This window comes from Streptomyces sp. NPDC056061 (genome assembly GCF_042266885.1).
Lineage (GTDB): Bacteria > Actinomycetota > Actinomycetes > Streptomycetales > Streptomycetaceae > Streptomyces.
Genome location: NZ_JBHJWQ010000011.1, coordinates 115,344 through 173,014, shown reverse-complemented (window position 1 = coordinate 173,014; position 57,671 = coordinate 115,344). Strand labels below are relative to the sequence as shown.

Annotated in this window: 35 protein-coding genes and 15 pseudogenes (1 of these 50 only partly in view); 26 read left to right on the top strand and 24 right to left on the bottom strand. The window is 71.1% G+C overall.

Annotated features, from left to right (window positions below):
- A pseudogene (locus tag ACFC79_RS18290) lies at positions 1 to 110 on the bottom strand (alpha-L-fucosidase); its annotated part reaches 1,159 nt to the left of the window's first position; the annotation flags it as partial.
- A 123-nt stretch (positions 111 to 233) separates the two neighbouring features.
- Between ACFC79_RS18290 and ACFC79_RS18285 the strand changes: the two are divergent.
- Positions 234 to 1,010, top strand: a complete 777-nt coding sequence (locus ACFC79_RS18285) for a ribonuclease activity regulator RraA (protein ID WP_376241235.1) — start codon at positions 234 to 236, stop codon at positions 1,008 to 1,010.
- Between the two features lie 146 nt (positions 1,011 to 1,156).
- On the opposite strand, the gene ACFC79_RS18280 is transcribed toward ACFC79_RS18285, so the two are convergent.
- From ACFC79_RS18280 to ACFC79_RS18270, 3 genes and pseudogenes are all read right to left on the bottom strand, one after another.
- Positions 1,157 to 1,819 (bottom strand): lysophospholipid acyltransferase family protein, encoded by a 663-nt coding sequence (locus ACFC79_RS18280; protein WP_376241233.1) that lies wholly within the window; start codon positions 1,817 to 1,819, stop codon positions 1,157 to 1,159.
- A 135-nt stretch (positions 1,820 to 1,954) separates the two neighbouring features.
- Positions 1,955 to 2,122: a hypothetical protein gene (locus ACFC79_RS18275; protein WP_376241333.1), complete on the bottom strand. Its 168-nt coding sequence runs from the start codon at positions 2,120 to 2,122 to the stop codon at positions 1,955 to 1,957.
- A gap of 62 nt (positions 2,123 to 2,184) precedes the next feature.
- A pseudogene (locus ACFC79_RS18270) lies at positions 2,185 to 2,430 on the bottom strand (methyltransferase domain-containing protein); the annotation flags it as partial.
- A 408-nt stretch (positions 2,431 to 2,838) separates the two neighbouring features.
- Between ACFC79_RS18270 and ACFC79_RS18265 the strand changes: the two are divergent.
- From ACFC79_RS18265 to ACFC79_RS18250, 4 genes are all read left to right on the top strand, one after another.
- Positions 2,839 to 3,681: a helix-turn-helix transcriptional regulator gene (locus ACFC79_RS18265; protein ID WP_376241231.1), complete on the top strand. Its 843-nt coding sequence runs from the start codon at positions 2,839 to 2,841 to the stop codon at positions 3,679 to 3,681.
- 441 nt (positions 3,682 to 4,122) lie between these two features.
- Positions 4,123 to 5,010 carry a hypothetical protein gene (locus ACFC79_RS18260; RefSeq protein WP_376241229.1) on the top strand — a complete coding sequence of 296 codons (888 nt, stop codon included), beginning with the start codon at positions 4,123 to 4,125 and terminating at the stop codon, positions 5,008 to 5,010.
- Positions 5,011 to 5,546: 536 nt separating this feature from the next.
- The gene (locus tag ACFC79_RS18255) at positions 5,547 to 6,722 is read left to right on the top strand and encodes a glycosyltransferase family 4 protein (RefSeq protein WP_376241227.1); all 1,176 of its coding nucleotides are present in this window, start codon (positions 5,547 to 5,549) and stop codon (positions 6,720 to 6,722) included.
- A gap of 303 nt (positions 6,723 to 7,025) precedes the next feature.
- Positions 7,026 to 8,084 carry an RNA ligase family protein gene (locus tag ACFC79_RS18250; protein ID WP_376241225.1) on the top strand — a complete coding sequence of 353 codons (1,059 nt, stop codon included), beginning with the start codon at positions 7,026 to 7,028 and terminating at the stop codon, positions 8,082 to 8,084.
- A 184-nt stretch (positions 8,085 to 8,268) separates the two neighbouring features.
- Here the strand turns inward: ACFC79_RS18250 and ACFC79_RS18245 are convergent, their stop codons facing one another.
- The 3 genes from ACFC79_RS18245 to ACFC79_RS18235 all read right to left on the bottom strand — a co-directional run bounded on the left by ACFC79_RS18245 (position 8,269) and on the right by ACFC79_RS18235 (position 11,834).
- Complete coding sequence (locus ACFC79_RS18245; RefSeq protein WP_376241223.1) at positions 8,269 to 9,063, bottom strand: SDR family NAD(P)-dependent oxidoreductase; 795 nt, start codon at positions 9,061 to 9,063, stop codon at positions 8,269 to 8,271.
- Positions 9,064 to 9,759: 696 nt separating this feature from the next.
- Entirely contained in the window at positions 9,760 to 10,341 is a 582-nt protein-coding gene (locus ACFC79_RS18240; RefSeq protein ID WP_376241221.1) for a rhodanese-like domain-containing protein, read from the bottom strand.
- Between the two features lie 89 nt (positions 10,342 to 10,430).
- Positions 10,431 to 11,834 carry a rhodanese-like domain-containing protein gene (locus ACFC79_RS18235; RefSeq protein ID WP_376241219.1) on the bottom strand — a complete coding sequence of 468 codons (1,404 nt, stop codon included), beginning with the start codon at positions 11,832 to 11,834 and terminating at the stop codon, positions 10,431 to 10,433.
- A 694-nt stretch (positions 11,835 to 12,528) separates the two neighbouring features.
- Here ACFC79_RS18235 and ACFC79_RS18230 point away from each other — a divergent pair.
- Positions 12,529 to 13,827, top strand: a complete 1,299-nt coding sequence (locus tag ACFC79_RS18230; RefSeq protein ID WP_376241217.1) for an MFS transporter — start codon at positions 12,529 to 12,531, stop codon at positions 13,825 to 13,827.
- Between the two features lie 169 nt (positions 13,828 to 13,996).
- Here ACFC79_RS18230 and ACFC79_RS18225 read toward each other — a convergent pair.
- Positions 13,997 to 14,425 (bottom strand): annotated as a pseudogene (locus ACFC79_RS18225) (oxidoreductase C-terminal domain-containing protein); the annotation flags it as partial.
- Positions 14,401 to 14,883, bottom strand: a pseudogene (locus tag ACFC79_RS18220) (TetR/AcrR family transcriptional regulator); the annotation flags it as partial. The pseudogenes ACFC79_RS18225 and ACFC79_RS18220, both read right to left, overlap by 25 nt.
- Before the next feature lie 330 nt (positions 14,884 to 15,213).
- Between ACFC79_RS18220 and ACFC79_RS18215 the strand changes: the two are divergent.
- The 3 genes from ACFC79_RS18215 to ACFC79_RS18205 all read left to right on the top strand — a co-directional run bounded on the left by ACFC79_RS18215 (position 15,214) and on the right by ACFC79_RS18205 (position 18,791).
- A complete protein-coding gene (locus ACFC79_RS18215; protein WP_376241215.1) occupies positions 15,214 to 15,798 on the top strand; it encodes a GNAT family N-acetyltransferase in 585 nt (194 codons plus the stop codon).
- Positions 15,799 to 16,057: 259 nt separating this feature from the next.
- A complete protein-coding gene (locus ACFC79_RS18210; RefSeq protein ID WP_376241213.1) occupies positions 16,058 to 16,735 on the top strand; it encodes an HdeD family acid-resistance protein in 678 nt (225 codons plus the stop codon).
- Between the two features lie 217 nt (positions 16,736 to 16,952).
- Positions 16,953 to 18,791, top strand: a complete 1,839-nt coding sequence (locus ACFC79_RS18205) for a glycoside hydrolase family 15 protein (protein ID WP_376241211.1) — start codon at positions 16,953 to 16,955, stop codon at positions 18,789 to 18,791.
- A 291-nt stretch (positions 18,792 to 19,082) separates the two neighbouring features.
- Here ACFC79_RS18205 and ACFC79_RS18200 read toward each other — a convergent pair whose 3' ends face one another.
- From ACFC79_RS18200 to ACFC79_RS18190, 3 genes are read right to left on the bottom strand one after another with little or no spacing between them, the layout of a single operon-like run.
- Entirely contained in the window at positions 19,083 to 21,842 is a 2,760-nt protein-coding gene (locus ACFC79_RS18200; RefSeq protein ID WP_376241209.1) for an alkaline phosphatase family protein, read from the bottom strand.
- A gap of 4 nt (positions 21,843 to 21,846) precedes the next feature.
- A complete protein-coding gene (locus tag ACFC79_RS18195; protein WP_376241207.1) occupies positions 21,847 to 23,283 on the bottom strand; it encodes an ABC transporter permease in 1,437 nt (478 codons plus the stop codon).
- A complete protein-coding gene (locus ACFC79_RS18190; RefSeq protein WP_376241205.1) occupies positions 23,280 to 24,221 on the bottom strand; it encodes an ABC transporter ATP-binding protein in 942 nt (313 codons plus the stop codon). Before ACFC79_RS18190 ends, ACFC79_RS18195 begins: the two co-directional genes overlap by 4 nt.
- Positions 24,222 to 25,186: 965 nt before the next feature.
- On the opposite strand from ACFC79_RS18190, the gene ACFC79_RS18185 reads away from it, so the two are divergent.
- The 11 genes and pseudogenes from ACFC79_RS18185 to ACFC79_RS18135 form a co-directional block, all read left to right on the top strand.
- A complete protein-coding gene (locus ACFC79_RS18185; protein WP_376241203.1) occupies positions 25,187 to 32,062 on the top strand; it encodes an SDR family oxidoreductase in 6,876 nt (2,291 codons plus the stop codon).
- A gap of 80 nt (positions 32,063 to 32,142) precedes the next feature.
- Positions 32,143 to 36,583: pseudogene (locus ACFC79_RS18180) on the top strand (beta-ketoacyl synthase N-terminal-like domain-containing protein).
- Positions 36,580 to 36,906, top strand: a complete 327-nt coding sequence (locus ACFC79_RS18175) for an acyl carrier protein (RefSeq protein ID WP_376241201.1) — start codon at positions 36,580 to 36,582, stop codon at positions 36,904 to 36,906. Before ACFC79_RS18180 ends, ACFC79_RS18175 begins: the two are co-directional and overlap by 4 nt.
- A 3-nt stretch (positions 36,907 to 36,909) precedes the next feature.
- The gene (locus ACFC79_RS18170) at positions 36,910 to 37,737 is read left to right on the top strand and encodes an alpha/beta fold hydrolase (protein WP_376241199.1); all 828 of its coding nucleotides are present in this window, start codon (positions 36,910 to 36,912) and stop codon (positions 37,735 to 37,737) included.
- Positions 37,734 to 38,930: a glycosyltransferase gene (locus tag ACFC79_RS18165; protein WP_376241197.1), complete on the top strand. Its 1,197-nt coding sequence runs from the start codon at positions 37,734 to 37,736 to the stop codon at positions 38,928 to 38,930. The genes ACFC79_RS18170 and ACFC79_RS18165 overlap by 4 nt, the downstream gene beginning before the upstream one ends.
- Positions 38,927 to 39,127 carry a hypothetical protein gene (locus ACFC79_RS18160; protein ID WP_376241195.1) on the top strand — a complete coding sequence of 67 codons (201 nt, stop codon included), beginning with the start codon at positions 38,927 to 38,929 and terminating at the stop codon, positions 39,125 to 39,127. Before ACFC79_RS18165 ends, ACFC79_RS18160 begins: the two co-directional genes overlap by 4 nt.
- A gap of 127 nt (positions 39,128 to 39,254) precedes the next feature.
- Entirely contained in the window at positions 39,255 to 40,322 is a 1,068-nt protein-coding gene (locus tag ACFC79_RS18155) for a class I SAM-dependent methyltransferase (protein ID WP_376241193.1), read from the top strand.
- A 263-nt stretch (positions 40,323 to 40,585) separates the two neighbouring features.
- Positions 40,586 to 41,311: a hypothetical protein gene (locus ACFC79_RS18150; RefSeq protein WP_376241192.1), complete on the top strand. Its 726-nt coding sequence runs from the start codon at positions 40,586 to 40,588 to the stop codon at positions 41,309 to 41,311.
- Between the two features lie 171 nt (positions 41,312 to 41,482).
- Positions 41,483 to 41,599 (top strand): annotated as a pseudogene (locus ACFC79_RS18145) (IS5/IS1182 family transposase); the annotation flags it as partial.
- Between the two features lie 103 nt (positions 41,600 to 41,702).
- A pseudogene (locus ACFC79_RS18140) lies at positions 41,703 to 42,432 on the top strand (SDR family oxidoreductase).
- Positions 42,368 to 42,727 (top strand): annotated as a pseudogene (locus ACFC79_RS18135) (nitroreductase family protein); the annotation flags it as partial. The pseudogenes ACFC79_RS18140 and ACFC79_RS18135, both read left to right, overlap by 65 nt.
- A gap of 15 nt (positions 42,728 to 42,742) precedes the next feature.
- On the opposite strand, the gene ACFC79_RS18130 reads toward ACFC79_RS18135, so the two are convergent.
- Entirely contained in the window at positions 42,743 to 43,588 is an 846-nt protein-coding gene (locus tag ACFC79_RS18130) for an alpha/beta fold hydrolase (protein ID WP_376241190.1), read from the bottom strand.
- A gap of 314 nt (positions 43,589 to 43,902) precedes the next feature.
- Positions 43,903 to 44,502 carry a GPP34 family phosphoprotein gene (locus tag ACFC79_RS18125; RefSeq protein WP_376241188.1) on the bottom strand — a complete coding sequence of 200 codons (600 nt, stop codon included), beginning with the start codon at positions 44,500 to 44,502 and terminating at the stop codon, positions 43,903 to 43,905.
- Between the two features lie 460 nt (positions 44,503 to 44,962).
- Between ACFC79_RS18125 and ACFC79_RS18120 the strand changes: the two are divergent.
- Positions 44,963 to 45,148: pseudogene (locus ACFC79_RS18120) on the top strand (phosphoribosyltransferase); the annotation flags it as partial.
- Here the strand turns inward: ACFC79_RS18120 and ACFC79_RS18115 are convergent.
- The 3 genes and pseudogenes from ACFC79_RS18115 to ACFC79_RS18105 all read right to left on the bottom strand — a co-directional run.
- A pseudogene (locus ACFC79_RS18115) lies at positions 45,149 to 45,277 on the bottom strand (phosphoribosyltransferase); the annotation flags it as partial. It lies immediately after the preceding pseudogene.
- Between the two features lie 395 nt (positions 45,278 to 45,672).
- Positions 45,673 to 46,839, bottom strand: a complete 1,167-nt coding sequence (locus tag ACFC79_RS18110) for an FAD-dependent monooxygenase (RefSeq protein ID WP_376241186.1) — start codon at positions 46,837 to 46,839, stop codon at positions 45,673 to 45,675.
- Positions 46,840 to 47,043: 204 nt separating this feature from the next.
- On the bottom strand, positions 47,044 to 47,244 hold the full coding sequence (locus tag ACFC79_RS18105) for a hypothetical protein (RefSeq protein ID WP_376241184.1): 201 nt from the start codon (positions 47,242 to 47,244) through the stop codon (positions 47,044 to 47,046).
- Positions 47,245 to 47,416: 172 nt separating this feature from the next.
- Here ACFC79_RS18105 and ACFC79_RS18100 point away from each other — a divergent pair, with 172 nt between their 5' ends.
- Complete coding sequence (locus ACFC79_RS18100) at positions 47,417 to 47,635, top strand: hypothetical protein (RefSeq protein ID WP_376241182.1); 219 nt, start codon at positions 47,417 to 47,419, stop codon at positions 47,633 to 47,635.
- An 847-nt stretch (positions 47,636 to 48,482) separates the two neighbouring features.
- On the opposite strand, the gene ACFC79_RS18095 is transcribed toward ACFC79_RS18100, so the two are convergent.
- Complete coding sequence (locus ACFC79_RS18095) at positions 48,483 to 48,716, bottom strand: SDR family oxidoreductase (protein WP_376241180.1); 234 nt, start codon at positions 48,714 to 48,716, stop codon at positions 48,483 to 48,485.
- On the opposite strand from ACFC79_RS18095, the gene ACFC79_RS18090 reads away from it, so the two are divergent.
- Positions 48,643 to 49,143 (top strand): zinc-binding dehydrogenase, encoded by a 501-nt coding sequence (locus ACFC79_RS18090; protein ID WP_376241323.1) that lies wholly within the window; start codon positions 48,643 to 48,645, stop codon positions 49,141 to 49,143. The two genes, ACFC79_RS18095 and ACFC79_RS18090, sit on opposite strands and share 74 nt — an antisense overlap.
- Positions 49,144 to 49,477: 334 nt before the next feature.
- Here ACFC79_RS18090 and ACFC79_RS18085 read toward each other — a convergent pair.
- Together ACFC79_RS18085 and ACFC79_RS18080 are read right to left on the bottom strand one after the other, a co-directional pair.
- A pseudogene (locus tag ACFC79_RS18085) lies at positions 49,478 to 50,014 on the bottom strand (winged helix-turn-helix domain-containing protein).
- Positions 50,015 to 50,062: 48 nt separating this feature from the next.
- Positions 50,063 to 50,402 (bottom strand): annotated as a pseudogene (locus ACFC79_RS18080) (carbohydrate ABC transporter substrate-binding protein); the annotation flags it as partial.
- Positions 50,403 to 50,897: 495 nt separating this feature from the next.
- Here ACFC79_RS18080 and ACFC79_RS18075 point away from each other — a divergent pair.
- Together ACFC79_RS18075 and ACFC79_RS18070 are read left to right on the top strand one after the other, a co-directional pair.
- Positions 50,898 to 51,281: pseudogene (locus ACFC79_RS18075) on the top strand (galactosylceramidase); the annotation flags it as partial.
- Between the two features lie 100 nt (positions 51,282 to 51,381).
- On the top strand, positions 51,382 to 53,295 hold the full coding sequence (locus tag ACFC79_RS18070; protein WP_376241178.1) for a ricin-type beta-trefoil lectin domain protein: 1,914 nt from the start codon (positions 51,382 to 51,384) through the stop codon (positions 53,293 to 53,295).
- Between the two features lie 373 nt (positions 53,296 to 53,668).
- Here ACFC79_RS18070 and ACFC79_RS18065 read toward each other — a convergent pair whose 3' ends face one another.
- From ACFC79_RS18065 to ACFC79_RS18050, 4 genes and pseudogenes are all read right to left on the bottom strand, one after another.
- Positions 53,669 to 53,860: a hypothetical protein gene (locus ACFC79_RS18065; RefSeq protein ID WP_376241176.1), complete on the bottom strand. Its 192-nt coding sequence runs from the start codon at positions 53,858 to 53,860 to the stop codon at positions 53,669 to 53,671.
- 242 nt (positions 53,861 to 54,102) lie between these two features.
- Positions 54,103 to 54,812, bottom strand: a pseudogene (locus tag ACFC79_RS18060) (IS3 family transposase); the annotation flags it as partial.
- A 235-nt stretch (positions 54,813 to 55,047) separates the two neighbouring features.
- Positions 55,048 to 55,407 (bottom strand): hypothetical protein, encoded by a 360-nt coding sequence (locus ACFC79_RS18055; protein ID WP_376241174.1) that lies wholly within the window; start codon positions 55,405 to 55,407, stop codon positions 55,048 to 55,050.
- Positions 55,408 to 55,705: 298 nt separating this feature from the next.
- Positions 55,706 to 56,533, bottom strand: a complete 828-nt coding sequence (locus tag ACFC79_RS18050) for an NUDIX domain-containing protein (protein WP_376241172.1) — start codon at positions 56,531 to 56,533, stop codon at positions 55,706 to 55,708.
- 348 nt (positions 56,534 to 56,881) lie between these two features.
- Here ACFC79_RS18050 and ACFC79_RS18045 point away from each other — a divergent pair.
- A pseudogene (locus tag ACFC79_RS18045) lies at positions 56,882 to 57,329 on the top strand (transposase family protein); the annotation flags it as partial.
- Between the last annotated feature and the right edge of the window lie 342 nt (positions 57,330 to 57,671).

Sequence of the window (57,671 nt, the reverse complement as noted above, 5' to 3'; positions counted from 1 at the left end):
TCGTGCCGCGCAGCGAGGCTGTACAGACCGAAATGGACGAACAATCCGAAGCGCGCCGCGTCGAACCAGCCGACGGATGCTGTGGGCACTGAACTCTCCTGTCGCTGTTGACAGTTCTCCTTGGTCGGCTGTTATCTACCATCGATAGGCGATAATGTCACTGGCGTTGCGTGCGGCGGAGTGCGCGGAGAGGCATGCGAATGAACCCGAACGGGGACCGAGGAACGCCGTCCATGGGGGACACCGAGATCTACGAATCCATGCGGGCGCCGGTCCACACCTCGTCCTACACGCGGCCGACGGCACGCATGGTGGAGGCGCTCGCGGACGTGAGCGCGGCGACGGCCTGCGCGAAGCTGCATCAGATGGGCATCACCCGGACCTTCATCGACGGCCCCGTGCCGCTGCACCGGGACCCGGACGTCAAGGTCACCGGCGGAGCCGTGACCCTGCAGTTCCTGCCGCAGCGCGAGGACGTCTTCTCCGGCGCCGAGCAGGAGGACATCGAGCGGAAGACGGCGCTGTGGGGCGTGCTGGAGTCCATCCGTCCCGGCGACGTGCTGGTCGTCTCGGCGTACGCCAGCCATTTCACCGGCTGCCTCGGGGACATGTTGGTGCGCTACTTCAAACTGCGCGGCGGCGCGGGCATCGTGGTGGACGGGCGGGTGCGGGACGCCGCGCGGATCCGCGCGCTGGGGGTGCCCGTCTGGTGCACCGGCGTGACGCCGCACTACGCGTCGCAGACGGAGCTCTTCCCCTCCGCGTTCAATGTGCCGGTCGGTGTCGGTGGCGCGCTGGTGACGCCCGGGGACCTCATCGTGGCCGATGAGGACGGTGCCGTCGTGGTGCCGCAGCACAGCGCCGTTCCGCTGGCCGAGGACGCGTTGCTGCACCAGGACCGCGAGGCGTTCGCGCGGCAACGCCTCGACGAGGGGGCCCGGTTGTCCGACTACTACCCGCTCACCGGGGCGGGCATGGCCGAGTACCTGGCGAGCCGGTCCGCCGACTGAGACGGACGGGCCGGCCGCGAGCGGGGACCCCCGCGCGCGGGGGTCCGGGGCGATGGGAGCGGCGGAGGCAGGAGCACGGCACGCTGCCTCCCTCGCCCCGGGGCGCGGCGCGGCGCGGCGGGCAGCGGGAGGCACCGTGCCGCGGCTCAGCCGAGGGGACGGACCCGATGTCCGAGATGGGCCGCTGCGGTGCGCCATGCCTCGGTCACCGCTTCCCGGGCATGCGCCGTGCGAGCAGCCCGCGTGCCGGTCAGCGCGACGGGGCTCTTGACATGGACGTGCAGTCCAGGGCGGCGCAGTGGCGCGGTGGCGAGACCGGCCAGTTGCTTCGTGCGGCTGCCGGAGGCGATGCGCCGGGCGCCGGCCTGGCCCAGGGGAACGATGGGGGCGCCGATGGCGTGCGTGAGCCATGCGAGACCGCTGCGGAACGCCTCGGGAGCGGCCTCACCGGCATCCCGGCGACGTGGGAGGCCGCCCTCGCCGTAGATCAGGACCAGCCGGCCGTGCGCCAGGGCGTCGGCCGCCCGATCCAGGGCGGCCATGGCCCTTCGGTCGCCGCGGTGCACCGGGATGTGGTGCTCACGGGCGAGCGCACGGCCCAGGAGAGGGATCCGCCACAGCCCTGCGGCAGCCATGATCACCGGTTCGACGTCCAGCCTGCGGAGCGCGGCGAGGACGACGGCCGGATCCGCGAGCGAGGAGTGGTTGGCGGCGATGATGCTGCCCGGTGGGAAGTCGGCGCCGTCGTCGGTGGTGACCGTGAGACGGCCGACGGTCGGCACCAGCACGGCGGCGAGGCGGCTGAGCATGTGAGGGGCCTCCGGAGAACGAGCCAGGTGCCTTCATCCTGCGCACCCGATGCGGAGAAGACGTGAGTACGGATACTCACCTCGTCCGTCGAGACCGCATGAAGCCACGCCGCCACGCTGCCGCCCGCCACCGGGTCAAGCCCTGCGGGCCAGGAAGCGGACCTGCCGACCGCGCCGGTACCGCGATTCCACCGTGTCGAAGCCGGCCCGGAGCAGGCGTCCGGGCAGGGTGACGGGATCGAGCGCCACCATAGTGTCGCCGACATGCAACAGCCGGAACCCCGGGTTGGGCAGGCTGTCCACACCCCGGAACACCCCACCCGGCACGCCTCGGCGAACAAGGCGTCCTGCCGGGCGGGGGACGGCACGTGGTGCAGCATGGTGAAGCAGACGACGGCGGAGAATCTCCCGTCCGGGAAGGGGAGCCGAGCGCCGTCGCCGTGCACGATCTCGACCGTGTCGGCGAACTCGGCACGCAGCAGGGCCACGGATGCCTCGTCGATCTCGACGGCGGTCAGTCTCGTCGTGCGGCCCGACAACGCGCGGGTGGTGGCCCCGAAGCCGGGTCCGATCTCCAGGACGTCGTCCCCGAGGTCGACACCGGCCAGCATTTCGGGCATGCGTTCCGCAACACCGGCGGCCCAGCGGGCGGAGCCGCAGATCTTGCGATGCAGGTAGTTCATCGGCATGGCACGACCCTAAGGACTGTCCCGCAATCCCTGGCGGGCGCGCGACGACAGTTGCGGCACCTCGCCGCGTTGTCGGAACGTCCGCATACATCCAGTATGCGGACGCCCCTCCGCCTTGCGATGCACCACATCTGACGCCGCGCACCGGTCCACCACGGATTACGGGACAGCCCTTAGGAACGCCGCGCACCGGCCGCGAGATCCCGTCGGGCCAGATGATGTCGCGCAGGGGCCGCCGGCTCGACGACACGGCCTGCGGGGCGGCCCCTAGGGTGGACGGGTGAACTCTTCGAGCCCCGGCAGTTGTCGGTCACCCGACGGGTCCCTCGCATGACGCCCGCGGCGGAGCACGCTGCGGGGGCGGTCGTGGTGGGGGCCTTCCCGCTCCCCGCGGGCAAGTGGTTCCGCGCACATGAGCATCCGCGGCACCAACTGGCCTGGGCCACCAGGGGAGTGCTGGGTGTGAGGGTCGACGACGACACCTGGGTGCTGCCGCCCACCCGCGCCCTGTGGATCCCGGCCGGAACCGTCCACCGGACCGGCGCGCCGCGCGACGCGGTCTTCCACAGCCTGTACCTGGATCCCACCCGATGCCCCCTGGACTGGCCGATGCCGGTCGCGGTCGCCGTCGGAGAGTTACTGGCCCACCTGCTGGCTCACCTCGGCCGTGACGACCTCGGGCCGGACGCCCGGCAGCGTGCCGAGGCCGTGGTCCTCGATCTGCTCCGTCCACTGCCCGACACACCGATCACGGTGCCCGAGCCCGTCGACGACCGCGCACGGGCGGTGGCCGCCCTGTTGCTGGCCGACCCCGCCGACTCGCGGACCCTGGAGGCGCTCGCCCGCGCGGTCGGCACCAGTCGCCGTACTCTGAGCCGCCTCTTCGTCCGGGACACCGGAATGAGCTTCGACCGCTGGCGTACCCAACTGCGCCTGCGCGCCGCCCTGCCGCTGCTCGCCGACGGCCGACCGGTCGCCCAGGCGGCCCACGCCGTCGGCTACGCCACACCCAGCGCCTTCCTCGCTGCCTTCCGCCGGACGGTCGGCACCACCCCCCGGCAATACCTGCGCCATGCGGACGTCCCCGCGCCGAGGACAGCGGCTCGTGCACCGGCGACGGCCCGGCTCCCGGCCGGAGGACCCCCCTCACCCACGACACCCTCGACCACATGACCGGGTCGGACGGCACCGCGCTCTCGTCGCGAGGGCGGAGGGTGGGCCGCTGCGGCCCGTGAGAAGTCCGTCCGCCGTCGGGAAGACGCACCACACTCCCATGCATGCCGAAGGAGGCTGAGAAACCATCAAGTCTCTTGCCTGTGCGGGGTGTTGAGGCGCAGGTGTTGTGGTGTGAGACTGCTCCCGGTCCGCAGACGGAGCGGGCGAGCGGTTGTTGTGGGCGGTACACGCGTGGGGCGGCGGCGCTCTGCGGCTCGGGGCGGCCTCCGGTGTCGTGAACACCGGCAGGGCGGCGACGGACCGCATCACGGGGTCCGGGCCGCCGCCATCACGTCCTCGACGCACGAGCAGGAACCACCGTGGCCCGGCGTCGGGGCGCCACCACTCCCGCTCTCGGAAGGCACAGGTGTGATGCCGGACAGAGGAGGTCGGGATCAGATGAAGCCGGGCAGGATTTCAGTGGCCGCGACGGCCGTGGCGGCCGCGATCGCGTTGGCCATCGGGGGTGCGGCGGCTCCCGCGATGGCATCGTCCTGGACGCGGACGGCGGACTACTACCGTTGGACCGGGTTCAACGCGTTGGAGCGCGGGCAGGGCGTGGCGACGGACGGGACGTACTTCTACTACGCCGGGCCGGGCGGAATGGTGAAGGCGACCGTCGGGAACGACTCGGAGGTCGCGTCGTCGATGTTCCCGATCCCGTCGTCGATGAGCCGGACGTACGGCAGCGATCACATCGGTGACGTGGAGTACCACGACGGATATGTGATCGCGCCGATCGAGGACGGCGGCAGCGACTACCGGCATCCGCTGCTGGCGCTGTACAACGCGAGTGACCTGAGCTACACGGGCCGCTACGTTCAACTGCCTGTCGAGCAGATGCCGGGCGGTGTGCCGTGGGTGGCGGTGGACGCCGCCGCCGGACTGGTCTACACCGCGCCCTGGACCCAGGATGCCGCACAGGGGACGAACAAGCTGGTCGCCTACAGCCTGAACGATCTGCTGACCCTGCCGGCCGGCTCCACACTTCCGGTGGTGAACACCGTGACGTTGTCACAGCCCCTGAGCAGGATCCAGGGTGCCGCGATGTGGCAGGGCAGGCTCTACGCGTCCGTGGACGACTCGGCGAAGTCGGTCTATTCGGTCGACGTGGCCTCCGGGCAGGTCTCCTACGCGTTCCACCAGGACGTCGAATCCGGGGACGAGGTCGAGGGGATCGCCGCCTGGGACTTCGGTTCCTCGGGAGGTCAGCTGCACATCGTGCATGTGGGGTCGGGCTGGAATTCGATCTTCCTCTACCTCCAGCACTACGCCCTGACCGGCTGACCTGTCGGGGCATCGGGAAACCCCGCGTGAGCGACCGGTGTGCCGTCGGCAAGTCCGGCGCGGCACACCGGTCCGCCCATGGGTGTATGTCCCAAGCCGGTTGCATCCGCAGGTGGTTGAACCTGAGTAGTGGAGCGAACCCGAGTCGTCGTACTCGGGAGTTACGTCCCGGGAGTGATGACAGGGCGAGGGTGTGATCAATAGCTTCACCGGTGAGAACGTGTCGCGCTTTCCCACCGGAAGGATTCATCTGCCATGGAGTCCCGGCCCCGGGTGCCGACGCGGCGGGCCGCGCCGGTACCCGCGACATCCCGATGGGCGACCGGCCCTCCCGCTGCCGGAGACGGCGGACCGCCATCTCGCCGCATACGGCATTCGCCCGGCCGCGGCCGTCGGCGAAGTGCATGCCCAGGGCTACGCCATGTACCGCTGGCGGTACGGGAGATGGCAGCCAGGAGCCACAGTGGGCGACGACGTCCGGGACCACCTTTTCACCACTCGCCCGCTCACCCACGGTTGAAGGATTCTGCTCCGTCATGGTTTCCACCCTCGTCATCACCAACGACTTCCCGCCCCGCCAGGGCGGCATAGAGACCTTCGTCCACGCCATGGCCACGCGGATGCCCGACGACGTCGTCGTCTACACCTCACGTGAGCCGGGCGACGCCGCGTACGACGCCGACCTTCCCTTCCCCGTCGTCCGCGACTCCGCCCGGATGCTGCTGCCGACCGCCCGCGTCACCCGCCGGGCTGCCGAATTGGCCCGTGCGCACGGCTGCGACCGGGTCTGGTTCGGAGCCGCCGCCCCGCTCGCGCTGATGGCGCCGGCCCTGCGCCGCGACGCCGGGATCCGGCGCATGGTCGCCACCACGCACGGCCACGAGATCTGGTGGGCCCGCGTACCGGGCGCGCGCCGGATGATGCGCCGCATCGGCGACGGCGTGGACGTCGTCACCTATCTCGGGGACTACACGCGCGCCCGGATCGCACCCGCCCTCGGCCCGCGCGCCGGACTGAGCCGGCTGGTCCCCGCGGTGGACGCGGAGGTCTACCGCCCCGACGCCGTTACCGGTGCCGCCCTGCGCGCCGAACTCGGGCTGGAGGGGAAACAGGTCATCCTGTGCACGGCCCGCCTGGTGCCGCGCAAGGGCCAGGACAAGCTGATCGAGGCGATGCCACTGATTCGCCGTCAGGTACCCGATGCCGTTCTGCTGCTGGTGGGCCACGGGCCCGACGAGGCGCGGCTGCGGAAACTGGCTCTGCGCCATGGCGCGGACGCCGTACGGTTCGTCGGGGGCATACGCCACACCGACACACCGGCGTACTACGCGTCCGCCGACGTCTTCGCGATGCCCTGCCGGACCCGCAGGGGCGGACTGGAGGCCGAGGGCCTCGGCATCGTCTTCCTGGAGGCGGCCGCCAGTGGCCTGCCGGTGGTTGTCGGCGACTCCGGGGGAGCCCCGGACGCCGTGCTCGACGGCCGTACCGGCCGGGTGGTGGACGGAGCCGACGTCGTGATGATCGCCGCTGCCCTGACCGGGCTGTTGCTCGACCCCGAGCCGGCGACGCGGATGGGCGCCGAGGGGCGCCGGTGGGTCCAGGACTCCTGGTCCTGGGAAGCCTCGGCGCGCCACCTGACCGAGCTGCTGACACCGACCGACGAGGGGCCGCTGCCGGTGACAGGGCCGCGGCACACACCCGGGCGGGAATAGCCCGGACGGCGCCCGTCCGGCTTCCCCTCCCACGCCTGCCGGTCACCGGCGAAGCAGAATCCCGGCACCCCCGCGCCGTCACCGCCACCGAACACATGCGGATCCGCGGGACGAGAGACGGGAGACCTGCGGAGAACAGGTCGGCACGACCCATCGGCCCGGACCGGTGCGGCGTCCCACCACCCGGCAGCAGGACCGTCACCGCCGGCCCGCTGTCCGGTGCGCTGCGCGGGGACACGTGGAACGGGCCGGGATCGCGAATCTCGGTTGTCCCGCACCGGGCGACCGGTGATGATCCTCCCTGTGTCCGACATTGCGCCCGACGGTTCCGTACTACGGCCCTATCCCAAGGTCCCCGCGAGGGCACGGCTCGGCGTGTCCGGGGTGAAGGAGTGGGTCGCCGTGGAAAAGGTGCACGGCGCGCACTTCGCGGTGGTGTGCGACGGCTCGGGGGTCCGTCCGGCGAAGCGGCGCGAGCTGTTGGGCAGCGACGCACTGGACGGCTTCTTCGGCGTGAGCCGGATCTGGCCGGTGCTGTCGGTGGCGGCGGCCCGTTTCGCCTCGGCGGTACGCGGGGTGCCGGGGGATGGTGCCGAGGTGGTGACGATCTACGGCGAGTTGGCCGGTGGCTGCTACCCGCATCCGGAGGTCCCTGCGACTGCCGGGGTCGAGCCCGTGCAGACGGGCGTGTGGTACGCGCCGGGCCTGCACTGGATGCCGTTCGACGCCACCGTCGAGAGGGCCGGGGACTGCTGTTGGGTTTCCGACCGCGCCGTGCGCGAAGCCGCGGGCGCAGCGGGCCTCGTCTGCCCTCCCGCACTCGGGCACGGGGCGCTGACGAGGCTTCAGGACCTGCCGCCCGCCTTCCCCACACGAGTTCCGGCCCTCTTCGGGCTGCCCGGACTTGCGGACAATCTCGCCGAGGGCTACGTCCTCAAACCGGCCGGCGCATGGCCTGAGGCGGATCGTGCGGGTACGGGCATGCGCCCGCTGCTCAAGGTGAAGCAGGAATCCTTCGCCGAGGACGAGCGGTTCGACGGCGCACGTCCGTATCTGCCACCGCCGCAGGGAGCGGCCGGGGTGCCCGGCTGGCTCCTGGCCCAGGCCACGGCCCTCCTCACGCCTGCACGCGCGGCCGCCGCGGTCAGCAAGCTGGGCCCCCGCATCCCGGTGGGCGCCGTGGCGGAGGAGATCGCCCGGGACGCCGCGGAGGAGCTCGCCGAAGCGGTGGGAGGTCTGGAGGACGCGGTCCTGCGTCCCCTGGAGCAAGCGCTTCTGCCGGGGGCGCGGTCCCTGGCGGTGTTCGACGCCGACGACCGTCACGCCTCCCGGACGAGGGGCAGGGGAGCGGGCACGCGATGACCGCGGCGAGCGACGGCCGCCGGGTCCGGAGGCGGCACCCCCGTGGTCGGCCGGTGCGGTCGGCCGTCCCGTTCGCAGCCGCCGGCCCGCGACCGGACCGTTCCTCGTCCGGGACCGTCCGGTCGCGGGCCGGAGCCGCGGGTGGCGCCCGGCGGCGTGGTGGACACGTCGGCGGGCGCCGGGCTCAGGGCAGGATGGAGTCGATGTAGCCGCCGTCGACGCGCAGGGCGCCGCCGGTGGTGGCGGAGGCGTGGGGCGAGGCGAGGTAGACGACCATGTTGGCGATCTCCTCGGGCTCGATGAGCCGCTGGATCAGGGACTGGGGACGGTACCTGACCATGAACTCGTGCTGTGCCTCGTCCCACGGCAGCGCGTCGCCGACGAGTTGGCGGACGAACGTCTCCACACCGCCGGTGCGGGTCGGGCCGGCGATGACGGAGTTGACGGTGACACCGGTGCCGGCGGCTTCCTTGGCGAAGCCGCGGCTGACGGCGAGCAGCGAGGTCTTCGTCGTGCCGTAGTGGATCATCTCGGCGGGTACGACCACGGCCGAGTCACTGGCGAGGTTGAGGACGCGCCCCCAGCCCTGTTGTTTCATGGCGGGCAGACAGGCGCGGATGAGCCGGACGGCGGAGAGGACGTTGACCTCGAAGTAGCGGCGCCATTCGGCGTCGTCGATCTCCAGCGGAGGGGTGGAGCCGAAGATACCGAGGTTGTTGACGAGGATGTCGAGCACGGGCACGGCCTCCAGCACGGCAGTGGCGCCGTGCTCGGTGGCCAGGTCGCCGATGGCGCCGGTCACGTCGTCGCTTCCGGAGGCGGCGCGCACGGTACGGACGGCTTCCGTGACGCGTTCCACCCCTCGGCCGTTGACGACGACGCGGGCGCCCGCGCGGGCCAGACCGGTGGCGATGGCATGGCCGATGCCCTGGGTGGATCCGGTGACCAGAGCAGTGCGGCCGGAGAGATCGATCTGCATGACGCGTTCCCCTCGTCGAGGCTGTGGAGCTGCTGCGGTGGTATCGGCTCCCCGGAGGCCCTGCCCGTGGCGGACCGACACGTCGGGGAGTTCGGGGGTCGGTTGAGGATGCAGGGATCCGGGCCGGTGCGCAGAACCCGGTGGAGGGCCGTGGAGCGGCCATGTCGCCGTCGGTGGGCTCGAAGCCGAAGGACTCCAGGTCCTGCCGGACGTGGTCGGGGGCGACGGAGCCGGGGATCACGATGTTGCCGGTACGCGGGTGCCGGTGCGGCAGCGCCTGCGCCGGGGATACGCCATACGCCTCGCCGATTCCCACGATCGTCTGGTCCCCGAGGGCCGCGCCCCGGGGCAGATTGCTCCGGGCCTCGGCGTCGACGCGGGGTGAATCTGGCCGACCCGGCGATCCGGAAACCGTTCCGAGGGCCGCTCGCCTCCCGCGGGCTCTCGCGCGTCATCCCGACCGAGGCCGCCGAACCCCTCGACGCGGCCCGACACCGCACAGCGGCCGGTCGTTGGGACCCCGCAGGCGGGCCGACCCACCGCCGACCTGCGGGTTGCGGTCACCGCGGGGGTGACCACGGGCCCACTCCTGCGGGGCGACGCCGCCGCTTCCCCGGGCACGCGAGGACGCGGCTCACGCCCCGGGCGCCCCGGGGTTCGTTCGGGCACGGCTCCGGTGGCGAGCGACCGGGTCGGTCACGAGGTGCTCAGCTGCGCGATCACCTTGCGGATGTCGGGGCGGGGCCCACGGTTGTACGGCAGCTTGGACAGCATGACCCCCATGGCGCAGGAGTTGCTGAGGGCCGCGTACGTCAGGCCGGCGCCGACCGCGGTGCCGATCAGGTGCACGCCCGGCACCAACACCCCGACGAGGCTGGTGGTCAGCACGATCGAGCCGGCCACGAGCCGCACCTGACGCTCCATGTCCCACCGCTCGGTACCCCGGTCGACGGGCGCGCCGGCCGTCTCCCACGCGACGATGCCGCCGTCCAGCACAGGGAGACCGGTCAGACCTGCCTCGGCCAGGATCTTCGCCGCTTGGCCGGCGCGCGTGCCGGAACGGCAGACCAGCACGACGTCCTCGTCGAGGTGGGCAAGGAGCTTTGCCCGGTGCTCCCGCAGGGTGGCCAGGGGCACGTTGCACGAGCCGGGGATGTGCATCGTCCGGAACTCACCGGGCGTGCGCACGTCCAGCAGACGTGGTGCCCGTCCTTCCTGGAGGAGCCGGTGCAGTACGGCGGGGGCGATCGTGGCGGCGGGCGCGGGGGTGGTGTTCACGGGGGTTCCTTTCGGGCTCGGACATACCCCGAGGCATGTCCGGGTCGGCGGGCCCCGCGGTCGACGGGGCCCGGGACGAGCGGGGGTGGTCAGGCGCCGAGGGGGCCGGCCGCGTCGGTCGCGTCCACCGACAGGGCCCAGGCGGCGTATCCGCCGAGGATGTCGGAGACGTCCCGGAAGCCCCGGTGGCGCAGCAGACTCGCCGCGATGGAGGAGCGGTGTCCGCCGGCGCAGTGCACGACGAGGGGCCGGTCGGCGGGCAGTTCGTCCGTGCGACGGGGGAGTTCGCCGAGCGGGATGTGCAGGGCGGACTCGATGAAGCCGCTCGCCTGGCGTTCGCCGCAGTTGCGGATGTCCACGACGACGGGAGGGTTGTCGCCGGCGAGGGCGGTGCGCAGGTGCGCGGCGGTCATCCGGCTGGCCGGGGTGACCTCGTCGAGTTCCTCCAGGGCGTCCTCGGGGTTGCGCAGGTAGCCGACGACCCGGTCGAAGCCGATCCGGGCGAGCCGGGTGACGACCTCCTCCTCCCGGTTCTGCGGTGCCATGACGACAAGCTCGTCGGCCGGGGCGAGCACGGTGCCCGCCTGCTCGGCGAACCGGCCGTCCGCGGGCACGTTCACGGCGCCGCGCAGATGCCCGGCCGCGAACTCCTGGGGGCCGCGTGCGTCCACCACGACCGCGCCGGCATCCCGCAGTTCGGCGAACTCGGCAAGCGTCAGCGGGCGAGGCGCCGCCGAGGCGTCGTAGCGGGTCCGGTCCTTGCGGTTGAGCTCCGCGTCGTAGGCGAAGTAACCGGGCGCGGCGGACTGGCCGGCGGTGACGAGCGCGACGAACTCCTCACGGCTCATCGGCGAGCAGGCGTAGTTGGTGGCCCGCTGTTCGCCGACGGTCGACTGCTTCTCCGTCGACAGGTTCTTGCCGCATGCCGAGCCGGCGCCGTGTGCGGGGAAGACCCGTACCTCGTCGGCGAGCCCCATCAGCTTGTTCTGCACGCTGTCGTGGAGCATCGCGCCCAGTGCCTCGGCGGTGACACCGACGGAGGCGAGCAGGTCGGGGCGCCCGACGTCCCCGATGAACAGCGCGTCGCCGGTGAGCACGCCGTACGGGACGGTGTCGTCGGCGTGCTCGTACACGAGGACACTGATCGACTCCGGGGTGTGCCCGGGCGTCTCCATGATCTCCAGGGTGACATCGCCCAGGGAGATCCGCTCGCCCTCGTCGAGCTTGCGGATCGGGTACTCGGTCTCCGCGCGGCGGCCGTAGGCGATCCAGGCGCCCGTCTCGTCCGCCATCTCCAGGTGACCGGCGACGAAGTCCGCGTGGAAGTGCGTGTTGATGACGCCGACCACCGTGAAGCCGTGCGCAGAGGCGTCGGCCAGGTACTCGGAGACGTCCCGACGCGGGTCGACGACCACCGCCCGGCCGGTCTTCTCATCGGCGATCATGTACGACGCCTGCGACAGGCAGTCCAGGTAGTACTGGGTGAAGAACACGGCAATCCCTTCGTGCGGTACGCGCTTCCCGGGGGGCGGGTGCGCGAGGTGGTGGCGGGGGCGCGGCGTGCGCCGTGCGTGTGTTCCCGGGCCGGTGGGAGGCCCGGACCGGGGTGCCGCCCGTCCCGGGGGCGGCGAGGAGTTCCGCTGCCCCGGGCGCTTCGGTCTCCGTCGGCGCGGCTCATGTGCGCGGGTCGGTCGCCGGACGGATCGCCGGGGACGTCACCGGGCGGGTGGCGGGGCCCCGGGCGCCCCGGAGCGCGGCCGGCCGGGTGCGCGCCGGATCCGCGTACGCCGATGACGAGCGTGCGACGCGAGCCGGCTTTGCCGCGAGGCCGTCCGGACCTGCATCACGCATCGAGGCATCCCTTTCTCAATACCCCCCTGGGTATTTATATGCTCGACCGTAAGCGCATGGCGCAGTCAAGTCAAATACCCCTGGGGGTATCCCGGGTCACAGGGTGCCCGACGCCTTCCGGCTCGGCCTCATATACCCACCGGGGTATTCTTCCTCGTGGGTGCCCTCGGGCCACAGCGGCCGGGGCACCCCGAACGGGACGGCACCACGGCCGTCCGCCTGCGGCAGGTCGACCACCACACGCACGCGGCACATGCCCGGACGCAGCCGATCCGGCGCCCGCGTCCCCGCCGCCCCGCAGCCACCACCTCGTCACGGACGCGGAGGACATCCGACGTGAAGCCCACCCCTGTATCCGCCGCCCCCGCGGCCCCCGCCGTTCCCGGCGCCCCCGCCGGCCGGCCGCCGGTCCGTCTGGGCCTGCGGGAGAACGGGGTCCAGTTCTTCCTCCTGGTCTGCGTCAACGTCGCCGTCGGTGGCCTGGTGGGCCTGGAGCGCACCACGGTGCCGCTCATCGGCACCGACACCTTCGGCCTGACCAGCGACCTCGCCGTCTTCTCCTTCATCGTCGCCTTCGGCCTCACCAAGGCACTCACCAATCTGGCCGCCGGGGCCCTGACGGCCCGCTTCCGCCGCAAGCAGTTGCTCATCGCGGGCTGGCTGATCGGCGTCCCCGTCCCCTTCGTCCTCGCGTGGGCGCCGTCCTGGGACTGGATCGTGGCCGCCAACGTCCTGCTCGGCCTCAACCAGGGCCTGACCTGGTCGATGACCGTCAATATGAAGATCGACCTGGTCGGGCCCGCCCGGCGCGGACTCGCCACCGGCCTGAACGAGGCCGCCGGGTACACCGCCGTCGGCGCCACCGCCCTGCTCACCGGCTACCTCGCCACCGGCTACGGCCTGCGTCCCGTCCCGGAACTCATCGGCGCCGTCTTCGTCGCCGCCGGTCTGGCGCTGGCCCTCGTCGTACGGGACACCGCCGCGCATGCGGCTCTCGAACTGGCCCGGCACCCCGGGCCCCTGCCCACCGGCGAGAGCACCGGCCCGGCAACCACGTTCGCCCGCACCTCCTGGCGTCACCGATCCCTGCGCGGCGCCAGCCAGGCAGGCTTCGTCAACAACCTCAACGACGGTCTCACCTGGGGTGTCTTCCCCCTCCTGTTCACCGACCACGGCCTGGGCCTTGCCGCCGTCGGCCTGATCAAGGGCCTCTACCCGATCGTGTGGGGCATCGGCCAGATCCCCACCGGCCACCTCGCCGACCGCATCGGCCGCAGAACCCCGATCGTCGTCGGCATGCTCGTCCAGGCCGCGGGCTTCGTGCTCGTCCTCGCCCTGCTGGACCACCCGCTGCTCGCCGGGGTTCTGTCCGCCGTCGTCCTCGGCCTCGGCACCGCCCTGGTCTACCCCGCCCTCATCGCCTCGGTCTGCGACCATGCACACCCCGCCTGGCGTGCCAACGCTCTCGGGGCCTACCGCTTCTGGCGCGACATCGGCTACGCCGCCGGGGCCCTCGTCGCCGGTGTCCTCGCCGACGTACTCGGCCTCAGGGCCACCGTCGTCGCCGCCGCCGTCCTCACCACCGCCTCCGGCCTGCTCGCCGCCCGCTGGATCAGCGATCGCGCGAAGGTCTGACGAAGCCGGCCCACGGTGCCGCACCCGGCACATCGGACGGCGCGACTCGGCGTCCATGCCGAGCCGCGCCGACGCGGTCGCCGCGGCAGCTGCCCGCGGCCCGTGCGAGGCGGCGCACACCGTACACGCATCCGCGGCCCCGCCCCCCGGCGCGCATCGGGCCCAGAGGTCAGGTGGCGGGGGCCGCCGCCAGGGCCTCCCGCCAGTCGGCCCCGGCGGCGATGGCGGTCCGTCGGCGGCGCAGCACCTTGGGCGGCATACCTACGGACAGGGCACCGGTGAGACGGCGACCGGTGCGGTAGGCGACGAGGAACCGGCCCCGCGCCGTATCGCCCTCCACCACACGTGCTTCGTCGTGGCCACGGAGGTGGCCGTATGCCTGGATCTTGGTCCCGTGCTGGTCGGACCAGAAGTAGGGGACCGGGGCGAACGGCCGGGCGGATTCGGGGTGGAGGAGGTTGCGGGCGGCGGCCATGGCCTGCTCGGCGGCATTGGTCCGGTGCTCGATGGCATCGCCACCGCCATCGCCGCCAGCCCGTGCACCGACGCCCACAGCAGGGCGGTCGCCCGCTCCGGGGCGGCCGGGCCCTCGCCCGCTTCGTGACAGGCCGCCACCGCGTCGGCCCACACGGCATGCACCGTCCACAGCGGATGCGACGCCGCCTCGTCCCGCGACACCTCGATCCGCTCGATGCCGAACATCAACCGATAGGCCCGTGGGTTGTCCAGCGCGAAGCCGCAGTACCCCCGCGCCAGCGTGCGCAACGCGGCGCGCGGACCTGTCTCGCTCCCGCCCGTCCAGGCATCCCGCAGCTCGGCGGCCAGCCGCGCGTACGCCCGTTGTGTCACCGTCGCCACCAGTTCCGCCCGGTCCTTGAAGTGCAGGTAGACACTGGGAGCCGAGATGCCGACCTCGCGCGCCACCGCCCGCAGCGAGAGATCCCGCTCCCGGCCGGACTCCATCAGCATCCGCGCCGCGGCCCGGACGATTTCCTCCTTCAGCGCAGCGCCCTCGCCCCACCGGCTCTGCGTACGGCGTGAGAACCCCTCGCCCATCCCGAACTCCTCCTGATCTCAAGCCGTTCACCCGGTGAGTGTGACCGGAACCGACCGCTACCTCATCACACACCGCAACTGCGTATCGGGCAGACAGCGGACCTGCGGACGATCGGCGATGCCCGATGGCCCGCGCCCCGTCCTCCCGTGCTTCTTGGCGGTGACGGCGGGAGCGGTCCGGGTGATCGTCATGCGTGAGTTTGCTCCCAGCGCCCGGTCCTCCGTTCGGAGGCGACCCCGAGGCCGCCGGCATGACACGGGATCCGGCCGGAGCCCGGTCGCCCCGCGAGGCAGCCGGCCCGATCCGCGCGAGCCCGGACAATGGGCTTCATGAACGCATTGCCCATGCTGTCCGCCACTGAGATCAGCACTGATCGTCTCCGGCTGCGAAGAGCGCAGGACGCCGACATCGACGGCCTCATCGAGCTCCAGACCGATCCACAGGTCCGCGCGCACCTCGGCGGCCCGCGGCCCCGCAGCGCCGTCGAACAGTACTTCGGCGCGAACGGCATCAGCGCCGTCGCAGGCAAGCCCGGTACCTACGTCATCGCCGACAAGGACACCGACCGGTTCATCGGGACGCTCGTACTCGACCGCCGATCCGCCGACCTTCCCGGACACGTCACCGAGGAAGGCGGGGAACTGGAGCTGAGCTACCTGCTCCGGCGCGGAAGCTGGGGTGCGGGGCTGGCAGCCGAGGCGGCCACGGCCGTGCTGTGCGCCGCCGCCGACGAACTGCCCGACCAACCGGTCCTGGTGGTGACCCAGACGGCCAACGAGCGTTCCCTGAAGCTCGCCACCCGCCTCGGCTTCCGGCACGTCGGCACCTTCGAGGCGTACGAGGCGGAGCAGACCCTTGCCGTAGCCCGACTGCACTCCTTCAGGACCCGGTCCGCCCCGTCCGGCCCGCGCTGAGTACGGGCGGCCATGACGTCCTCGGCGCGCGGCGGGGTCGTCCTCGGCGACGCGCCGGGCGACGCGCCGAGGACGCGGCGGGCGTGCCACTGCGAGGAGCGGCCGGGGCGGGCCGGCCCGGTGCGCGGAACTTCCCGGGCCGCGAACGGGGCGAGCGCCTCGCCGCTTCCCCCGTACGGGCGGCGGTCCGTGTCTCCGCCGTCAGCCGGGTGGACCGGCAGGGGTGGCGTGGCGCCCGTGCCCGGTACAAGCATGGATCATGACCGACGTACCGAGCGGCTCCCCCCGGGGACCGGAACACGAGGACCGCCACGCCCACGCCACGGGAGACGTGCACGCGCCGAAAGCGCACCCGGGTTACCAGGAGCCACCCTTCGAGGGGCTCCTGCACCACCTTGCCCGCACCGCCTGGCAGGTCGTCCTGATCACCGGCATCGCCTCCCTGATCCTCGGGATCGTGATCCTGGCCTGGCCGGGCCCGTCCCTGCTGGTCGCCGGGATCCTCTTCGGCATCTACCTCATTCTCAGCGGCGCGCTCCAGCTCGCGGCCGCCTTCGGCACGCACAAGGCGACCTCGCTGCGTGTCCTTGCCTTCATCAGCGGGGCCCTGTCGATCCTGCTGGGCCTGTTCTGCTTCCGGGGCCGGCTGGAGTCGGTCCTGCTGCTCGCGTTGTGGATCGGCATCGGCTGGCTGATCCGCGGGATCACCCATACGCTGGCCGCCATTCACGATCCCACCATGCCCGCGCGCGGCTGGCAGGCCGCTCTCGGTGTCGTCACCCTGATCGCGGGTATCGTGCTGATCACCTCGCCGTTCAACTCGATCGCCGTGCTCACCCTGGTCGCCGGCTGGTGGCTGGTCGTGGTCGGCATCGTCGAGTTCATCACGGCGCTCCGGCTCCACGGCCGTGCGCAGCGGATTCCGCGCACGGTGTGAACCGGGTGGGCCTCCGCCAACCTGAAGACGCAGGTCAGGAGGGTGTGTGACGGCCTTCCGGGGGAGGGTCACACCGCGGAGGCCCAGTGCGGTGCATCGGCCGCGGACCGTACAGGTGGCGCGGGAGGGCGGGTTCCGGTGGCGCGTTCGCTGCCCTCCGGGGCTCGGGGGTAGCCTGAAGCCAACTGCTCCCGCTCCCCAGCACCGGGGAGGTCACATGATCACCGGTGACAGCCTCCGCCCCTGCAGGGCCGACGCGCCACGCTACATGCCCATAGCCGAGCACGGACTCATCGGTGACCTTCGTACCGCCGCACTCGTCGGTACGAACGGCACCATCGACTGGTACTGCTGCTCGCGCTTCGACGCGCCCAGTGTCTTCGCGTCGATCCTGGACGCCGACCGTGGTGGGTCCTTCGAGCTCGCGCCGGACGTCCCCGCCCGGACGAAGCAGTTCTACTTTCCCGACACCAACATCTTGATCACGCGGTTCTTCGCGGACAACGGCGTCGGCGAGGTCCAGGACTTCATGCCGGTCGTCGACGATTCGCGCGAGGCCGACCGCCACCGTCTGATCAGGCGGGTTCTCTGCGTGCGCGGGTCGATGCCGTTCGCCGTACGGGTGGCCCCCCGGTTCGACTACGGTCGGTCCACGCACACAGTGAGTACGCAACAGGGCCATACCGTGTTCGACTCCCCGGATCTCACCCTGGCGCTGACGTCCAGCGTTGCGGTCGAGATCGACGGTCGGGACGCCGTTTCCTCCTTCACACTGAACGAGGGCGAGACCGCGGTCTTCGCGCTCGACAGGATAGGCGGGAGGGTCGAGCCGCGGTCCTGTGCCGTGCTGGAGGCGGAGGAACTGTTCGGTGCCACGGCGCGGTACTGGCGTACGTGGCTTTCGCACTCCCGATACCGCGGGCGCTGGCGGGAGATGGTGCACCGCTCCGCGCTCACCCTCAAGCTCCTCACCTACGCACCGACCGGCGCCATCGTGGCCGCCCCTACGACCAGCCTGCCCGAGCAGATCGGCGGCGAGCGCAACTGGGACTACCGATACGTGTGGGTGAGGGACGCCGCGTTCTGCATCTACGCGCTGCTCAGGCTGGGGTTCACCGACGAGGCCGAGGCCTTCGTGCGCTTTCTGTCCGGAAACATCTGCTTCGAGAATTGCTGTTCCAGCGGCCCGTTGCAGATCATGTACGGCATCGACGGCCGCAGCGAACTGCCCGAGCAGGAGCTTTCTCACCTGGAGGGCCACCTGGGATCGGCTCCTGTCCGGATCGGCAACAACGCCGTCAAGCAGCTCCAACTGGACATCTACGGGGCCCTCATCGACTCGCTCTACCTCTACGACAAGTGGGGAACACCGCTTTCCAGTGAGCACTGGGACTCCGTCGGAACCCTTGTCGACTGGGTCTGCGACAACTGGGACCAGCCGGACGAGGGAATCTGGGAGACCCGTGGCAAGATCCAGAACTTCCTGTACTCGCAGCTGATGTGCTGGGTCGCGATCGAACGGGCGATGCGCATCGCGACCCGCCGGGGCCTGCCCGCGGACATGTCCCGTTGGGCCCACGCCCGCGACGCGATCTACCGGCGCATCATGCAGCGCGGATGGTCCACCGAGCGGAAGGCATTCGTCCAGCACGAGGGCGAAGACGTCCTCGACGCCGCCGTCCTCATGATGCCGTTGGCCAAGTTCATCTCCCCGACCGACCCGAAATGGCTCTCCACGCTGGACGTCCTCGGCGAGGGGCTGGTGTCCGACTCCCTGGTCTACCGCTACGACCCACGCAGCAGTCCCGACGGGGTGCGAGGTGAGGAGGGGACGTTCTCGATCTGCTCGTTCTGGTACGTGGAGGCGCTCGCACGAGCCGGCCGCGTCGACGAGGCCCGGCTCGCCTTCGAGAAGATGCTCACCTATGCCAACCACCTCGGGCTGTATGCGGAGGAGATCGGCCGTACCGGCGAACAAATCGGCAATTTTCCCCAGGCATTTACCCACCTGGCACTCATCAGTGCCGCGTTCAACCTCGACAGGACGCTGGGCTGAGTCCGGCCGTATGCGGGTCTTCTCACCCCGCCACCAGGACCGGCCCGCTCGGGCGGACCTCTCGGGTTCGGTGGGGAACGCGATGCCTCGGACCACGGCACGCACCGCTCGGCAGTCGGCGACCGGGGCCGGTGGCCACCCCGACCGCATGGGTACGGGCCGCGGACGGCACGGTCCTGATCGGGGACGGCGCGGGTGCCGGACGGCCCGTCACCCGACGCAACGGCCCCGCCCCGGCCCCGACGGGACCGGGGCGGGGCCGTTGCGACCGTCCGGGTATGACCAGCGGGGTCAGCCGTCGGACTCCGCCGCCGGGATATAGGCGCCCGGCACCTCCTGCGGCGCGACGATCCGGTCCTCGCCGGGGTACGGCTTCTTCCACTCGTGCGACTGGTACCACGTGAAGTGGTTCATCTGCGCGGGGTTCGCGGCGTCGGGCCGGACGCCGGGCCCGGTCAGCCGCTGACCCGACTTCCAGGCGTCCCACGTCGCCGCGACCGCCCGCATCTGCGCCGGAACCTTCGCGGACGGCACGGCCGCCGCACGCGGGTTCTGCGGCGCCGGGGTGTCCACGCCGCACGAGGGCGGGGTCTTCAGCCCGTCCGTGAGCGGGGTCCGGTTGGGCAGCGCCGTGAACGGGGTGAGGTCGGCCTTCTGCGTGAACGCGGTGCGCATCGGGGTGGCCGCGCTGTCCTTCTGGTTCATCGGGCGGATTCCGAGGATCTGCTCGATGGTCCGGATCACCGTGATCTGGGAGTAGTAACGGCTGTCGACGACGCCGTGCCGGGCCCAGGGACTGATGATCTGGATCGACGCACGGTGGCCGTCGACGTGGTCGAGGCCGGCCTGGGAGTCGTCCTCGAGGATGAAGATCGCCGAGTCCTTCCAGTACTTGCTGTGCGAGATCTCGTCCACGATCCTGCCGGTGGCGAGGTCGTTGTCCGCGACCTGGGCCGGGGCGTTCGCCGGCCCGCCGGTGTGGTCGCTGGAGAGCCAGAACATGTTCAGGTTCGCCGGCCCGTTCCTCTCGAAGTCACGCTTCCAGATCTGGTGCCGGTAGACGTCCGGGACGCTGGTGTCGAACATCGGGTAGCCGGGCACCGACACGTCGTTGAGCGACGGGATCGGCGAGGACGAGTGGAGCGGGTAGGCGGTGTCCTGACCGGTCGCCGCCATGTTCCTGGCATCGCAGTACAGGTTCTGCCAGGTCGCGTCCGCCGGCTTGGTCAGGAAGCTCTGGAACTCGCCGAAATTCCGCACGGACTTGCCGGCCGCCTGCGCGCCGGTCCACAGGAAGCCGGTCCGCTGGTGCCCGAGGGCGTCGTCCTCCGTGTCGTAACTCCGCTTGTACTCACCGGCCGAAGACTCCGTGTACTCCGGATTGTCCGCCTGCATCAGCCAGTTGTGGCCCTCGGCGGAGTTCGTGCCGATGTCGTACGTGTTGTCGTACAGCCCGAACTGCCGGGCCATCGCGTGCTGGTTCGGCGTGACGTTCTCACCGAACTCCGCCAGTGCCGGATCGCCGTTGCCCTGCGGCATGTCGCCGAAGACCTGGTCGTAGGTCCGGTTCTCCTTGACGATCAGGAAGACATGCTTGATCGTCGAGGGGTCGCCGATCCGCGCCGGGACCGGTACGGCCTTCGTCTTGCCGCCGCCCTTGCCCCGGGTCAGTTCGACCGAGCCGTTGCTCCAGCCGTTCTGCCGGAAAACCTTCTTGGTCTCGGACCTGATGACGCGGTCGGAGGGCAGCGTGAACCGTTGCAGGCTCGACGTCGTGTCGTGGGTGCCGTGCCCGGCGGGGTTGTTGGGGCGGCGGGCGTCGATGCCGCGGGTGTTGGAGACCACGATCTGCTTGCCGACCGCGGCGATCTCCGCCGGGAAGTAGTCCGTCGGGAGCAGGCCGACGTAGCCGACCGGCTCCTGTGGGGAGGTGTAGCGGTAGACGGCGATCGCGTTGGCGCGGCCCAGCGCCACCAGCAGGCGACCGTCGTCGGTGAGCGTCACCGCGTCGGGCTCGTAGCCCACCGACGCCTCCGGCCACGGCTGCGTGGCGATGGTCTGCACGACCTTGTTCTTGCGGAGGTCGACGACCGACACGTCGTTGGTGGCGGTGTTGGTGACGAACAGGGCCCCGTTCTTGGCGTACAGGGCGGTCGGGTGCAGACCGACGCGGATGCTCCCGACGCCTGCCTCCGGGTTCGCCAGGTCGATGACGCTCACCGTGCCGCTCGTGGTGGCCGCGGTCACCGGATCGGCCGGGACCTGGGTGTTGTACGAGTTGAGCGTGGTGTCGCCGGGTTTCGCCGGGCGCCCGCCCTCGTTGCTCACATAGAGCTTGGAACCGATCATGAGCATGTCACGCGGAGCGTTGCCGACGGCCCAGCTGCTCCGGATCGCACCGGAGGCCGCGTCGATGGCGACCACCCGGTTCTGGCCGTTGACCGCGGAGTACACGGTGGACCCGTCGGACGAGAACACGGCCCCGCCCACGAGCGCATGCCTCGGCCCGTCCGCCGGGATCTTGACGACGACAGGGGCGGCGACGCTGCCGTCCGCGCGCACGGTGAACCTGGTGTAGCCGTCGATCCGGCCCAGCCAGAGCTGCGAACCGTCGGGCGAGTACGTGGGGCCCTCCTGGCCCACGTCGTTGCCGCCGATGCGCGGCTGCGAGGACGCGGAGCTGCCGACGACCTGCTGAACCCTCCAGCTCTTCAGGTCCATGATGGCCAGCGCCGCGCCACCGTCGGCGACCGAGGCCGCGAGGTGGGTGCCGTCCGGGCTGACGGACGACGACATGATCTTGCCGTTGTTCACGACCATGCGCTCGCCGTACGGCGCGATGTACTGGTCGCTGGAGACGACCTGGCCCCGGGCGGTCGTCTGGCCGACCCGGTCGGTGCCGAACTGGTCGGTCTGGGCGAAGGCGAGGCCCGCGGCGGCGACGGCGGTCGCGGTGACGCCCGCCGTGATCAGCGGGGCCCGGCGGACGAGGCGTCCGACACGCGCTCCGGATCGGTCTCTCTCCGCACGCCTTCGGCGTGTGACCTGCATGGAGTCATCCCTTCGGGGTCGCGGGAAGCAGTTCGACATTGCCGTCGAACTGCCACAGGGGGTTCGGTGCGTCCCCGGTCGGGGTCCGCACCAGGAAGTAGCCGTTCACTTCCTTCGGTCCGTCGCCGTCGGCCACGAACCGCCCGTCTGTGGTGACGTCGAGCTGGTAGAGGGCCGTGCCCGCGGCCTCGACGCCGGGGAGGTGCCAGGACACGACGCAGCGCCAGTCGTTGCCCGACCCCTCCGGGTCGGCGGTGCTGCCGCCCTTGTCGCACGCCGCCGTGGCCTTGAGCTGCGCCTCGGTGACGTCGGGGCGGTTGAGCTGCCCGGTCTGCACGCGGTAGAGGTGGGCGAAGGCGGTGGCGACGGAGCGCTGCACCTTCTCCTGATCGATCCCGGAGCCCGTCGCCCCGGTCGCCGTCCGCACGGTCACGACCATCACCGCGAGCAGCGCGGCGAGCGGCAGGACCCCGACGGTCACGGCACGGCGTCCCGGGACGCCGTCGGTCGGGTTGGTGAAGTCGCGCCGCAGGAACAGCGCGTACGCCAGCGCCGTCGCGGCCGTGGCCCACACCAGGCCGACCACGACGCCGATCAGGAGCGGGCCGACCTGCGCCGGGCCGGTGAAGAGGCCGTTCCAGGAGATGAAGGCGTAGCCGGGCAGGGCGAGGCGTACGCCGACGGGGAGCGGCAGCATCTGCGCGAGCTGCATCGCCAGGGCGACCAGTGCGGGCAGCAGCAACCCCATCGGGGAGCGCCCCAGCGCGACGGACCCGAGGAGACCTGTCGCCGCGAGCGCCAGGGTCGGGGCGAGGACGCACAGCCAGGCCAGCAGGACCCGGCCGGCGGCGTCCCCCGGCGCCAGCAGGTGGCCGTCGAGGCCGATCAGCGGCCGGTGGCCGACCGCCACCAGCCCGCCGACCGTGCTGGAACCGGCCAGCCCGACCACCAGCAGCAGAATGACGACGAGACTGGCCAGCGCCTTCGCCGCGAAGATCCGCCGCGGCGACCGGACCGCCACCAGCAGGTGCCGCCAGGTGCCGAGCCGGTCCTCGGCGGCGAACACGTCACCGGCGACCACCGAGGTCAGCAGCGGGAGCGCCCAGATGCCCGCGAAGCCGAGCACCACCAGGGGGCCGGCCCATCCCGTGGCGAGCATCCAGCGGCCGAAGAGCGTGTCCGTGGGCAGTGTGCTCTGCTGGCTCACCGCGGCGACGAAGAGCCCCGGCGCGATCCAGCAGGCGAGGAGCAGCAGCCGGGTCCGCCACTGCGAGACGACCTTGACCAGCTCGAAGTGGCAGACGCGGAGCAGTGGGACGGGACGGTCCTGCGTGATCCGGTCGCCCGCGACGGCCGGGGGCGCGGCCGGGTCGGGGATCCCCGGCGGGGGCGTGGCCGATGCCGAGGACGAGGGCGACGGCGAGGACGCGGGCGTGGTCATCGGCCGGCCTCCTGCGGCTCGGTGAGGGCGAGGAACGCGGCCTCGAGCGGCGACACCACCGGGGCGAGTTCGCGCAGGGCGATGCCCGCTCGCACGAGCCGGTCCACCAGTACGTCGAGAGCAGGCACCAGGGTGTGCACGACGAGTGCCCGGGCGTCGGGCCGGGGGCCGGTGTCGTCGACGACACGGATGCCGGCCGTTTCGGCGGCCAGCCGGCGAGCCGCCTCCGGATCGGACGTCAGCATCCGGTAGTCGAGCGCGCGTCCACGGTCGGCCAACTCGCCGAGCGGGCCGGAGAAGACGACGTGTCCGGTGGTGATGATGGTGACTTCGGAACACAGTGCCTCGAGGTCGTCCATGCGGTGGCTCGAGAGCACAATGCTGTTGCCCTGCTCCGCGAGCCGGTTCAGCACACCGTGCACGTGTTGTTTGCCGGCCGGGTCGAGGCCGTTGGACGGCTCGTCGAGCACGAGCAGCCGGGGCCGGCTGAGCAACGCGGCGGCCAGTCCGAGCCGTTGGCGCATCCCGAGGGAGAAGCCGCGGGTCCGGTCGTCGGCGACGTCGGTCAGTCCGACCTCTTCGAGCGCCTCGTCGATCGCAGCCGTCCGCGCGCCATGGCCGCGCAGCGCGGCCAGCGCGGCGAGATTCTGCCGGGCGGTGAGCGAGGGGTAGAGGCCGGGCCCGTCCACGAATCCGGCGACGCCACCGGGGGTGGCGAGGGCCCGCTCGACCGGTGTGCCCAGGATCTCCAGACGGCCGCTGTCGGCCACGGCCAGGCCCAGCAGTAGCCCGAGCAGGGTCGTCTTGCCCGCGCCGTTCGGCCCGGCCAGCCCGTGGATCCGCCCCTGCGGCACGTCCAGGTCGATGTGATCGAGTGCGACGACGTCACCGAACGACTTGGTGATTCCGCGAGCTCGGATTGCGGGGAGTCTGTCCATGGGTCCTTCCTTCGAAGCCTTCAAGGACCCTAGGAGCGGCGCACCGCCCGGTCGTGAACCACGAGTTGAACGCTCACGGAACAGAAACCGACCGGCATCCGGCGCCTTGCCCAACCCCAACCCGGAAGCCCTTGGGCCGCGTCCGAGCGGGAATGGCGAAATCGGAGGCATGGTGACGGTCCATCACCTCGTTGATCGAGGTACTCGACCGCTCGGCCCCTGGCAGGCGGCCGGGAGAGAGGGGAGGGCCGGGGCGCATATCCGGCAGGCGTTCTGGTACTGCCGCTCGAGCTTGCGGACGGCATGGGTGCCGCTTTGCGAGGGATTTCCGTAGGCGTATTCTCCGCGAGTCTGCCATTTGGGGGATTTCGAGTGGACAGGAGCAGCTTGGCATTCTGATGTCGATTCGCGGCGCATGGCATCATGCACGGTCTCGGCGATCTGATGAGGTGTCCGTCGCCAACGTGTGCCCGGCCGCGGCGACGCGCTCGCGGTCATCGGGGGCACCGGCCGTGGCTGCGCGGCGTCGACCGGTCCCGCGGGCCCCATCGCCCGGCCCGTGGTGTCACCGTCAACTGCCCTTGAGCACACGTGTGAAGCCCGTGCCCGGTCCACCGTGCACCCCAATCAGCCAATCCCCAACCGGCGGCACAGTAAAGGAAGTTGCAACATCCCTGGTGAGCGATGCCTGGTCGGAAAAGAATTCAGCCGTTCTTCTCCCGCCTCGGCCTCCACTCGCGACCGGCGGGTCGATAAAGCGGCTGTCGATCGTTCACCAGAACCTTGACCGGTGAGTAACCAGGCCACTACCTTTCACTCCACTTCGAACAACTCTTCATATCGGCGTTCCGCGGTGGGCTTTTCCCTGCAGGAAGCCGGTGAGCTCTCGTCTGTACAGAACCCCCCACCGTGCAGTCTCGCCCTTGATTCGGAGAACGATGAACTCCGTTTTGCGTTCCGAAGACATGATTATCGGCATCACCCCGTTAGGTGAGCCCGATGCCGGGCTCACCCTGGCCGTCTGCCGGGCCGGCGGTCTGGGCGTGCTCGACCTCGGGCCCGGCGACCGGAGGGCCCGCGAGGCCCTCGCTCATGTGCGGCGCACGGCTTCGGGCGGATTCGGCGTCCGGGTCGACGCGCGTTGCCGGCTCGCCCCGGCCGACCTGGCTCCGGACGGCCCGCACACCGTGGTGCTCACGGCCGCAGCGGCGGCCGGGGAAGCAGGTGCGGCCTGGACGATCGCCGCGCTCGCGGCACGCTTTCGCGTGCTCGTCGAGGTCACCGGCCCGCAGGACGCACGGGACGCGATACGCGCCGGGGCGCACGGTCTGATCGCTCGCGGCACCGAGTGCGGCGGCCGGATCGGCGAGTTGAGCACCTTCGTCCTGCTCCAGCGGCTCCTCGCCGCGCCCGAGGTGACCCGGCCCGTGTGGGCGTGCGGCGGCATCGGCCCGCGAACGGCCGCCGCCGCGATGGCCGGCGGAGCGGCCGGCGTCGTCCTCGACGGCCAACTCGCGCTGCTCGCCGAGTCGGCACTGCCCGAACCGGTCGCCGCCGCGCTGCGCACCATCGACGGCTCGGAGACCGTCGTCCGGGCCGGTCACCGTGTCCTGCTGCGGCGAGGCCCGGACGCCCCGGGCCTCGCGGAGGACGCCGGGCCGCAGGACGTGGCGGCGCTTCTCGGCGGGCGGGACCCGCGTACCCAACTGCTCCCGGTGGGCCAGGACGGCTTCCTCGCCTCCCGGTTCGCCGAGCGGTGGGGCGATGTCCGTCGGACGCTACGCGCGTTGCGGGAAACCATGCTGGTCGCAGTCCGGGACGACACGGCAGCACGGGCACTGCGGCCCGGATCGCCGATGAGCCGGGCGCTCGGCACCCGGATTCCCGTCGCGCAGGGCCCGATGACAAGGGTGAGCGACGGACCCGCCTTCGCCGCGGCGGTGGCATCGGACGGCGCACTGCCCTTCCTCGCCCTGGCGCTGGCGGACGGCGAGCGGACGCGGACCATGCTGACCGAGGCACGGGACGCGGTGGACGGCCGGCCCTGGGGCGTCGGGGTCCTCGGCTTCGCGCCGGAGGACGTGCGTGCCGCCCAGCTGGAGGCGGTACGGGACGTGCGGCCGACCCATGCGATCATCGCCGGCGGGCGGCCCTCACAGGCGCAGGCCCTGGAGCAGGACGGCATCCGGACGTTTCTGCACGTGCCCTCACCGGGGTTGTTGCGGCAGTTCCTCCAAGCCGGGGCACGCCGGTTCGTGTTCGAGGGCTCGGAGTGCGGCGGGCATGTCGGGCCGCGCGGCAGTTTCGCGCTCTGGGAGGCCCAACTGGCCGTCCTGGAGGATTTCCTGGAGAGCCACGAGGCCGACGACCTCGAGGTGTTCTTCGCGGGCGGAGTGCACGACGAGCGGTCGGCGGCGATGGTCGCCGCTCTGGCCGCGCCGCTGACCGCGCGCGGCGCGGCCGTCGGTGTGTTGATGGGGACCGCGTATCTGTTCACCGAGGAGGCCGTGGACCGCGGGGCGATTCGGCCGCTCTTCCAGCAGCAGGTTCTGGATGCCGAGCGCACCACGCTGCTGGAGTCGGCACCGGGGCACGCGACGCGGTGCGTGCCGAGCCCGTACACCGCCGGCCACCGCGACCAGGAGGCCCGGTTGCGCGCCGAGGGCGTGCCGGACCGGCGGATCTGGGAGGAACTGGAGAGGCTCAACGTCGGCCGACTGCGCATCGCCAGCAAGGGCGTCGGCCGATCCGCCGACGGCTGCCTCACCCCGGTCGACGAGCGGCGCCAGCTCGCCGAGGGGATGTTCATGGCCGGCGAGGTGGCCGTGTTGCGCTCGGCGACCACGACCGTCGCGGCACTGCACGAGTCGGTGACCACCGGCGCCGCCGAGCATCTCACCCGGCGGACGAGGCAGGCGGCCCCGACGAGCGAGGCACGGGAGCCGGTCGCGCCCGCTCCGCTCGACGTCGCCGTCGTCGGCATGGCCTGCATGTTCCCGCAGGCGCCCGACCTGCCTGCTTTCTGGGCGAACGTGGTCGCCGGAGTGGACGCGGTGAGCGAGGTCCCGCCCGAGCGCTGGGACCCGGCCGTCCATCATGGTGAGTCCACCCCGTCCAAATGGGGCGGCTTCCTGCCCCGTATCCCCTTCGACCCGCTGCGCTACGGCATTCCCCCGACCTCTCTCGGCAGCACCGAACCGGTGCAGCTGCTGTCCCTGGAGGCCGCCCGGCGCGCTCTGGAGGACGCCGGATACGGCAGCGGGGGACGGGAGTTCGACCGTGCCCGCACTTCCGTGGTGTTCGGCGCCGAGGCGGGCAGCGACCTGTCGAACGCGGCCACGCTGCGGGCGGTGATGCCCTCGTACTTCGGCCGCGTCCCCGCGAGTCTGGACGACCAGCTCCCGAGACTCACCGAGGACTCCTTCCCCGGCATGCTCGCCAACGTCATCTCGGGCAGGATTGCCAACCGGCTCGATCTCGGCGGTGCCAACTACACCGTCGACGCCGCCTGCGCCTCGTCCCTGGCCGCAGTGGACGTCGCCTGCAAGGAACTGGCCGGCGGCACCTCCGACGTGGTGTTGTGCGGCGGCGCCGACCTGCACAACGGCATCAACGACTATGTCCTGTTCTCCTCCGTGCACGCCCTGTCTCCCACCGGCCGCTCACGCGCCTTCGACGAATCGGCGGACGGCATCGCGCTCGGCGAGGGCATCGCCTGCGTCGTCCTCAAGCGGCTCGCTGACGCCGAGCGGGACGGCGACCGGATCTACGGCGTCATCAAGGGCCTGGGCGCCTCCAGCGACGGCCGTTCGCTCGGCCTGACCGCGCCCGGGCCCGAGGGCCAGCGCTCGGCCCTGGAGCGCGCCTATCGCAACGCCGGCGTCTCACCGGCCGACGTCGGTCTCGTCGAGGCGCACGGCACCGGGACCGTCGTCGGCGACCGCACCGAACTGCGCATCCTCAGCGAGGTGTTCACCGACGCCGGGGCACAGCCGGGCGGCTGCGCGCTCGGTTCGGTGAAGTCGCAGATCGGCCACACCAAGTGTGCTGCCGGTCTCGCCGGCATGATCAAGACGCTGCTGGCCCTGTACACCGGCGTCCGGCCGCCCACCCTGCACGTCGAGACTCCCAATCCGGCCTGGGCGGCGGACACCAGCCCCTTCGCCTTCCACACCGAGGCCAGGCCGTGGGCGGCGCCCGCGGAGGAACGAATCGCCGGAGTGAGCGCGTTCGGCTTCGGCGGGACCAACTTCCACGTGGTGCTGGCCGCTCACGCGGGTGGCGTACCGCCCGTGCGGGGTCTGGACGCCTGGCCGGCCGAACTCTTCGTGTTCCGCGGACGGGACGAGGCCGCGACCCGTCGGGCGATGGAGGAGCTCCTCGCAACCGCCCAGCCCCGGGACCGGTCGTGGCGGCTCCAGGACCTCGCGCTGAGCGCCGCCCGGCGGTCGGACGCGAGCGGGGACCCGGCCCGGGTCGCCATCGTGGCGACGGACGTGGACGACCTGGTCGAGAAGTTGCGGCAGGTCCTGGCCGACCCCGACGCACACGCCCCGGCTCGCGGCATCCACCGGGCCGGAACTGCTGATTCGGGCGACGCCAAGGTGGCATTTCTCTTCCCCGGCCAGGGAAGCCAGCGCACCGGCATGCTCGCCGACCTGTTCATCGCCTTTCCCGAGCTTCGCCGCTATCTGGAACTCGCCCGCACCCACGCCGACACCCTGTATCCGCCCGCGGCCTTCGACGACACCGAACGCGAGAGGCAACGGGTCGCGCTGACCGACACCCGCGTGGCACAGCCCGTCCTCGGCGTCGCTGGACTCGCCGCGCACGCCGTGCTCACCGCGGCCGGCGTGCAGCCGGACATGGCCGCCGGGCACAGCTACGGCGAGCTGGTGGCACTGTGCGCGGCCGGCTCACTGACCCCCGAGACGCTGCTGGAACTGAGCGCGGAGCGAGCGGCGGCGATCCTCCGGGCCGCGCAGTCCGCCCGGGGCGACGGGGGCGACGGGGGCGACCCCGGGACCATGGCCGCAGTCTCGGCCGGCGCCGAGGACGTGGCACAGGCGCTGAAGACGACGTCCGCGCCGGACAGCGTTGTCGTCGCCAACCGCAACTCGCCCGGGCAGACGGTGATCTCGGGACCGACGGACGCCGTCGACGAGGCCGTCCGGCTGCTGCGCGAGGCCGGCTACGGCGCCAAGCGCATCCCCGTCGCCTGCGCGTTCCACAGCCCGCTGGTCGCAGGCGCCTCCGACCGGTTCGCCGAGGCGCTCGCGGCCCGGCCGCTGCACGCGCCCGAATTCCCGGTGTGGTCCAACCGCACGGCCACCCCGTACACCGCTGACGGTGACGCGGTGCGGGCCGAACTCGCCGCACAGATCAGTGCCCCGGTCGCCTTCGTCGAGCAGATCGAGGCCATGTACGAAGCCGGGGCACGCGTCTTCGTCGAAGCCGGCCCCGGCACGGTTCTGACCCGGCTGGTCGGGCAGATCCTCGGCGATCGCCCGCACCACGCGGTCGCCTGCGAACCCCGGCCGGGCAGCGGCCTGCGCGGCTGGCTCGACGCGCTGGCCGAACTCGCCGTCGCGGGGCTGCCGGTGCGCGCCGGGTGGCTGCTGCGCGGCCGGGACGCGGTGGACGCGGCACATACCCCGGCGCCGAAGCCCCCCGGATGGACGGTCGACGGACAACTGGTCCGCACCGCCGACGGCGCCCTCCTCAGCGGTGCGCTCGCACCGGCCCGACGAGTCACGGAGACCCTGGAGACGACGGTGACGACGAACTCCCCGCACAGTGCCCCCTCCGACCAGGACACCCTCATCTCCGAATTCCTGCGCACCAGCCGGGAGATGATCGCCGCCCAACGGGACGTGCTGCTCACCTACCTCGGATCCGCTCCGGGCGCGCAGTCCGTCCCGCCCCAGGCGTCCCCGCAGGTGATCCGGGCCGTGCCCCAACTTCCCCCGGCGCAGCCGCCGATGAAGGAACCGGAGCCGGGCACGCCCGCCACCGCCGTGGAGCCGGCGGCCGTGGCGCCCGTCGCAGCGGCCGACATCCAGCGGGTCGTCCTGGAAATCATCAGCGAGCGCACCGGCTACCCCGTCGACATGATCGAGCCCGACCTCGACCTGGAGGCGGACCTCAGCATCGACTCCATCAAGCGGGCAGAGATCGCGGGTGAACTGGCCCGGCGCCTGGGTGCCGGGGCCGGATCCGACCTCGCCGCGCTGGACGACGACGCGCTGGAGGAGCTGGCGAAGGCGCGGACGGCCGCCGCGGTGACCGACTGGCTGACCGCGCGGACGGGCGGGCCGGCCGAGCGGCCCGCCGTCCCGGCGGCGGTGGAGCCCGGACCGGACGCGGTCGCCGCCGAAGCCCCCGGACGGCACCTCCTGCGCCCGGTCCTCCTCGACGAACCGGCCGACGCTCGCACCGACCCGTCGTCCGCTCTCGCGGGCACCCGCTGGATCCTGCTCGGCGACGCCCCCGAGGTCACCGCCCGACTGGCGTCCCACGGCGCCGAGGTCGGCACACGGGCCCGGGACCACGTCCTCACGGCGACCGACGGCCCGGTGGACGGCGTGCTGTGGTCGGGAGCCCTCGGGGGCGGCGACATACCCTTGCTGCCCGCCTCGTTCCCCGTGCTGAAGGCCGCCCTGGCACGCGCCCCGCGATGGCTGCTGGCCGTCCGGCCTGCCGACGGCGAGGCGCCCGACCCCCGGACCGCAGGGCTGCGAGGTCTGTTCCGGACGGTGGCGCACGAGTATCCGGAGACGGTGGCCCGGCTCGTCGAGGTCGCCGACGCCTCGCCGTCGGCGCTCGCGCACGCCGTGGTCGCCGAGGCCGTGGCGTCGGACCGGACGCCGGTCGTGCTGCGGACGGCGGCCGGGCGGCACGGGTTCGAGCTGGTGGCGGCGCCGCTCGGTGTGCTCGGCAGCACGGGCGCCGGACCGGCCGGTGCGGGTGCCTCGGAGGCCACGGCAATCGGACTGGACCAGGACTCGGTGGTGCTGCTGGCCGGAGGGGCGCGAGGCATCACCGCCCAGTTCGCCGCCGTGCTCGCCGGGGCCGCACACTGCCGCCTGGAACTGCTCGGCCGCACTCCCGCCCCGGACGGTCCGGAGGCCGAGGACACCGCGTCCGCGGACACCCCGGCCGCGCTGCGCGCCGCGCTCGCCGCCCGCGGCGGACTGAGGCCCGCCGAGATCAACCGCGCCGCCGAGCTGTTGCTCGCCCAGCGGGAGATCGCGGCCACCCTTGCCGAAATCACCGCCCTGGGCGGCCGGGCCCGCTACCGATCGGTCGACTTCCGCGAACCGGACGCGGTACTGCAGGCGGTGAAGGAGATCCATGCCGAGCACGGCCGGCTCGACGGCGTGGTGCACGCGGCCGGTGTGATCGAGGACCGGCTCATCGCAGAGAAGAGCACGGAGTCCTTCCGCCGCGTCTACGCCACGAAGGCCACCGGCGCCGACGCCCTGCTCACCGCATTGGAAGAACTGCCCGCACCGCCCGCGTTCACCGTGCTGTTCGGCTCGATATCGGCTGTCCTGGGCAATCGCGGCCAGGTGGACTACGCGGCCGCGAACGACGCGCTGGAGACCCTCGGCGCGGCATTCGCCGCCCGCACCGGACGGCGCGCGGTGACGGTGCACTGGGGCCCCTGGGCGCCCTCGGCCGATCACACCGGCATGATCGGGGCCGAGCTGGCCCGGGAGTACGCCCGGCGCGGGATCCGGCTGATCGATCCGGAGGAGGGGACCGCGGCGCTGCTGCGGGAGCTCGCCTGGGGCGAGGAGTCCGTCACCGCCGTCGTCTACACCGCCTCGGGCTGGTGACGGTCGTGGTGACACCATCCCGGCACGGTCCCGGCACCCAGGTCACGCCCGCACGGCAAGTGCCGGTGGCCATCGTGGGGATGGCGGTGCTGCTGCCGGGCGCTGCGGATCTGGACGCCTACTGGCGCAACCTGCGCGACGGCGTGGACGCGATCGGCGCGGTACCGGACGGGCGTTGGGACGCCGAGTACTACCACCCGGGCACCGCTGCCGAGCCGGCCGTCGCGAACCGGGTCTACGCCCGCCGGGGCGGGTTCGTGGACGGGCTCGCGCAGGTGGAGGTCACCCGGTTCGGCATCATGCCGAACTCGGTGGCCGGCACCGAGCCCGACCAGCTCATCGCCCTGCACGTGGCTTCGGCCGCCCTCGACGACGCGGGCGGCACGGATCGCCTTCCCGACCGGGGGCGGGTCGGCGTCGTACTGGGCAGGGGCGGCTATCTCACGCCCGGCCTGGTGCGGCTCGACCAACGGGTCCGTACGGCGGGCCAACTGGTCCGCACACTGGCGGAGTTGCTCCCGCACCTGACGGGAGGTCAACTCGCGAGCGTGCGACAGGCGTTCACCGAGCGTCTCGGTCCGGACAGCCCCGAGTCCGCGATCGGCCTGGTGCCCAATCTCGCCGCCTCCCGGGTCGCCAACCGGCTCGATCTGCGCGGGCCCGCGTACACCGTGGACGCCGCCTGCGCCTCCTCACTGGTCGCCGTGGACCAGGCCGTGGGCGAACTCGCCTCCGGGCGGTGCGACGTGATGCTCGCCGGCGGCGTCCACCACTGCCACGACATCACGTTGTGGAGCGTCTTCTCCCAGCTGCGCGCACTCTCGCCCAGCCAGCGCATCCGGCCCTTCCACCGGGACGCCGACGGCATCCTGATCGGTGAGGGGACGGGCGTGGTCGTCCTCAAGCGGCTGGCCGACGCCGAGCGTGCCGGTGACCGGATCTACGCCGTGGTCCGGGGGACCGGCGTGGCGAGCGACGGACGGGCGGCCGGTCTCATGAACCCCGAGCCCGGTGGTCAGGCGCAGGCCGTACGGCAGGCGTGGCGGGCCGCAGGACTCGACCCCGCCGAACCGGGCTCGGTCGGCCTGCTGGAGGCGCACGGCACCGCGACCCCGGCAGGCGACAGCGCCGAACTCGCCACAATCGCCGAGGTGTTCGGTCTCGGGGACGGTGACGCGGTACTGGGATCGGTCAAGTCGATGATCGGGCACGCCATGCCGGCCGCCGGGGTCGCCGGTCTGGTCAAGGCCGCACTCGCCCTCCACCACCGCACACTCCTTCCGACATTGCACTGCGAGGACCCGCACCCCGCCCTCGCCCGCACCCGGTTCCGCACCCTGGAGAAGTCCGCCGACTGGGAGACCACCGAGCACCGGCCCGTTCGCCGGGCCGCAGTCAACGCGTTCGGCTTCGGCGGGATCAACGCACATGTGGTGCTGGAGGAGGCCCCGGGCACCCGCGGGCCCCGCGCGAGCGTGCCGGCCCGCCCGGTCCTCGAGGTCGCCGAGCCCGAGCACGTCCTGCTGCTCGCGGCCGACTCCCCGGCGCGCCTCGCCGACCTGCTGGACGCCGACGACGACACCGTACGATCCGCCGGCCTCACCCCCGGCCACCCGCACCCGGAGGCGGGCCCCGCCCGTCTCGGCATCGTCGGCCCGACCGCCAAACGGCTCGCCCTGGCCCGCCGCGCGGTCGCCCGGCAGCGAGGCTGGCACGGACGCGGTGACGTCTGGTTCCGGCCGAGCCCTCATGGGCGTCGGCCACGGCGGACTGGCCTTCCTGTTTCCGGGGCTGGAGGGCGAGTTCACCCCGCAGGTCGACGACGTGGCCGCCCATTTCGGCCTGCCTGCCCCCGCAGTCGGCGGAAATCGGACCGGCGACGTGGGCCGGCACGGTATCGGCGTGGTCGCCGTCGGCCGCCTCCTCGACGCGGCGCTGCGCCGCAGCGGGATCGTGCCGGACGCGGTCGCCGGACACAGCGTAGGCGAGTGGACGGCCATGGCGGCGGCCGGGATGTACTCCGGGGACGAGGTCGACGCGTTCATGGCCGCCTTCGACCCCGCCTCGCTGACGGTCCCCGGTCTCGCCTTCGGTGCGATCGGGGCCTCCGCCGAGCGCGTCCTGGCCGCCCTGCACGACGAGGGCGGGAGCCGGGCGGGCCTGGTCCTCTCCCATGACAACGCCCCCGGTCAGTCGATGGTGTGCGGTCCGCAGGGGGCGGTGGAGGACTTCGTACGGGCACGTCGCGCCCAGGGCGTCCTCAGCCAGGTTCTGCCATTCCGCTCGGGCTTCCACACCCCCATGCTGCGCCCCCATCTCGGACCGATCGAGGAGGCCGCCCGCCGGTTCCGGCTGCATCCGCCGCACACCCCGCTCTGGTCCGGCACGACCGCAGCGCCGTTCCCCGAGGACGAGAAGGGGATCCGGACCCTCTTCGTCCGGCATCTGCTGGAACCCGTGAGGTTCCGGCAGCTGACCGAGGCCCTGCACGCGGCCGGTCACCAGGTGTTCGTCCAGGTCGGACCCGGTCAGCTCGGCTCCCTCGTGAGCGACACGCTGGGCGATCGCGACCACCTGGTGGTCGCCGCCAACTCGCCCCACCGCACCGGCCTCGCCCAGTTGCGCCGGGTGGCCACCGCGCTGTGGACGGCGGGTTCGACGGTGGCGCCCTCCTTGCGCCCCACCGAGGCGGCGGCCACGCATCAACGGCCGCCGGTTCACCTGGACCTGAGTGGTGCTCTGGTGTCCCTCTCGCCCCGGCGGCTCCCCGCGCTGCGGGCCGGGCTGCGGGCACCCGCGCGTGCGCAGGTCCCCGCCGGTTCGTCGCCGCTGGACTCCCTCGTCGAGAGCTCCCCGGTGGCCGCCGAGCTGAGCGCCCTGCTGAGCGAGACCGCGGACACGGCGGCCGCCCTCATGTCCGCGAGAACGAGGACACCTGCGCCGGCCCCGGCTGCCGGGCCGCGGGCCACGACCGTCCACGTCTCGCCCGACACCATGCCCTACCTCCTGGACCACTGCTTCTTCCCTCAGCGGCCCGGCTGGCCCGAAGTCGCCGACCGATGGCCGGTCGTCCCGGCCACGACGATCGTGCAGCACATCGTGGACGCGGCGCAGGAGACGGTCCCCGGCGGGCTGCCGGTCGCCGTGCACGGCGCGCGGTTCGACGAGTGGCTCACCGCCACCCCGTCCGTCGACGTGCCCGTGACCGTGACGCCGAAGGGAGCGGGCCTTCTCGCCGTCTCCTTCGGCCCGCGGGCACGCGCCACCGTGGAACTCGCCCCCGCGTACCCCACCCCGCCCCCCGCTCCCTGGACCACCGATCTCGGAGCCGAGCACGCCCCGGACCACACCGCTGCCCAGCTCTACGCCGAGCGGTGGATGTTCCACGGCCCGGCGTTCCAGGGCGTGAGCGAACTCACCGCGATCGGTGACCGCCATGTGCGCGGACGTCTCACCACCCCTTCCGCGCCCGGCGCGCTGCTGGACAACGTCGGCCAGGTCCTCGGCTACTGGATCATGGCGACCCGTTCCGAGCGCACCGTCGTGTTCCCCGTCGGGATGAGGGAAATGCGGTTCTACGGGCCGCATCCGGTGCAGGGCACGGAGGTGGAATGCCTGGTGCGCGTCACCTCGCTCACCGACACCTCTCTGGAGGCCGACGTACAGCTGAGGGCCGGGGGCACCGTGTGGGCGGAGCTGTACGGCTGGCAGGACCGCCGCTTCGACAACGACCCGCAGACCCGGCCCGTCGAGCGCTTCCCGGAGCGCAACACCCTGTCCGAGCCGCGGCCCGGCGGCTGGCGGCTGCTGCACGAGAGGTGGCCGGACCTGGCGTCCCGGGAGCTGATCATGCGCAACGCCCTGGGGAGCGCGGAACGCGCGGAGTACGCGCGGCACGCGCCGCGCGGACGTCGGCAGTGGCTGCTGGGGCGCATCGCGGTCAAGGACGCGGTGCGGCAGTGGCTGTGGGACCACGGCGAGGGCCCCGTCTTCCCGGCGGAACTGCGGGTGCACAACGACGAGACGGGCCGTCCGTACGTCACCGGCGTGCACGGGCGGGTCCTGCCCCCGTTGGACGTCTCGCTGGCCCACTGCGCGGAGGCGGCCGTCGCGATCGTCCGACCGCACGGCCACGGCCCCGGCCCCGGCATCGACATCGAGGAGGTCACCGACCGCCCCCCGCAGGCCCTGGCCGCCGTCCTCGACGGGGACGAACTGCCGCTGCTGCACCGCCTGTCGGCCGACACCGGCGAGAGCGAGGCCCTGTGGTTCACCCGTTTCTGGGCTGCCAAGGAGTCCGTCGCGAAGGCGGAGGGGACCGGATTCGGCGGCCGGCCACGGGACTTCACCGTGCTCGACGCGACACCGGCCGGCGACCGGCTGACCGTCGCGGGCCGCCTGGAACGCGCCTACACCGTGCACTGCGTGCCGGCCGCCAACCCGCCCCGGCTGCCGGAGCGCACATACGCAGTGGCATGGACGACGGGAAACCCGACCACCAAGGAGTACGACGCCCGATGACAGCTCCCACCCCCCGAATCCCCGTCACCGCCGACGAGGAGTCCGTCCTCGCCGACCTCTCCGACATGCTGGCGCGGCTCCTGGAGGACGAGTACGGCCTCGACGACGTCGAGATCGGCATGACGACGACCTTCAACCGCGACCTGGAGCTGGAGAGCATCGACCTCGTCACCCTGGCCGGGCTGCTCCAGGAACGGTACGGAGACCGGGTCAACTTCGCGGAGTTCCTCGCCGGTATGGAGTTCGACGAGATCATCGAGCTGACCGTCGGACGGCTGGTCGAGTACGTCGTGGCCGGTCTGAAGGCCGGGGAGGCGAGCTGAGCCGTGGCGATGGTCGACACCGGCGCCGTCCGGTTGCACGTACAGCGGATCGGTCCGCGGGAGGACCGGCCGGCCATCGGCACCGTGGTGCTGGTGCATGGTCTGCTCACCGACAGCCTGGCCAGCTACTACTTCACCGTCGCGCCCGCGTTCGCCGCCGCCGGTCTCGATGTCGTCATGTACGACCTGCGCGGCCACGGGCGCAGCGAACGCCCGGCCGAGGGCTACACGGTCGAGCACAACATCGACGACCTGGAGGCGCTGCTCGACCGGCTGGCGGTGACCGGTCCGGTGCATCTGGTCGGCAACTCCTTCGGCGGCACGATCGCGTTCGGCTTCGCGGCCCGGCGCCCCGAGCGGGCGGCGAGCGTCGGTCTCATCGAGTCCGAACCGGCCACCGCCGCCTGGGCGGTGAAGCTGGCAGGAATCCTGGACCGCGTCGTTACTCAGCTCGCCCACAACGAGCCCGACGCGATCGCCTGGATCAGCACCCACCGCGGGCACAACACCGCGCGCCTGGCCAAGGGCGCGGCCCGGCTGGCCCGTGAGACCACCCTCGGCCGGGACATCCCTGCCAGCAACGTCCTGACGGCCGACCAGATCGCCGCAGTGCGCTGTCCCGTGCTCGGCCTGTACGGCGGCGAATCCGACCTCGCCGAGCTCGCGCCCTGGCTGGCGTCAGCGCTTCCGGACTGCCGGACCGTGGTGATCCCGGGGCACGAGCACTCGGTTCTGGTGGAGGCATCCGGGACGGTCGGCAGGCACATCCTGGCGCTCGTCGAGGAGGCCGGCCGCACCACTGGGCGGGTGGCGGCGGAGGTGGCCGGGTGAGCCGCTTCCTCTTCGTCGTCCCGCCCCTGGTCGGGCACATCAACCCGACCGTCGGTGTCGCCGCCGAACTCCGCGCGTCAGGACACGAGGTGGCGTGGGTGTGTCCCGATCCGGCGCTGGTCGGCCGACTCGCGGGCACCGGGGCCGGCCCCGTCATGGCATGCGACGGGACGCCCCCGGGCGAGCGGCCGGCGGAGCTGCGCGGTCCTGAGGCGCTGAAGTTCCTGTGGGAGTGGTATCTGTTGCCGCTGGCCGAGGCGATGGCCCCGGGCGTCCGGGCCGCCGTCGAGGCGTTCCGGCCGGACGTCGTCGTCGCCGACCAGCAGGCATTCGCGGGTGCGCTGATCGCGGAGCGGCTGGGCCTGCCGTGGGCGACCTCGGCGACCACGTCGGCCGAGTTCACCGATCCCCTCGCCGGACTACCCAAGGTCGGCCAGTGGTTGCAGCGGCGGCTGGGCGCGCTCCGGGAGACCGTCGGGGATCCGGCGGGCACGGCCGACCCCCGCTTCTCACCGCACCTCGTCCTCGCTTTCAGCGCACCCGAGTTGGTGGGTTCGGCGCACGACGGGGTCTGCTGGGTCGGTCCGTCGATCACGGCGCGTCCGTCAACCTCCGACTTCCCGTGGGAATGGCTCGACGCCGACCGCACCACCGTCCTGGTCACATTGGGCACGGCGAACGCCGATGTCGGCGGCCGGTTCCTCGATGTGTGCCGGAGCGCGCTGCGGGAGCGGGCCGACCGGGTGCAGGCGGTGATCGCCGATCCCGGTGGCGTGCTCTCGGCGCGGGACGGCGACAAGGATGTGCTGATCGTGCCGTCCGTTCCGCAACTCGCCCTTCTGGAGAGGGGCGTCGGCGCAGTCGTCTGCCACGCCGGACACAACAGTGTGTGCGAGGCGCTGTGGCATGGGGTTCCGCTCGTGGTGGCTCCCATCCGCGACGACCAGCCGGTGGTGGCCGGACAAGTCGTGGACGCCGGGGCAGGGGTGCGGGTGCGGTTCGGGCGGGTCACCGTCCAGAAGCTCGGCTCGGTGGTCGACTCGGTCCTGGACGACACCGGATACCGCGACCGGGCCCACCGGATCCGCACGGCATTGCGTTCCGCGGGTGGGGCCCGTGCCGCCGCGCTCCGGCTCGGTGAACTTGACGAGTCCTTCCGGAAGTCTGCGGGCATGACGGGAGGACGCCCGTGATCATCAGTGACGGCGAAGCCGGACACCCCGGCGACCGCACACCACAGCCCGGCCAGTCGTCGAGCACCTACGCCCCGGACCCGAAGACCTCCTCGACCGCGTGCACACCGGCCAAGCCGCCCACCCCGCACAGCGCAGCGCGTGCGGACAGCCGGTCGACCCGCCATGTCCCGGTGATCTCGCTGTGCGTCAGGTGAGCATGTCGAGGCCCGGGAAGGCTCCGCCCCGGCCCACCCGAGCCGCCACGACCCCGACAGACACTCTCGCGCACCGCGCATCCGCCGATGCAACCCCACGACGTACGGGAACAGCCAGGGAGTTCAGATGAGCGAAGACACCGAACCCGCTGTCCGGATCGCCCGGCTGCGGCCCGCATATCAGGCGGACATCGCCGCCGGCTGGGAGAGCTTCTTCGAGCCGCGCCGCACCGACTGCCCATGGTGCGGTTCGCAGGAGCTGACCACCCGGCTGCGCACCACCGACCTGCTCCAGCACAAGCCGGGCCGTTTCGTCCTGGACCGCTGCGAGGGCTGTGGTCACACCTTTCAGAACCCTCGACTGAACGCGCAGGGACTGGATTTCTACTACCGGGACTTCTACGACGGGCTCGGCGAGAAACAACTCGGTGACACCTTCGGGGGCCGTACCAAGATGTACCGGGGGCGGGCCGAGTCGATGCTGCCCTACGACTCCGCGCCGAAGAGATGGCTGGACGTCGGGACCGGGCACGGCCACTTCTGCGAGGCTGCGCGGGCGGTGCTGCCCCACACCGCATTCGACGGACTCGACTTCACCGACGGCGTCGAACTTGCCGAGCGGGAGGGCCGGGTGGACCGTGGCCACCGAGGCAACTTTCCCGACCTCGCAACCGAACTGGGCGGCCACTACGACGTGGTGAGCATGTTTCACTACCTGGAGCACAGCACCGAGCCCGATCGTGAACTGCGCGCCGCATGGGAGACGGTACGGCCCGGTGGGCATCTCCTCATCGAGGTGCCGGACCCCGAGAGCCGCTATGCCAGGCTGCTGGGCCGTTGGTGGCTGCCCTGGCTCCAGCCGCAGCACCTGCACTTCGTCCCGGTGGCCAATCTGCGCGAGCGGCTCACGGGGATGGGCTTCACCGTGGTCGCCGAGCAGCATGCCGAGCCGCACGATCCGGTCGACCTGCTGGCCGCCGTATGGCTGTCGCTGAACCATGTGGCACCGCGCGACGATGCGCCGTGGCTGCCCGAGCCACCGAGCCGGCTGCGCCGCACGCTGCGCGGGGTACTGCTGATTGCCGGCATTCCGGCGTTGGTGGTGGGAACCCTGCTCGACCGGCTCGCGGTACGGCCGCTGTCGTACCGGCTTCGGGTGTCGAACGCGTATCGGATCGTGGCCCGGCGCAACTGAGGCAGTTGGGCCCTTGACGAGGTACGGCCGCGCCGGTCCTGCCACGGATCGGAGTGCTCGGGCGTCGAGTTGCTGCGGTGCGGCCCCGCGCAGCACGTCGTCCGGGAGGAGGACCGACCCCTGACTCGGATCGGATCCGGGGCTCGGACCGGCTGGGGCCTCGGTCGGGGCGTGGTGCGGCTGGTCGGCCGCTACTGGCCGTGATTCCTGCCGGGGGTGTGGAGACGGTTCCGGCTTGTCGGGTGATCTGCGATCATGCCGGGATGCCGATCACCGTCGCCGTGCCGTGCCCGACGTGTTCGCGGCGCGCCCGCCCCGCCTGGTCGGAGAGTCCTGCGCCGCGCTGGGCCGCGCTGGCCGGCACAACACGCGTGGAGTGGGCGGACGTCACTCCTGACAGCCTGCCGCAGGACTTGCACGAGCCGTTCCTCAGGACCCAGTCGCTGCCGCTGCCCGGCGAGGAGCGCGTGGTCAGGGTGCACGGGCCCTTCCTCGCCGATGGTCGAGTCCCGTTCTGGGCTCTGTTCGAGCCTGCTCTCGCCGCGCTGAACGGGCTGGACGAATACCCGGAGCTGATGCGGGACTGCGCGATGACCGCTTGCACGCCCCTTGCCGTGCTCGTCCGGGGAAGCGGGTACGTCTGGTTGCGAGTCCGAGTGGAGGAGGTCGTGAAACTTGTCGACGCCGCAGACAGATTCCCGCCCTCGACTGCCGGGGCATGGGAAGAATTGCTCCCTCCGGACGGAGCCGGGGTGACGTCCATTCAGGCCGCTTCTGGCAGGCTGCGCTACTACTGCTGGTCGATGCAGAGCGACGTCGGGTGCTGGGCGGTGTGCACCGACGACGAGCACGGCATGGCGGTCCTGCTCTACGGGAAGTGGGCTTTCGATCAGGACGACGTCGTTCTCGGCCATCGCCTGCTCTCCCCGTCCGAGACCGCCCTGCTGCGGGCCGCGTGGCCCGACCCGCACCCCGGCCGCAGCGGGTGATCCACCGGCCGAGGGCCAAGAGCGGCAGCCACAGCCGGGCGGCGGCACGCGATGCTGTCGCGCATGGACACCACCGGGGTGCTGTTCGGGGGCAACGCCCCACCGGCCGCTGATCCTGGCGCTTGTGAACCCGCGCGAGGACGTGGCCAGTGGGGGAGCAGGAAGACGCCGGGGCTGTTCGCCCGGCCGGAGCAGATCGCACTGTCTGCCCATGACCGCATCGCCGGTCTCGTCCTGGACCGAATCGCCGTGGACGGCGCCTTTGCCAAGGCCCCCGGCGGGGGGCAGCTGACGCCGCCCCTCCTCAGCCGATCAAGAGGCAGTTCCTTGCCCCATCCATGTAAGGAAATATGTGTCACATTCTGCACGTAACCCCCATGAAAGGTATTCCATGAAGATCGCAGTCATCGGCGGTACCGGACTGATCGGGTCCCAGGTCGTCAAGAACCTGGCCGCCGCCGGGCACGAGGCCGTACCGCACTCGAAGTCCACCGGCGTCGACGTCATCAGCGGCCAGGGACTTGGACGAGGCGGTGGCGGGAGCCGATGTCGTCGTCAACCTGACGAACTCCCCGACCTTCGACGAAGCCTCCCCGGCCTTCTTCCGGACCTCGATGGACAACCTCCTGGCCGCGGCCCGCAAGGGCGGCGTCGGCCACGTCGTCATCCTTTCGATCGTCGGCACGGACCAGGTGCCGGAGCTGGACTACTACCGGGCCAAGGCGCTCCAGGAGAATCTCCTCGCCTCCGGGGCGATTCCCTACTCGATCGTCCGGGCGACGCAGTTCATGGAGTTCATGGACGCCGTCCTGTCCTGGACCGCCGACGACAGCACCGTCCGGCTGCCCGCCACGCCAATCCAGCCGATCGCCTCCAAGGACGTGGCCGCCGCGGTGGCGGAGGTCGCCGCGGGCGCCCCGCTGAACGGCATCCGCAACATCGCGGGCCCCGAGATCTTCGCCCTGGACGAGCTGGGCCGGATCACCCTGTCCCACAAGGGCGACCACCGTACCGTCGTCACCGATCCCACCGCCGGCATGTTCGCCGCCGTCAAGGGTGACGTCCTCACCGACAAGGACGCCCACCTCGCCGCCACTCGCTACGCCGACTGGCTCTCCTGACTTCACCACCTCTCGCGTGTCCTGTTTCCCGGCCCGGCAGCCGGCTTCGTCGCGCCCGCCGGGTTCGACGGCCCGGGTCGGACGGGGATCCGGCCCTGGTCCTCCGGTACTGACCGCCGCGGCCTGGGCGCCGTCCGGATCGAACCGCCGGACATGGCGGGCCTACGTGGTGACCGGTGAACCGCTGACCGAGCTCAAGAAGCGTGTCGGCGAGCGCGTGGCCTCAGGTGGCCCCTGGGACGAGCGGGAGCGGCTCAAGGCCGAGTTCGCCGAGGCGGTCGAGGAGACCGGCGTGACGGCTGCATCGACGTCAGGAGCCGCCCGCAGCCGCGGTGGCACCCTGGAGGATGAGGTCGGCCACGGCGTCGGGGCGGGCGATGAGGGACACGTGGCAGGAGTCGATCTCCTGCGTGTGGGAGTGGGCGCGTTCGGCCTCGAAGCGCTGCTGCTGGGGGCTGATGGTCATGTCCTGCCGTCCCACCAGGGCCCAGGACGGAATCTCCTTCCAGGCCGCCACCTTGGCCGTCTCGGAGAACGCGGTCGTGGCCGCCGGGCGCTGGGTGACACCCAACAGGTCCGCCCGGTTCTCCGGCAGGCAATTGGCGAAGACCGGGTGGACCTTGTCCCGCTTGAGGTACAGGTCGGTGCCGCCGCCGTCGGCTGTCCGATACGGCACGGAGGTCGTGGCGGTGCCCAGGGCGCTGGGGAAGCGGGCGGACAGCGACATACCGCTCTCACCGACGTCGGGCATTTGTGCGTTGATGTAGATCAGGGCTTTGACCTGGGAGTTTCTCGCCGCGGCAGTACTGATGACGGCACCGCCGTAGGAGTGACCGGCCAGGACGATCGGGCCTTTGACCGTCTTCAGGACGGAGGCGATGTATGCGGAATCGCTGTACAGGCCGCGCAGCGGGTTGGCAGGGGCCATCACGGTGTAACCGCGGCGCTGCAGCCGCTCGATCACCCCGTTCCAGCTGGAGCTGTCCGCGAAGGCGCCGTGGACCAGGACGACGGTCGGCTTGGGGGCGTTCGCACCGTCGTCCGCTGCCACCGGGATCGCGGTCAGCGCGGACAGGGCGGCTACCGCGCATCCTGCCGTGGCCACGTGCAGCGCTCTGCTTCGGAACAGTGAGCGGCGTATCGCGGGTACTGTCATGCCGACCTCGCTCTCAAGAGGGGCCTACGTCATCTCAGCGTTCACGTGGTAGACCGAACGGGCCATACATCGGCATCCAAGCGGGTGACGTGGGCGCGGCACGGGAGTGACATCCCGCATGGGCCCTGGTCGCCCCGGCCCAGCAGGGCACGCGTCCGGCAGCAGTGCGGTTCCCGCTGCGGTGAACACGGACCCGATCCGTGCGGGCTCCGGGTGGACGGAGGTGATGTCCGCCCCGGACCCGGACCGCGGAACCGCTGCGACAGTTCACCGTCGCCGTCGGACTCGACCGCGCCCCCGAAGGCGGGCTCGGCTCACGGTCCGCGCCAGAGGTTGGCGAAGGCCGTTTTCTCGATGTTCCGCCTCTGGCGTACGGCCTCCAGTTCCATCACCGCGTCGTGGACGGCGGCCACCACGGTCGTCACCGCCTCGTCATCGAGGCCGGTCTCATCGTCGCCTCCTTCGTCGGAGATGCCCACGGCGGAGGCGAGGGCGGCCAGGACGGGTTCCTTCTCCTCCCAGCGTTCGGTTGCACGGCGGCGCGCGGGGGTGTCGACGGGTTCCACGCGTTCCGAGCCGAAGGGCAGCCGACCGCTTCGCTGCGGCTTCAGCTCACCGTTCTCCTCCAATGCGGCCTGGTACGCGGCCGAGAGGTCTCGGCCCCGGCGCCACAGCCAGTCCTCGATCCGCTCGTAGGGTGCCTGCCGAGTGAGCCCTGCCGCAGCCTCGCCCACGAACCGATCGTCCAGTGTCGGCGGTCCACCCGGCACGATGCGGTCTCCGTCCACGGTGACCGCATCCGCACCGATGAGATCGATCAGCTCGGCTCCCGCGAGCGCGAGGGACAGATCGCCCTGCCCCACGGAACGGTTCAGGCCCATGGCGACGATGAACAGGTCTTTCGCCGTGGTCATGAGTGGCTCCCCTCGGAGACATCGACAGCGGTGCGCCCCACCGACCGGGCCCGCACCCGAGGCCGGCCCGACGGCGCGACGACTGTCACGATCAGTATTGCCCGCCCGAGCGGCCGAAGCCCTTTCGCAAGGCTGCGGGAGCTTGTGCCGACAGTCGGCCGCGGGTGCGAGATGGGCGGGGAATCAGGAGCAAGGGGGGAATTTCTCCTGGCCGCCCGAGAGGAACGCCGTTGGGGCGCCTGCCGGGCAGAAAGCCCAGGTCAGGCGCCCTTGTTCGAGCCTCCGGAAGAAGCCGAGCCTCTTCGGCGAGATACGGCACCAGAAGATTCTTCGTCTGCTGGCGGTACACCGCCCGCTTGGCTCTGACCAGCGCAAATGTGCCATGCGGAGGGGCATGGGTGGACCTTGGTCCGAGTATGGTCCGGACCTTGCGTAGGTTGGCGCGACCGCCGCTCCCAGCGCCGTGCAGGCTGGTGCGGTGGTGCCGCGCGGGCAATTGACGGTGCCCGAGGGCGCGAGCGAAATCGTGGTGTTCGCGCATGGCAGTGGCAGCGGTCGGCACAGCCCGCGCAACCGGTTCGTGGCCGCCGGACTGAATCGGGCCGGGCTGGGCACCCTGCTGTTCGACCCGCTCACCAAGGAGGAAGAGATCGAGTTGTGCCTCGCGGTTGAGGTCGAGCACCAGCTGGTCATGGCCCCCGACGATCAGCAGCGTGGGCGCCGTCACCGCCGGCAGTCGTGGCCCCGCCAAATCGGGCCTGCCGCCCCGCTGGAGCCGGATGTGGATGCGCCGCCGCGCACGGTGCGGGGGCAGGGCTCGGGGAGGACCGTATGACTGTTTCGTCGCCTGCAACTGACGCACCGCCGGCCCGGTACGACGACCTGCGTGCTTGGTGATCAACTGTACGCTCGAACGCTCGCCGGAGACGAGCAGCACCCACGGACTGATTGACCGCAGCAGCGCCGCCATGGACTCGCAGCGAGTGCATGTCGATGTCGTACGGGCGGTGGACCACGACATCGCCACCGGTGTGTGGCCCGACAAGGGGGAGCGCGGCTGGGAGAGACGGACGCCCGGCCGGACCTCCACCAGCAGGTCCTGGCGGCCGCTGGTGGCGGCCGACGTGCGGCCTGCCTGCGACACGGCCCCACAGCACCGGTACGGACGAGTCACGCAGAGACGAAGAAGCGCCGGCTGTCGGCAGTCCCGAGTGATGACCGGTTCGCCAAATCGACCCCGGCCCGCGACAGGGCTACCAGGTGGAGGAGCCTCTCGCGTTCCCAGTCCGCGAGCCGCCCCGCCGGCAGGTCTTGGCCAGGTGACCATCCGCCCAGTGCCGCCGCGAGCCCGGCCGCGTCGGCGAATGCCTTGGAGGTCCCGGAGGCCGTATGAGGACGGACCGTTCCGGCAGCGTCACCGATCAGAGCCACGTGGTCGGCGACCATCCGGTGAGGCGTCAGGTCGAAGACCGGCTGCATGAAGACGTCCGAGCACCGTACGAGTTGCGCGAACTGCGGTGGAAGCGATGCGTCCGCCGTGGCGGAGAGTTCCGCCGCGGTCCGCGGCAGCATCTCTCCGGGCGGCAGGAACGTCGTGTACGGCTTCCCGGACCGGCTCGCGAGCAGCCTCTGCAGATCGCGTTCGGGCACGTTCATGTACCACACCCAGTTGACGCGTCTGGAGCCCTCTGTCAGCTCACCGTCGGGGCCCGGGACGAGGTAGCACAGCATCTGCAGGCCGTCCGAGCCGAAGAACGTGAACCGGCCTGCCAGCAGCTCCAGCAGATCGCTGGGCAGGGCGGATTCCGGCTCCAAGCCTCGCCAGGCCACGTAGCCGGCGTACGAGGGGCGGGCGGCGGGATCGAGCAGTCGGCGCGTCGCCGAGCCGATTCTGTCGGCACCCGCCAGGAAGTGGCCCTGCGTCGTGTGCCCGTCCGCGAACTCGGCCGTGACGGCGGAGCCCTCCGCCCGGACCCGTCTCAGGGCGCTGTCCAGGCGGTAGCAGACCCCGGTGAGGGGTTCCCGCAGCGCCCGGTAGAGGGTGTCCCACGCGGTCATGAGCTGGGGTGCCTCGTACCGGGTGGCCCTGCCGTGGAGGTGGAGCTGTTGGCGTTCCCGCAGCTCCACGCTCACCGCCCGCGCCGACATGCCCAGACGAACGAGCAGTGCCTCCACCTCGGGTTGCATGACGACCCCGGCGCCACGGGCCTGCATCCTGCCTGCGGAACGCTCGTACACGGCGGCCTCGGCCCCCACGGCCCGCAGCTCGTGGGCTGCCGCGAGACCTGCGACGGACCCCCCGATGATCACAACCCTTACCGCTTTGCTCGGCTGCATCGGATGCCTTCCTGTCGTCGGCCCCGGCGACGCGGCCCCTCCTATGCTCGCGCTGTCGCGCGAGACCCGCACCCGCGCTCGCCGTCGTTCCCTGATCCGCGCCCACGACAGCGTCCGTCCGAAGCCGCGGTTCGCCTTCCTCCCGGCCGCGTGCCCGCCTCCGGATCGTCTGTCCTGGTTGCCGTCCGTGGGGTGTACGGGACATCAAAGGTTCGTGCCGTTTGCGCAGACGGTCACCGTCCTGCCGCTCTGAACACCAGTCATCGTGTACGACTTGCCCGTGCCGAGCAGGCTCGCGTTCTTCGCGACGCCGCAGACACCCTTGATGGCGAACGAGGTCACCGACTGCGCGGGAACGGTGAACGCCGCCTTGCCATCGACGACTTTGACCGGGGCCTGCTTCACCAGCTTGCCGGCCGCGTCGGTGAGGTCCGACCCGCGGCACCACCCTCGTCCCGACCCGCCCGCGAGAGCACGGCCCCCGGCGGCACGCTGATGTGAGTTCTTGGACCGTTTCCCATGTGGCGGTGGGGCGTTGGGCTGTTCATGCGACGGGGGCGCGGCGCTCGCCCCGGGGGTGGCCACCCAGCTGATGTGTGGTGGACAGAGCGGCCGGGTGGACACCCGCACGCCGCGCGAGTACGAGGTGCTGGAGCTGAGGGTGCAAGGCCACTCCAACCGCGCCGTCGCCGCGCTGCTGCTCGGCCCCGACGAGTGGCTGGTCCTGTCCCGCACCGACGGCACGGCGCTCGCGGACAGGGCCGTCACCCGGCCGCCGGGGTCGCGCTCGGGATGACCGCGGCCGAGCGGGCCGACGAACGCACCGTGGGCCGCTTCGGCGACCTGGTCGCCGGTGACGTAACAGCAGGGTGCTCTCGTCCCCGGCCCCGGCGTGGGCGCGGGCGGCGTCCACGCGCGGCCCGCCACGTGCCTTCGTTGATCCGGACGAGCATGATCACATCAGCCTCCGACAGCCGACAGCCGACAGCACCGTCCACCGTGGCGCAGCTGTGGCGGACGCGGCAGCAGGCACGGACAGTGGGACGGTTTCACCGGTCTGCGACGGGACGCGCGGCCGGTTCGGGCCCGCACGGCCGTGCCCGGCGGAGGGCGGGGCCGTTCGCTGTGCCTCTGCCTTCGCTATACCTCGGACACGGTGAAGAGGCCGCCGTCCGGGTCGCGAATGACATACGCGGTCTTCGAGGAACCGGTGTGCGAGGAGGCAACCGGTGAGGACTCGCCCCCGGCAACAGGCTTGGCGTGCGCCGTGGCCACCGAGAAATCGCCGCCGAGGCCGCTGTCACGGAAGCCCCATTCCGTGACCGGCGCGTAGAGGACTGTGCGGCAGGCAGATCGGGTGCCATCAGGTTCACCCAGCACGGTGCGCCGGTCACCGGTGTGATCCGTTCGAAGGCCGACATGCGATGCTCCTTCCGGTCGACGTGTCGCACGCGCTGCGTTTCCGGGAACCGGCGGAGCCTTCGAACGGCCAGGGCGTACCGGTCACCGCCTGCCTTTCAGCCGGATACGGGGCCTCCAGGAGTGGCGGGAGCCGCGTGACGTCGTAGCGGTACCCACCGGTCGGCGTGATGGCGAGCGGAGCGCCGAGCCGGTCGGTGCCCAATTCATCTTGAAACGATCAGTCAGAAGAAGCCGCCGTCGACGGGCAGGGTGCGGCCGGTCATATAGGCGGCGTCGTCGGAGGCGAGGAAGGCGTAGCCTGCGGCGATCTCCTCCGGTTGTGCCAGGCGGCTGAGTGCCCCGTGGACCGCGAGCCATTGAGACAAGGGAACGGGCGACGGTATCCGCACTCTCAACGTCGTTCGCAGGCGCGAATCAGTGGCCGAGTTGGAAGCCCTCGGAGCCGACGCCGTCATCGTGTCCACAGAGGGGCCGATCGATGAACAAGTCCGCAAGATCGTTGGGCCCGAAGGCGTGAAGTACGCCATCGATCCGGTGGCCGGAGAAACCGGAACGCAGATTTTCAAGGCGCTCCACGAGGACGGGCGGATGCTGGTGTACGGCTCCCTGACGGGCGAGCCGATCCGCGTCGGTGAGGATCCGCGTTACATCCTGGCAGGCCGCCGTATTGTGGAGGTCTACTGGCTCGGCTACTGGCTTCCGAGGCTCACGGACACAGAACGACGGCAGCTGGGGGAAGACATTGTGGCGCTTATGCGAGAGGGAGTCATCGAAACCGCTCCCGGGCGCAAGTATTCTCTCGACGCGATCGGTGAAGCCGTCGCTCAAGCAGAACAGAAGGGCAGGCAGGGAAAGGTGTTTCTGGTACCCGGAAAGTACTGAACTTGAATTCGTGATGTCAGCCAGTCGGAGTTCCGGTCGATGAACTCCCGCATGCCGCATGTGAGATGCAGACGGACGTTGTCCCGGACCAGCACGATCGGGCCGCCGAGCTGGATGCGGGCCCGCACGAGGAAGCGGCAGAAGTCCCGCCATCCGAAGCCCTTCGGCTCGCCCTCGCGGCCCCGGTACTCACGCAGCCCGTAGATCAACCCCGAGCTGGACCCGGGTTTGAAGCGGCACATACCCACCATGGACAGACGACCAGATCCCCGGCCGCGGACCCTCACAACGGGCGTGCGGCCGACCCGGCCCCAGGCTCTGGCCCGCGGCGGCGTCATCGACTGCCCGGCCTCGTCCTCGAAGGCGATCCACGCACCCCGGGCCGCCGCTGCGTTTTTACCTGCGGCCAGACCTACTTCTTCCACAGCTCCACCGCGTCGTCGTCCCGCTCGACCGCCCGCCGGCACGGCTGCTGCCAGGACCAGCCGTGCCGCTTCAGCAGCAGCCAGGTGCCCTCGACCGTGTACGAGACGTGAAACAGCCGGCCGACCAGCGTCTTGATTCTCGCCAGGGTCCACCGCTGGTCCGGCCGGCCGTGCGCGAGTGGACCACGCTCCAGCTCCCGCTCCAGCCGCTCTACCCGGGCCGGCCCCAGCCTCGGGCGCCCCGGCAAGCCCTTCGACAGGACTCCGGCCCCCCGCTCGCGGGGGGCCCTCCGCCAGCGCTCCACCGACCGCTCCGACACCCGTAACGCCGCGGCGATGTCCCTGTTCTTCGCCCCACGCTCGAAGCGTTCCACGGCCAGAAGCCGAACACGCTCCCGCGCGGCCCTCCCGGCGTCGGTCAGCCCGCCGCCCTGCGCGTATCTCACCCGGCCAGAACTACCGGAACCACCCCACAACTGTCAGGCCGAAGTTCAGTAGCCGGCACACCAGCCGAACACGTCGTCCGGTGTGCCCTGCAGAGACGAGTTGATCTGCTCCTGGAAGGCGTTGTGGTCCTTGGTGTTGACCTTGACTTTGATGCCGGAGCGCTGGGTGAACTCGGCGTAGGCATCGGCGCATGCCTTCTTCGGGACGGCGTCGGAGGCGCCGGAGCCGGAGGGTGACCGTGTTCGGGTCGGACGACCCCGAGGCGCTGCCGCCGCACGCGCCGAGCAGCGGGATGTCGGCGCCCAGGGCTGCCGTCCCGCCCAGTCCGCGCAGGATGGTGCGGCGTCCGGGGCCGTGGGCGGAGGTGGCGGCGGGAGGGAATCCCATGACGGCTCCTGAAGGCAGAGGGAATGGTGCTTGTGCCGTCGCGGCCCGCATGATCAATCAGAACAGAACACGATCGAACAGCGGCGCCCATGAGAGCCGTTCGGCTGGTCGAACGTCAAGGGTTTGGGTGCCGAGTGCACCTTTCTCGGTGGGTGGCCGGCACGGGAGATCGGCTAGATCGACTCCGCTTCGCCGTACGGCCGTCCGGCCTGGTTGCTTACCTCTAGAGAAATCGCTTTCCCCAAATGGTCACGTTTTACAGCGAGTTGGAGACGTGGCGGCCAGAAGTCCAAGGTCGTTCGACATTCCTCCATGGCGGCACCTGAGTCGCAGGGATAGAACTCGACGGGGTCGAGCTTCGGCGATTCGTAGCCCGACGCGGGTGCGGATCGCGTTGTCTGCACCTCCAGTAATCCACCACAACCAACACAACCAAACATCGTAGTCGGTGTCTGTGGGAACGATCACGCACTCCCCTTCCACCTCGGAGTCGACATGACCTGGACAAGCAAGTGGAGACCGGCGCTGTTCGCGGCGCTCCTGGCACTGCTCCTCGGTGCCGTGACGGGCTGGGGCGCACCGCCCGCCCACGCGGCCACCAGTACGGCAGTCATCGTCGATGGCACTCAGCCCGGCCGCACTTTCGACGGCGTCGGCGCGATCAGCGGCGGCGGTGGCAATTCGCGTCTGCTGATCGACTACCCCGAGCCGCAGCGCAGCCGGATCCTCGACTACCTCTTCAAGCCGGGCTACGGCGCGTCCCTGCAGTTCCTGAAGCTGGAAGTGGGGGGCGACACCAACTCCACGGACGGCGCCGAGCCCAGTCATATGCACACCCGGGGCAAGGTGGACTGCAACAGCGGCTACGAGTGGTGGCTCGCCGAGCAGGCCAAGGCCCGTAACCCCCACATCAAGCTGCAGGCCCTGTCCTGGGGGGGCGCCGGGGTGGATCGGCAACGGCAACTTCTGGTCCCAGGACATGATCGACTATCTGATGTCCTGGTTCGGCTGCGCGAAGAAGCACGGGCTGGCCATCGATTACGTGGGCGGCTGGAACGAGCGGGGCTGGGACGCCGACTGGTTCAAGCAGCTCAAGTCGACGCTCATGGCGAAGGGTTTCCGCACCAAGGTCGTCGCGGCCGAGAGCTTCGGCTGGGACGTCGCCGACGCGATGGCCAAGGACAGCGAGTTCAAGGACGCGGTCGATGTCATCGGATCGCACTACCCCTGCGGCTACCAGAGCGCCTTCGCCTCGTGTCCCTCCAGCGACGTGGCCCAGTCCATGGGCAAGCCGCTGTGGGCCAGCGAGAACGGGTCCCTCGACACCGACGGCGGAGCCGAGGCCGTGGCCCGTGCGATCAACCGCGACTACATCGACGGCAGGATGACGGCGTTCGTCAACTGGCCCGTGATCGCCGCACTCTACCCGAACCTCCACTTCTCCACGGACGGCATGTCCGTCGCCAACCAGCCCTGGTCCGGCGCCTACCACATCGGCGCGACGACCTGGGTGACCGCGCACACCGCCCAGTTCACGCAGCCCGGATGGAGCTATATCGACTCGGCGAGCGGCTATCTGGGCGGTGACCGATCCAACGGCAGCTTCGTGTCGCTGAAGTCGCCCGACGGCTCCGACTACTCCACCGTCGTCGAGACGATGGACGCCACCGCGGATCAGACGGTGAACCTCACCGTCCGGGGCGGGCTGTCGACCGGAACGGTCCACGTCTGGTCCACCGATGTGAAATCGACCAGCACCGCGGATGACTTCATCCGGGGCGAGGACATCACTCCCGTGAACGGCGCGTACTCCCTGACTCTCGAGCCCGGCCACGTCTACACGCTCACGACGACCAGCGGTCAGGGCAAGGGCGCCGCGACATCCCCGGCCGAGGCTCCGATGCGGCTGCCCTACTCCGACAGCTTCGACAAGCCGACCGCCTCGAAGAGCCCCCGCTACTTCGCCGACATGAACGGCACCTTCGAGACCACGGCGTGCGCCGGCGACCGCTCCGGCACCTGTCTGCGCCAGATGGCGCCGGCCGGCCCGATCCGGTGGACCGACGAGCCCTACAACGCCCCTTACTCGATCATGGGCGATGGGTCCTGGTCCAACTACACCGTCGCCGCGGACGCCCTGTTCAGCGAGAAGGGCACGGTGGAACTCCTCGGCCGGGTCGGTCAGCAGGGCCGCAACAACAACGGCCTGAACGCTTACCACCTCCGCGTGAGCAACAACGGCACCTGGTCGATCGACAAGAGCGACACCACGTGGAAGTTCACCCGGCTCACCGGGGGACGGACCAACACCCTCGGCCTGAATACATGGCACACCGTCGCCTTCACCCTGCAGGACACGAAGCTGACCGCCTCCGTGGACGGCAAGGAGCTCGGCAGCGTGACCGACTACTCGCTCAGCAGCGGCCAGGCCGGGCTCGGGGTGACGGGCTATCAGACCCAGCAGTTCGACAACTTCGACCTCACGCCGGGCGCACCGTCGCCGCAGCACCTCGGCCCCGTCACCTCGGGTCTGACCGACACCTGCCTCGAAGCGGAGAACGACACCGACTTCAACGGCACCCGGGTCCTGGTCGTCGACTGCGACGAAACCGCCGCGCAGGTGTGGTGGTGGGGTAACGGCCTTCTACGCCTGGGCAGTTCGACGGGCAGGTGCCTGGACGTCACCGGAGCGGGAACCGACAACGGCTCCCCGGTCGAACTGTGGGAGTGCAACGGCGGAGGCAACCAGAAGTGGGTGCCCCAGGCCGACGGCACGCTCCAGGGCCAGCAGTCCGGGCGGTGCCTCGCGGTGCCCGGATCCGACGCGACACAGCAGCTGGTGATCCAGGACTGCGACGGCACGGCGGCGGATCAGCGCTGGACCCTGCCGTAGCGGGGCATGGGGTGCCCGTCTGCGCCTGACCCGATCGGTGTGGTGCGACGGCGGTACGTACGGTCCGGTAGTCGTCGCACCACGCCTCACTTTCGCCGGACCACGCATCGAAGGAGCAGGTCCGTGATCGACAACATGAATGGTGTGAGACGCCGGGGCGTCCTCGCCAGTCGGCCAGGGCGGGCGCCGTGTGCTGAACTTCAACACCGCCTGGGCCTTCTGGCGGGAGGACGTCGCCGGTGCCCACAAGCCCGGCTTCGACGACGCGCAGTGGGCCGCGGTGTCACGCTCCGGATGACGAACCCGGTGCACATCTCCGACTCACCTCGACGATCACGGAGGACATCTGGATCCGTGTGCGTCGCGCCTCGGCTCAGTTTTCTCTCGGCACCTCGATGTCGTAGACCAGCGCATACACGATGTCCCGGGCCTGGCGTAGGTCGTAGCCCGCCGTGTCCACGATCACCTTGAGCGCCCGGAAGGTGTCGCCGCCCAGCATGAACATGCGCGCGTCGGCCTGCGCCTCGGCCGGAACCGGCAGGGCACGGGCTCGCCGTGGATCCACGCTCCGCGGGATCCTCGGCAGCCCGCCCTCCTTTTTTCTGCCCCCGAACACCTTCAGTCCCCAACCCCTCACCCGTACGACCAGTTCGTGGAGCGCATCCTATGCGGACGGGCGTTCCGGCAGATTCAACGTCCTCGCCAAAGCCGAAGCCGATGGCTTCGCCAGGGAGCAGTAGCCGACCAGGCCGACGACCAGCAGCCTTGCTCCAACCTCACCCAGAAACGGATATCAGCTCACGAACCGTCCCTCTGAAATATCGCCCCGCGCAGACCGTCTCGGCCGGGGGCCACCGCTGCGGCCCTGAGCACGTCGGTAACCAGCGAGGTCCCAATGTGGTCGGCGATCGACCAGCCCGTCAGACGTTTCGAGCACAGGTCCAACACCTTCGCCAGATAAAGGAATTGGCCGTTTCCGATGGGGAGGTAGGTGGTGTCTCCCACATACCTGGTGTTCGGCTCCTGGGCAGCAAAGTCCCGCTGGAGCAGGTCCGGCACCGGTGTCGCTGACGGCTCGGGAATGGTGGTGCGGACCTTCTTCCGCAGGTGCAGCCCGACGATGTGGAACGTGCGCATGACGCGCTCGACCCGCTTGTGATTGACCGGCTTCCCGGCCTCCTTCAGCTCGGCGGTGACGCGCGGAACCTCATAGGTGCCGTCCGGTTCCTGATGGATCCGGACGATGTGCTCGGCGAGCTCGGCATCCGCCCTCGCCCGGCCGGCCCGCGCGGATGCGCCGGCCAGCCACCGGTAGAAGCCGGAACGCGAGACCGCGAGTATCCGGTACAGCCGCTTGACGTCAAAGGGGCCACGTCGATCCTCGACGAACTGGAAGCGGCTGCTCACCAACTGGTCTCCGCCGCAAAATACTTCGTGGCCCTCCGCAGCATCTCCCGCTCGAGCTCGAGTTCCTTCACCCGCGCCCGCAGCTGCCGGTTCTCCTTCTCCATTGCGGTGGCCTCAACGGCCCCGGGCCACCATCGGCGCCCTTCGGTGATCCCACCTCTCGGCCACCGCGGTGACCGCACCGCGATTCGCACGCCACCCCGCACCGGCATCCGCTACGGTCCATGACAAGGCACGTGCGCACTCCACCGCTCACCTGCGGCCGGTCGGATCTCCCCCTCCCCCCAGACCCACGTACGCCCGTCTGCGACTGCCCCACTACGCCGGGGCAGTCGCAGGGCCGCCTCATATCTCGGTGGTTTGCGGCTCGGCCCGGCGGCCCCTGTTGGACACCACGGCGCAGACCGCGAAGGTCACGCCGAGCAGACCGAAGATGATCGCCAAGTTGCCCTTCGCCTGGATGTCGGCCTGCCGTGCTGCAGTCTCCCTTTCCCAGAGCGCCGCACCCTGTTGATTGGCCGACTGGTACTCGAAGAGGCACTTCATGTACGGCTGAGTGGGTGCGGCGTCGCGATCGGCGTCGCAGTTGGGGTCCTTGTAAAGAATCAACGTGCCGCCGGATTCGCCCAGTGGCTCATCAGCCACCTTGGAGGCCGCGTCCAACGCGACCGCCGACAGGATCACCGCCGTGATCACGCTGATCATGGCCACGACGATGCACAAGACGGTTCCGGCACTACGCCCTTGGGATGTCATGCCCTGGAGAGTATCGACACGCGTAAACCACCGCCCCACCAACCGCACTTACTGACCAGTTCGCCTGATGCACCCGACTCATCCCTACCAGCGCCACGCCCTGACGGGCACCTCATCAGATCCAGGCACGGGACTGGAGCAGGAGTCCGGTGTCGACCTCAACCGCAGGTCATTCCGCAGGTTCTGATGGCTGGACCTACCAGCATCCTCGGCGGGCACGGTTGCCTCCTGGATGGGGGGCTGGGTTTCAGGTGTGCGTGATCAAGTAGGCGGGGCCCTCGCCGCGCCGGGCTCGTTCGATGGCGTCGAGGCGGGCGAAGACGCGAGGCGCCATCAGCTCCTGCCAGGTCGCGAGATCGTGGACGGCCCACATGTCGTGCTCGGCGGGATCGAGGCGGATCCGGCCGAGCTGGTCGGTGGTCAGCCGGCCTCCGTCGAAGATGAACCCCACCTTGTTCAGCGGCTGGCGCGGCCCGGCGTGCAGGAAGTGCGTCAGGAGCAGCTTCGGCGTGTCCAGACCGAGTTCGAGGCCGGTCTCCTCGACCGCCTCGCGCTGGGCGGTCTGTAGCGGGTCCTCACCCGGGGCGTCGAGGTTGCCGCCCGGGAACTGCCAGAGTCGCGAGCCGTAGACCGAGCGGAGCTGGACCGGCCGGTCGTGCTCGTCGCGGACGTAGAGGCAGCCGTACACCGCGTGGTGGGGGACGGTCTGTGCGTACTGCGTGGGCGTCATCGGCATGGGGCGGCCGGGCCGGGCAGGGCGGTGGTCGAATGCGAGGGCGAGGACGCCGAGGGCTTCCTTGGCCGGCGAGTAGATGCTGCGGAGGTTGGCGAGAAGCTCTCCGGGCGGCCCGCCCGGGTCGATGCGCGCGGGGTTCTCCGAGCTGAGCAGTTCCTCGAAGGAGGAGTACGGGGTGATCCGCTTCACGATGACGTCGAGTTCCTGCCCGGTGTCCCGGTCGTGGAAGACGACCGCGTCGCCGACTGCGACGGCGAGTTTCCGCGGGGTGGCCGCTCTCACTTCGATCGTCTTGCGGCCTGCTTCCACTTGGCGGTAGTACCGCCCGAGCAGGTGCATGTGGTGCTCTTGCCGTTCATCTCCGGTCGCCGGACTCGGGACGGCTGGGATCGCCTGCTGGGTGTCGTCAGGCACTTGTGCCTCCGTTCGGTGCCACCCCAGAGGGGCGTGAAACAGGAAGAGTCGAGGCGTAATGTTCGCTTGTGAGCGCGGAGCTGTGGAAGACGTAGCTGGTCCTGTCGTTCCAGGACCAACCGGAGTGGGGAGACGGTGACCGTAACTCGGGAGCCAGGGTGAAGGGCCTGGCCGAGTTTGGAGGCCGGAGGATCCTCGCGGGGACACCGTCGGCGCAGTGCTTCTCACTATGCACTGTCCCGTAGCCGCTGGTCAGGGGGAGATGATCTTGCCGTGGCTGGTGTGATTACGATGTCGGAGCCGTCCTGGATTGTCCCGTTCACCGGGCTGAGCCTGCGCCAGTTCGGCAAGCTGGTCAGCGCGCTGCGGCGCGAGGGTGCCGGCCCGGTCCGCAAGGGCCGGCCCTGGAGCCTGCCGCTGGAGGACCGGGTCCTGCTGGTCGCCGCGTACTGGCGCACGAACCTCACCCTGCGCCAACTGGCTCCGCTGTTCGGGGTGTCGAAGCCGGCGGTCGACCGGATCGTCGATCACTGGGCCCGTCGCTCGCGCTCCAGCCGCGCAGACGGTTCCGCAAGGACACCGTGCTGATCGTGGACGGCACCCTGGTGCCACCCGCGACCACACCATCGCCGCGCAGTCGAGGAACTACCGGTACTCCACGCACCACCAGGTCGTCATCGACGCCGACACCCGGCTCGTCGTCGCCGTCGGCCGGCCGCTGCCGTTCGTCCTCGGGCAGGCCTGCGAGCTCGGCCCGCTCCACCGGGTGCAGGTCAGCGGCGAGTCCGCTCAGGACGTCGGGCGGCGGGATTCGCTCCATGTCGACGCCGACGGGTGTGTCGGCGAGCGCGATCAGGCAGAGGCCGCCGCTGTAGGCGAGGGAGAAGTATGGTGGTGTGTCTCCCGCCACTGTCGGCCGGCCGTGCGGACCGCCGCACACCGGGCACGGCTCGCGAGTGAGCGCCACCTGCCGGGGTGGGACACCGAGCCGGGCGGCAACAAGGCGGCGCAGTGCAGCGTGCCCGGCAACGTACCGGTCGCGGACCGCATCCTGGGCGAAGGT

What these genes read in the sequence shown, in the direction of transcription:
- ACFC79_RS18155 (WP_376241193.1), top strand. Translation starts at nt 39,255, where the DNA reads ATGAGCGAAGACACCGAACCCGCTGTCCGGATCGCCCGGCTGCGGCCC.
- ACFC79_RS18210 (WP_376241213.1), top strand. Translation starts at nt 16,058, where the DNA reads ATGACCGACGTACCGAGCGGCTCCCCCCGGGGACCGGAACACGAGGAC.
- ACFC79_RS18265 (WP_376241231.1), top strand. Translation starts at nt 2,839, where the DNA reads ATGACGCCCGCGGCGGAGCACGCTGCGGGGGCGGTCGTGGTGGGGGCC.
- ACFC79_RS18150 (WP_376241192.1), top strand. Translation starts at nt 40,586, where the DNA reads ATGCCGATCACCGTCGCCGTGCCGTGCCCGACGTGTTCGCGGCGCGCC.
- ACFC79_RS18255 (WP_376241227.1), top strand. Translation starts at nt 5,547, where the DNA reads ATGGTTTCCACCCTCGTCATCACCAACGACTTCCCGCCCCGCCAGGGC.
- ACFC79_RS18070 (WP_376241178.1), top strand. Translation starts at nt 51,382, where the DNA reads ATGATCGACTATCTGATGTCCTGGTTCGGCTGCGCGAAGAAGCACGGG.
- ACFC79_RS18205 (WP_376241211.1), top strand. Translation starts at nt 16,953, where the DNA reads ATGATCACCGGTGACAGCCTCCGCCCCTGCAGGGCCGACGCGCCACGC.
- ACFC79_RS18195 (WP_376241207.1), bottom strand. Translation starts at nt 23,283, where the DNA reads ATGACCACGCCCGCGTCCTCGCCGTCGCCCTCGTCCTCGGCATCGGCC.
- ACFC79_RS18185 (WP_376241203.1), top strand. Translation starts at nt 25,187, where the DNA reads ATGATTATCGGCATCACCCCGTTAGGTGAGCCCGATGCCGGGCTCACC.
- ACFC79_RS18110 (WP_376241186.1), bottom strand. Translation starts at nt 46,839, where the DNA reads ATGCAGCCGAGCAAAGCGGTAAGGGTTGTGATCATCGGGGGGTCCGTC.
- ACFC79_RS18260 (WP_376241229.1), top strand. Translation starts at nt 4,123, where the DNA reads ATGAAGCCGGGCAGGATTTCAGTGGCCGCGACGGCCGTGGCGGCCGCG.
- ACFC79_RS18095 (WP_376241180.1), bottom strand. Translation starts at nt 48,716, where the DNA reads ATGACGGCGTCGGCTCCGAGGGCTTCCAACTCGGCCACTGATTCGCGC.
- ACFC79_RS18285 (WP_376241235.1), top strand. Translation starts at nt 234, where the DNA reads ATGGGGGACACCGAGATCTACGAATCCATGCGGGCGCCGGTCCACACC.
- ACFC79_RS18130 (WP_376241190.1), bottom strand. Translation starts at nt 43,588, where the DNA reads ATGACAGTACCCGCGATACGCCGCTCACTGTTCCGAAGCAGAGCGCTG.
- ACFC79_RS18215 (WP_376241215.1), top strand. Translation starts at nt 15,214, where the DNA reads ATGAACGCATTGCCCATGCTGTCCGCCACTGAGATCAGCACTGATCGT.
- ACFC79_RS18200 (WP_376241209.1), bottom strand. Translation starts at nt 21,842, where the DNA reads ATGCAGGTCACACGCCGAAGGCGTGCGGAGAGAGACCGATCCGGAGCG.
- ACFC79_RS18175 (WP_376241201.1), top strand. Translation starts at nt 36,580, where the DNA reads ATGACAGCTCCCACCCCCCGAATCCCCGTCACCGCCGACGAGGAGTCC.
- ACFC79_RS18125 (WP_376241188.1), bottom strand. Translation starts at nt 44,502, where the DNA reads ATGACCACGGCGAAAGACCTGTTCATCGTCGCCATGGGCCTGAACCGT.
- ACFC79_RS18050 (WP_376241172.1), bottom strand. Translation starts at nt 56,533, where the DNA reads ATGCACCTGCTCGGGCGGTACTACCGCCAAGTGGAAGCAGGCCGCAAG.
- ACFC79_RS18245 (WP_376241223.1), bottom strand. Translation starts at nt 9,063, where the DNA reads ATGCAGATCGATCTCTCCGGCCGCACTGCTCTGGTCACCGGATCCACC.
- ACFC79_RS18280 (WP_376241233.1), bottom strand. Translation starts at nt 1,819, where the DNA reads ATGCTCAGCCGCCTCGCCGCCGTGCTGGTGCCGACCGTCGGCCGTCTC.
- ACFC79_RS18190 (WP_376241205.1), bottom strand. Translation starts at nt 24,221, where the DNA reads ATGGACAGACTCCCCGCAATCCGAGCTCGCGGAATCACCAAGTCGTTC.
- ACFC79_RS18055 (WP_376241174.1), bottom strand. Translation starts at nt 55,407, where the DNA reads ATGATCAGCGTGATCACGGCGGTGATCCTGTCGGCGGTCGCGTTGGAC.